62 protein-coding genes (2 of these 62 running past the window's edge) are annotated in these 56,718 nt (G+C 41.6%); 31 read left to right on the top strand and 31 right to left on the bottom strand.

From position 1 onward, the window contains the following. From IQ13_RS18865 to IQ13_RS18820, 10 genes are all read right to left on the bottom strand, one after another. Positions 1-398: the 5' portion of a response regulator gene (locus IQ13_RS18865; protein WP_144888184.1), read on the bottom strand. It extends 247 nt beyond the left edge of the window; the window shows 398 of its 645 coding nt (coding positions 1-398); the start codon lies at positions 396-398; its stop codon lies off the left edge, out of view. Positions 399-448: 50 nt separating this feature from the next. After that, positions 449-2,380 (bottom strand): tetratricopeptide repeat-containing sensor histidine kinase, encoded by a 1,932-nt coding sequence (locus IQ13_RS18860; RefSeq protein WP_144888183.1) that lies wholly within the window; start codon positions 2,378-2,380, stop codon positions 449-451. Between the two features lie 6 nt (positions 2,381-2,386). Continuing rightward, a complete protein-coding gene (locus IQ13_RS18855; RefSeq protein ID WP_144888182.1) occupies positions 2,387-4,204 on the bottom strand; it encodes a tetratricopeptide repeat-containing sensor histidine kinase in 1,818 nt (605 codons plus the stop codon). Between the two features lie 7 nt (positions 4,205-4,211). Beyond that, positions 4,212-4,928 (bottom strand): 4-hydroxy-tetrahydrodipicolinate reductase, encoded by a 717-nt coding sequence (gene dapB / locus IQ13_RS18850; RefSeq protein ID WP_144888181.1) that lies wholly within the window; start codon positions 4,926-4,928, stop codon positions 4,212-4,214. 77 nt (positions 4,929-5,005) lie between these two features. Continuing rightward, positions 5,006-5,599 carry a DUF5683 domain-containing protein gene (locus tag IQ13_RS18845; protein WP_144888180.1) on the bottom strand — a complete coding sequence of 198 codons (594 nt, stop codon included), beginning with the start codon at positions 5,597-5,599 and terminating at the stop codon, positions 5,006-5,008. Between the two features lie 3 nt (positions 5,600-5,602). Beyond that, positions 5,603-6,514, bottom strand: coding sequence for a ParB/RepB/Spo0J family partition protein (locus tag IQ13_RS18840; protein WP_144888179.1), 912 nt, complete (start codon positions 6,512-6,514; stop codon positions 5,603-5,605). A 171-nt stretch (positions 6,515-6,685) separates the two neighbouring features. After that, entirely contained in the window at positions 6,686-7,405 is a 720-nt protein-coding gene (locus IQ13_RS18835; protein ID WP_144888178.1) for a glycine-rich domain-containing protein, read from the bottom strand. 24 nt (positions 7,406-7,429) lie between these two features. Further along, positions 7,430-7,792, bottom strand: a complete 363-nt coding sequence (crcB, locus tag IQ13_RS18830) for a fluoride efflux transporter CrcB (RefSeq protein WP_144888177.1) — start codon at positions 7,790-7,792, stop codon at positions 7,430-7,432. 78 nt (positions 7,793-7,870) lie between these two features. Next, complete coding sequence (locus IQ13_RS18825) at positions 7,871-8,272, bottom strand: DUF4878 domain-containing protein (protein ID WP_144888176.1); 402 nt, start codon at positions 8,270-8,272, stop codon at positions 7,871-7,873. Between the two features lie 180 nt (positions 8,273-8,452). Beyond that, positions 8,453-9,442, bottom strand: a complete 990-nt coding sequence (locus IQ13_RS18820) for a PhoH family protein (RefSeq protein WP_144888175.1) — start codon at positions 9,440-9,442, stop codon at positions 8,453-8,455. Positions 9,443-9,710: 268 nt separating this feature from the next. On the opposite strand from IQ13_RS18820, the gene IQ13_RS18815 reads away from it, so the two are divergent. From IQ13_RS18815 to IQ13_RS18795, 5 genes are all read left to right on the top strand, one after another. Next, entirely contained in the window at positions 9,711-10,553 is an 843-nt protein-coding gene (locus IQ13_RS18815) for an MBL fold metallo-hydrolase (protein WP_144888174.1), read from the top strand. A gap of 68 nt (positions 10,554-10,621) precedes the next feature. Next, on the top strand, positions 10,622-11,929 hold the full coding sequence (locus IQ13_RS18810) for a hypothetical protein (RefSeq protein WP_144888173.1): 1,308 nt from the start codon (positions 10,622-10,624) through the stop codon (positions 11,927-11,929). Between the two features lie 11 nt (positions 11,930-11,940). Further along, a complete protein-coding gene (locus IQ13_RS18805) occupies positions 11,941-12,594 on the top strand; it encodes a TatD family hydrolase (protein ID WP_144888172.1) in 654 nt (217 codons plus the stop codon). Positions 12,595-12,597: 3 nt separating this feature from the next. Next, entirely contained in the window at positions 12,598-13,338 is a 741-nt protein-coding gene (locus IQ13_RS18800; RefSeq protein WP_144888171.1) for a tRNA threonylcarbamoyladenosine dehydratase, read from the top strand. A gap of 5 nt (positions 13,339-13,343) precedes the next feature. Continuing rightward, positions 13,344-13,772 (top strand): hypothetical protein, encoded by a 429-nt coding sequence (locus tag IQ13_RS18795; protein WP_144888170.1) that lies wholly within the window; start codon positions 13,344-13,346, stop codon positions 13,770-13,772. 199 nt (positions 13,773-13,971) lie between these two features. Here IQ13_RS18795 and IQ13_RS18790 read toward each other — a convergent pair whose 3' ends face one another. The 7 genes from IQ13_RS18790 to IQ13_RS18760 form a co-directional block, all read right to left on the bottom strand. Then, complete coding sequence (locus tag IQ13_RS18790) at positions 13,972-14,628, bottom strand: class I SAM-dependent methyltransferase (protein WP_144888169.1); 657 nt, start codon at positions 14,626-14,628, stop codon at positions 13,972-13,974. Between the two features lie 6 nt (positions 14,629-14,634). Beyond that, a complete protein-coding gene (locus IQ13_RS18785) occupies positions 14,635-16,278 on the bottom strand; it encodes an AMP-binding protein (protein WP_144888168.1) in 1,644 nt (547 codons plus the stop codon). 62 nt (positions 16,279-16,340) lie between these two features. After that, positions 16,341-16,973, bottom strand: coding sequence for a T9SS type A sorting domain-containing protein (locus IQ13_RS18780; RefSeq protein ID WP_144888167.1), 633 nt, complete (start codon positions 16,971-16,973; stop codon positions 16,341-16,343). 155 nt (positions 16,974-17,128) lie between these two features. Then, complete coding sequence (locus IQ13_RS18775; protein WP_144888166.1) at positions 17,129-17,605, bottom strand: endonuclease domain-containing protein; 477 nt, start codon at positions 17,603-17,605, stop codon at positions 17,129-17,131. A 243-nt stretch (positions 17,606-17,848) separates the two neighbouring features. Further along, a complete protein-coding gene (locus IQ13_RS18770; RefSeq protein WP_144888165.1) occupies positions 17,849-20,332 on the bottom strand; it encodes a TonB-dependent receptor in 2,484 nt (827 codons plus the stop codon). Positions 20,333-20,578: 246 nt separating this feature from the next. After that, positions 20,579-21,226, bottom strand: a complete 648-nt coding sequence (rpe, locus tag IQ13_RS18765) for a ribulose-phosphate 3-epimerase (protein ID WP_144888164.1) — start codon at positions 21,224-21,226, stop codon at positions 20,579-20,581. 86 nt (positions 21,227-21,312) lie between these two features. Continuing rightward, complete coding sequence (locus IQ13_RS18760; protein WP_144888163.1) at positions 21,313-22,134, bottom strand: tetratricopeptide repeat protein; 822 nt, start codon at positions 22,132-22,134, stop codon at positions 21,313-21,315. A gap of 95 nt (positions 22,135-22,229) precedes the next feature. On the opposite strand from IQ13_RS18760, the gene IQ13_RS18755 reads away from it, so the two are divergent. Next, the gene (locus tag IQ13_RS18755; protein WP_144888162.1) at positions 22,230-23,339 is read left to right on the top strand and encodes a TolB family protein; all 1,110 of its coding nucleotides are present in this window, start codon (positions 22,230-22,232) and stop codon (positions 23,337-23,339) included. A gap of 2 nt (positions 23,340-23,341) precedes the next feature. On the opposite strand, the gene IQ13_RS18750 is transcribed toward IQ13_RS18755, so the two are convergent. Next, positions 23,342-23,713: a hypothetical protein gene (locus IQ13_RS18750; RefSeq protein ID WP_144888161.1), complete on the bottom strand. Its 372-nt coding sequence runs from the start codon at positions 23,711-23,713 to the stop codon at positions 23,342-23,344. 198 nt (positions 23,714-23,911) lie between these two features. Further along, positions 23,912-24,250 (bottom strand): hypothetical protein, encoded by a 339-nt coding sequence (locus IQ13_RS18745; protein WP_144888160.1) that lies wholly within the window; start codon positions 24,248-24,250, stop codon positions 23,912-23,914. Between the two features lie 120 nt (positions 24,251-24,370). Here IQ13_RS18745 and IQ13_RS18740 point away from each other — a divergent pair, with 120 nt between their 5' ends. Beyond that, the gene (locus IQ13_RS18740) at positions 24,371-24,811 is read left to right on the top strand and encodes an LTA synthase family protein (RefSeq protein ID WP_144888159.1); all 441 of its coding nucleotides are present in this window, start codon (positions 24,371-24,373) and stop codon (positions 24,809-24,811) included. Between the two features lie 75 nt (positions 24,812-24,886). Here the strand turns inward: IQ13_RS18740 and IQ13_RS18735 are convergent, their stop codons facing one another. Next, positions 24,887-25,387: a metallophosphoesterase family protein gene (locus tag IQ13_RS18735; RefSeq protein ID WP_144888158.1), complete on the bottom strand. Its 501-nt coding sequence runs from the start codon at positions 25,385-25,387 to the stop codon at positions 24,887-24,889. A 263-nt stretch (positions 25,388-25,650) separates the two neighbouring features. Here IQ13_RS18735 and IQ13_RS18730 point away from each other — a divergent pair, with 263 nt between their 5' ends. After that, on the top strand, positions 25,651-26,808 hold the full coding sequence (locus tag IQ13_RS18730) for a homogentisate 1,2-dioxygenase (protein ID WP_144888157.1): 1,158 nt from the start codon (positions 25,651-25,653) through the stop codon (positions 26,806-26,808). Between the two features lie 45 nt (positions 26,809-26,853). On the opposite strand, the gene IQ13_RS18725 is transcribed toward IQ13_RS18730, so the two are convergent. Beyond that, on the bottom strand, positions 26,854-27,816 hold the full coding sequence (locus IQ13_RS18725; protein WP_144888156.1) for an NAD(P)-dependent alcohol dehydrogenase: 963 nt from the start codon (positions 27,814-27,816) through the stop codon (positions 26,854-26,856). 110 nt (positions 27,817-27,926) lie between these two features. Here IQ13_RS18725 and IQ13_RS18720 point away from each other — a divergent pair, with 110 nt between their 5' ends. Genes IQ13_RS18720 through IQ13_RS18690 form a run of 7 tightly spaced genes read left to right on the top strand, consistent with a single transcriptional unit; the run spans position 27,927 to position 34,740 of the window. Then, entirely contained in the window at positions 27,927-28,544 is a 618-nt protein-coding gene (locus IQ13_RS18720) for a TetR/AcrR family transcriptional regulator (RefSeq protein WP_144888155.1), read from the top strand. Positions 28,545-28,586: 42 nt separating this feature from the next. After that, positions 28,587-29,840 carry a TolC family protein gene (locus IQ13_RS18715; protein ID WP_144888154.1) on the top strand — a complete coding sequence of 418 codons (1,254 nt, stop codon included), beginning with the start codon at positions 28,587-28,589 and terminating at the stop codon, positions 29,838-29,840. 1 nt (position 29,841) lies between these two features. Continuing rightward, a complete protein-coding gene (locus IQ13_RS18710) occupies positions 29,842-30,780 on the top strand; it encodes an HlyD family secretion protein (protein ID WP_144888153.1) in 939 nt (312 codons plus the stop codon). Between the two features lie 5 nt (positions 30,781-30,785). Next, on the top strand, positions 30,786-31,703 hold the full coding sequence (locus IQ13_RS18705) for an ABC transporter ATP-binding protein (RefSeq protein ID WP_144888152.1): 918 nt from the start codon (positions 30,786-30,788) through the stop codon (positions 31,701-31,703). Between the two features lie 2 nt (positions 31,704-31,705). Further along, positions 31,706-32,452 (top strand): ABC transporter ATP-binding protein, encoded by a 747-nt coding sequence (locus tag IQ13_RS18700; RefSeq protein WP_144888151.1) that lies wholly within the window; start codon positions 31,706-31,708, stop codon positions 32,450-32,452. An 18-nt stretch (positions 32,453-32,470) separates the two neighbouring features. Continuing rightward, positions 32,471-33,625 (top strand): ABC transporter permease, encoded by a 1,155-nt coding sequence (locus IQ13_RS18695; protein ID WP_144888150.1) that lies wholly within the window; start codon positions 32,471-32,473, stop codon positions 33,623-33,625. After that, entirely contained in the window at positions 33,622-34,740 is a 1,119-nt protein-coding gene (locus tag IQ13_RS18690) for an ABC transporter permease (RefSeq protein ID WP_144888149.1), read from the top strand. Before IQ13_RS18695 ends, IQ13_RS18690 begins: the two co-directional genes overlap by 4 nt. A 12-nt stretch (positions 34,741-34,752) precedes the next feature. On the opposite strand, the gene IQ13_RS18685 is transcribed toward IQ13_RS18690, so the two are convergent. Both IQ13_RS18685 and IQ13_RS18680 read right to left on the bottom strand, forming a co-directional pair. Further along, positions 34,753-35,364 carry an outer membrane beta-barrel protein gene (locus IQ13_RS18685; RefSeq protein WP_144888148.1) on the bottom strand — a complete coding sequence of 204 codons (612 nt, stop codon included), beginning with the start codon at positions 35,362-35,364 and terminating at the stop codon, positions 34,753-34,755. Between the two features lie 26 nt (positions 35,365-35,390). Continuing rightward, the gene (locus tag IQ13_RS18680; RefSeq protein WP_144888147.1) at positions 35,391-36,014 is read right to left on the bottom strand and encodes a DUF4136 domain-containing protein; all 624 of its coding nucleotides are present in this window, start codon (positions 36,012-36,014) and stop codon (positions 35,391-35,393) included. Between the two features lie 148 nt (positions 36,015-36,162). Between IQ13_RS18680 and IQ13_RS18675 the strand changes: the two genes are divergently transcribed. The 10 genes from IQ13_RS18675 to aroQ all read left to right on the top strand — a co-directional run bounded on the left by IQ13_RS18675 (position 36,163) and on the right by aroQ (position 42,292). Then, positions 36,163-36,570, top strand: coding sequence for a hypothetical protein (locus IQ13_RS18675; protein ID WP_144888146.1), 408 nt, complete (start codon positions 36,163-36,165; stop codon positions 36,568-36,570). A 118-nt stretch (positions 36,571-36,688) separates the two neighbouring features. After that, positions 36,689-36,907 carry a translation initiation factor IF-1 gene (gene infA / locus IQ13_RS18670; protein ID WP_129130093.1) on the top strand — a complete coding sequence of 73 codons (219 nt, stop codon included), beginning with the start codon at positions 36,689-36,691 and terminating at the stop codon, positions 36,905-36,907. A 71-nt stretch (positions 36,908-36,978) separates the two neighbouring features. Next, positions 36,979-37,095, top strand: a complete 117-nt coding sequence (gene ykgO / locus IQ13_RS18665; RefSeq protein ID WP_038084689.1) for a type B 50S ribosomal protein L36 — start codon at positions 36,979-36,981, stop codon at positions 37,093-37,095. Between the two features lie 101 nt (positions 37,096-37,196). After that, on the top strand, positions 37,197-37,577 hold the full coding sequence (rpsM, locus tag IQ13_RS18660) for a 30S ribosomal protein S13 (RefSeq protein WP_144888145.1): 381 nt from the start codon (positions 37,197-37,199) through the stop codon (positions 37,575-37,577). 165 nt (positions 37,578-37,742) lie between these two features. Further along, positions 37,743-38,147 (top strand): 30S ribosomal protein S11, encoded by a 405-nt coding sequence (gene rpsK / locus IQ13_RS18655; RefSeq protein ID WP_129130091.1) that lies wholly within the window; start codon positions 37,743-37,745, stop codon positions 38,145-38,147. 155 nt (positions 38,148-38,302) lie between these two features. Further along, positions 38,303-38,908: a 30S ribosomal protein S4 gene (rpsD, locus tag IQ13_RS18650; protein ID WP_129130090.1), complete on the top strand. Its 606-nt coding sequence runs from the start codon at positions 38,303-38,305 to the stop codon at positions 38,906-38,908. 126 nt (positions 38,909-39,034) lie between these two features. After that, positions 39,035-40,033, top strand: a complete 999-nt coding sequence (locus IQ13_RS18645; protein WP_144888144.1) for a DNA-directed RNA polymerase subunit alpha — start codon at positions 39,035-39,037, stop codon at positions 40,031-40,033. A gap of 95 nt (positions 40,034-40,128) precedes the next feature. Beyond that, a complete protein-coding gene (rplQ, locus tag IQ13_RS18640) occupies positions 40,129-40,629 on the top strand; it encodes a 50S ribosomal protein L17 (RefSeq protein WP_144888143.1) in 501 nt (166 codons plus the stop codon). Positions 40,630-40,701: 72 nt separating this feature from the next. Beyond that, complete coding sequence (gene carA, locus IQ13_RS18635; RefSeq protein WP_144888142.1) at positions 40,702-41,823, top strand: glutamine-hydrolyzing carbamoyl-phosphate synthase small subunit; 1,122 nt, start codon at positions 40,702-40,704, stop codon at positions 41,821-41,823. Positions 41,824-41,872: 49 nt separating this feature from the next. Further along, positions 41,873-42,292, top strand: a complete 420-nt coding sequence (gene aroQ, locus IQ13_RS18630; RefSeq protein WP_144888141.1) for a type II 3-dehydroquinate dehydratase — start codon at positions 41,873-41,875, stop codon at positions 42,290-42,292. Here aroQ and IQ13_RS18625 read toward each other — a convergent pair. From IQ13_RS18625 to IQ13_RS18605, 6 genes are all read right to left on the bottom strand, one after another. Then, positions 42,237-43,841, bottom strand: a complete 1,605-nt coding sequence (locus IQ13_RS18625) for a sulfatase-like hydrolase/transferase (protein ID WP_144888140.1) — start codon at positions 43,839-43,841, stop codon at positions 42,237-42,239. The genes aroQ and IQ13_RS18625 overlap by 56 nt on opposite strands. A gap of 7 nt (positions 43,842-43,848) precedes the next feature. Next, complete coding sequence (locus IQ13_RS18620) at positions 43,849-45,222, bottom strand: class I SAM-dependent methyltransferase (protein WP_144888139.1); 1,374 nt, start codon at positions 45,220-45,222, stop codon at positions 43,849-43,851. Continuing rightward, positions 45,206-45,379, bottom strand: coding sequence for a hypothetical protein (locus IQ13_RS21525; protein WP_199758311.1), 174 nt, complete (start codon positions 45,377-45,379; stop codon positions 45,206-45,208). Before IQ13_RS21525 ends, IQ13_RS18620 begins: the two co-directional genes overlap by 17 nt. After that, positions 45,376-46,488 (bottom strand): M20/M25/M40 family metallo-hydrolase, encoded by a 1,113-nt coding sequence (locus tag IQ13_RS18615; RefSeq protein ID WP_144888138.1) that lies wholly within the window; start codon positions 46,486-46,488, stop codon positions 45,376-45,378. The genes IQ13_RS21525 and IQ13_RS18615 overlap by 4 nt, the downstream gene beginning before the upstream one ends. Positions 46,489-46,579: 91 nt before the next feature. After that, positions 46,580-47,410 (bottom strand): UbiA prenyltransferase family protein, encoded by an 831-nt coding sequence (locus tag IQ13_RS18610; protein WP_144888137.1) that lies wholly within the window; start codon positions 47,408-47,410, stop codon positions 46,580-46,582. A 12-nt stretch (positions 47,411-47,422) separates the two neighbouring features. Then, complete coding sequence (locus IQ13_RS18605) at positions 47,423-47,896, bottom strand: hypothetical protein (protein WP_144888136.1); 474 nt, start codon at positions 47,894-47,896, stop codon at positions 47,423-47,425. A gap of 49 nt (positions 47,897-47,945) precedes the next feature. Between IQ13_RS18605 and IQ13_RS18600 the strand changes: the two genes are divergently transcribed. The 6 genes from IQ13_RS18600 (at position 47,946) to IQ13_RS18575 (ending at position 54,977) form a co-directional block, all read left to right on the top strand. Continuing rightward, the gene (locus IQ13_RS18600; protein ID WP_242009586.1) at positions 47,946-48,926 is read left to right on the top strand and encodes a LuxE/PaaK family acyltransferase; all 981 of its coding nucleotides are present in this window, start codon (positions 47,946-47,948) and stop codon (positions 48,924-48,926) included. A 127-nt stretch (positions 48,927-49,053) separates the two neighbouring features. Continuing rightward, positions 49,054-50,001 carry a class I SAM-dependent methyltransferase gene (locus tag IQ13_RS18595; protein WP_144888135.1) on the top strand — a complete coding sequence of 316 codons (948 nt, stop codon included), beginning with the start codon at positions 49,054-49,056 and terminating at the stop codon, positions 49,999-50,001. Between the two features lie 113 nt (positions 50,002-50,114). Further along, positions 50,115-52,331 (top strand): ATP-binding protein, encoded by a 2,217-nt coding sequence (locus IQ13_RS18590; protein WP_144888134.1) that lies wholly within the window; start codon positions 50,115-50,117, stop codon positions 52,329-52,331. A gap of 121 nt (positions 52,332-52,452) precedes the next feature. Then, complete coding sequence (locus tag IQ13_RS18585) at positions 52,453-53,151, top strand: CoA transferase subunit A (RefSeq protein WP_144888133.1); 699 nt, start codon at positions 52,453-52,455, stop codon at positions 53,149-53,151. 112 nt (positions 53,152-53,263) lie between these two features. Further along, the gene (locus IQ13_RS18580) at positions 53,264-53,920 is read left to right on the top strand and encodes a CoA transferase subunit B (protein ID WP_144888132.1); all 657 of its coding nucleotides are present in this window, start codon (positions 53,264-53,266) and stop codon (positions 53,918-53,920) included. Between the two features lie 187 nt (positions 53,921-54,107). Beyond that, positions 54,108-54,977: an OmpA family protein gene (locus tag IQ13_RS18575; RefSeq protein WP_144888131.1), complete on the top strand. Its 870-nt coding sequence runs from the start codon at positions 54,108-54,110 to the stop codon at positions 54,975-54,977. Positions 54,978-55,041: 64 nt separating this feature from the next. Here IQ13_RS18575 and IQ13_RS18570 read toward each other — a convergent pair whose 3' ends face one another. Then, a complete protein-coding gene (locus tag IQ13_RS18570; RefSeq protein ID WP_144888130.1) occupies positions 55,042-56,580 on the bottom strand; it encodes a choice-of-anchor I family protein in 1,539 nt (512 codons plus the stop codon). Positions 56,581-56,689: 109 nt separating this feature from the next. Then, positions 56,690-56,718, bottom strand: partial view of a sensor histidine kinase gene (locus tag IQ13_RS18565; RefSeq protein WP_144888129.1) — the 3' portion only. It continues 1,315 nt past the right edge of the window; the window shows 29 of its 1,344 coding nt (coding positions 1,316-1,344); the start codon falls outside the window, past its right edge; the stop codon is at positions 56,690-56,692.

Raw genomic sequence — 56,718 nt, 5'->3', positions numbered from 1 at the left:
TCTTCGCTAAAATAAATACCGCCTGCTGCAATTTTGTTGAGGGCTGCAATAAACTCTGTTTGCCCGATGTTCTTGAGCAGGTAACCGCTGATGTCGCTCTCATCGATCATCTGGTTTACCAAACTGCCTTCACCGTTCATCGACAGGGCAATAATTTTTATGGAAGGATAATGCTGCCGAACCTGTTTTGCAAGATCAAGTCCGTTCATTTCGGGCATCATTACATCCGTCAATAAAATATCAACCTGCAGATGCTGTAATGCCTGAACAATAGTAGACGGATGGGTAGATTCGAGTACGATTTCGTATTGATCGTATCCTTTCAGCAGCGATCGCAAACCGTCTATTACGATTTGATGATCATCTACGATGACAAGTTTGGTTTTTGTGGTCGACATACAAGTGGAGGTAAACCGAAGGTATTAATTTTTTAAGTAATAATCGGTAGTTAAACTACAGGTATATGTATAGCTACAAGGGTGCCTCGGCCCGGTGCAGAATCGAAGTCGATTGTACCATAGAGGTAATCGATTCTTGCCTGCATATTTTTTAAACCAATGCCTGCATCTTCGCCCAGGTCGTTGGGGCTAAAACCCTTGCCGTTGTCTTCAATGCTAACGCAGATGCCGTCTTTGTCTTTAATCAATGCAATATCGAGCTGCGAAGCATCTGCATGTTTTATTACATTGTTTACGCATTCCTGCAGCACACGGTACAATACAATTTCGGTATTCTCATCCAGCCGCTCATTCAACCCTTCTGTATGCAGCGATACTTTTAATTTCCGCTGATCGATTTTGTCGAGGAAGTCGGCTACAGCATTTGCAAGCCCCGACTTCAGTAAAATGTTCGGCATCATCTGGTGACTAACCGACCTTACTTCTTTACAGCTTTCGTCAACCAGGCTAATAATGCGTTCAAACGAAAGTTTCTGCTCGGTATTGCTGAACTGCAGATCGTTTTCAAATGCAGAAAGATTCATTTTGGCTGCACTCATCATTTGTCCAACACCATCGTGCAGGTCTTTGGCAATACGCTGCCGTTCGTTTTCTTCGGCTTTCATAACTGCTGCAGCCGCTTGTTGCTGTTGCTCCAGTAACGCTTGTTGCATGCGTGCTTCCTGTTTTAATTTATAACGGCGGTAGTACGAAAGTGCAAGCAACGAAAGGAGCAAAAGCGCTGCAACAATACCGGTAATCCAATAATTCTTTTGTGCAATGACATATTGCTGGCGTTGAATTTCTTTTTCTTTTTCCAGCGTTTCATATTTCGTTTCAAGCTCGGCAAATTGTTCCGAAAGGTTATCGGTAAACAATGAATCTTTGGTTGATGCATAATACTTGTACATCACAAGCGCTTCATCGTTATTGTTGAGGGCCTCATATGAAGTTGAAAGTGCCAGGTATGTTTGATTGACTTCGGGTAAACAGTTCACTGCAGTTCTGCCCAGTTTTAATGCAGCCTTCAGAACTGCAATGGATGAATCGTATTGTTTCTGCTGTTGCAATACCAAACCCAGGTTATTCATACAGCTAACCTGCCCTTTGGTGTCGCCTAAATCTTTACGCAGTTGCAGCGATTCGGAAATAGAGGCAAATGCCTGTTGATACTTTTGTTTCTTGAGGTACAGTGCGCCGATGTTGTTTAAAGCGTTCGCCAGGTATTCCTTATCCTGTATGCTGCGGCTGATGCCGATGGCTTTGTTGTAATAATCGGCAGCTTTCTCATCATCGCCTTTTATTTTGTAAATATTGGCAATGTTTACAAACGAACCTGCAAGGCCGTAATTGTCTTTCAGCTTCTCCTTTATTTCAATGGATTGCAATTGGTATTTAATCGCTTCATCGTAGCGACCGAGGTTCTGGTTAAGAATGCCAATGTTGTTGAGCGAGTAGGAGATGCCGATGTCGTCTTTATATTTTGTAAACAGCGATAAGGCAAGCAGCTGATTTTCCAATGCCTTATCAAATGCACCTTTCTTCTGGTACACAATGCCGATTTTGTTGTACACTTTGGCAATGCCTAATCCATCGTTCAGCTGTTCTCTTATTTTGCCCGATTGTTTGTAAAACGAAATAGCGCTATCGTATTTCTCCTGATCGTATAATAAAATTCCAAGGTCGTTATAAGCTTGTGCCAAACCTTTTGGATAATTGGTTTTCTTTGCCTGTTCAATTGCTTTAAAGCCATACGCAATGGCCTTCTCCCTGTTTACCAAACGATACTCCCAGGTAAGATCGTTGTAGATTTTTACCAGCTGGCTGTCTTTTTGTTCGCCGGCGAGTTTTTCCAAACTGTCAATAACCGGTTTGTTTTTTTGTGCTGCAATATGATTAGTGCAACAACAAACAATAAGCAAGGGTAATACAAATTTTATCATTCTCAATTATGCATTAGTATGGTTTGGGAGATGAATGGCAATTAATGTTCCTCTGCCGGGCGCTGAATCTATATCAATACTTCCTTTCAGGAACTGTATACGACTATGAATGTTGTTGAGACCAATACCCTCGGTTGTTTTTGCAGGATCGTAGGCAAACCCTTTACCATTATCTTCAATGGTAACGCTGATGCCATCTTTATCTTTTATCAACGATATATCGAGTGTTGAAGCCTGTGCATGCTTGATGGTGTTGTTGATACATTCCTGTATAACACGGAAGAGAATAGTTTCGGTATTGGAGTCGAGCCGTTCGGTAAACCCTTCGCTGTAAAAATGAAAAGTAAAATCGTTGGTGCTGATGCGGCTGGCGATTTCTTCGAGTGTTTGCGGTAAACCCTTGCTCAGCAAAGCTGCAGGCATCATACTGTGCGATACAGCTCTTACTTCTTTACAACTTTCATCTATCAGCTGAATAATATTGGCGAGTGATTTATTCTGATCAGGGTCGGGCAATTTAATATCGTTGTAAAAAGAAGATAAGTTCATGCGTGCAGCACTCATCATTTGCCCCACACCATCGTGCAGATCTTTGGCAATACGACTGCGTTCTTTTTCTTCGGCTTCCAGTACAAGACTTGTAGCCAGCTCCTGTTGTTTTAATACTTCTTCCTGCAGCTTTACCTGTTGTTTCCATTTGTACCTGTTGTAAAACAGGAAGGCAACTACAGCTGCAAGTGATACAAACAACAGAATAAGAAAAATCTGCTGGTTTCTTTTTTTGATGGTGAGCTGCTGTACTTCTATCTGTTGTTCTTTTTTATTGGTTTCGTACAGCGTGCTCAGTTCTTCAATCTGTCTTGTTTTCTGTGCAGAAAAAAGCGAATCTTTTAACTGTGTATGCCAGGTGTAGTAATCAAGAGCTTTCTTGTAATCGCCAGTAACATTAGCAATACGGCTCAGCTCAGCATAGTTGTTCGAGAGCAGTTCTTTGTACTGCATTTTTTCAGCCACCTTATTGCTTTCTTCTAAGTAATAAACGGCACGCTCGTACTTGCCCCAAGTGCCGTACATAACGCCAAGATCGGAGTAGCTTAATGCAATCGCAAAACTGTCTCTTAGTTTTTGACGAATGCCCAACGCTTGCAGGTTAAAATCTTCTGCCAAGGTAAATTTGCTTTGTAACACATACACGCCTGCTAAAAAGTTTAACGACCATGAGCGGCCGGCTTCGTCTTTTAACAGCGTAGCCATTTTTAATGCAGAGCGGTAATGTGCAATTGCTTTTTCATAATTACCCTGGTATTCATATACCACACCACTTTCGTTCAAAATCATTTGCATACCACTTGAATCTTTCAAAGATGTAAACAGCCGGTATGCCTGATCGTAAAAAGAAAGAGCCCGTTTTAAATCTCTTGTTTTGCGGTAGAGTTTTGCAATGTCGTTGATAACTGTTGCCAGTTGTTTTTGCAGATTACGACGTTCGTAAATGCCGGCAGAAGTAAAAAGATAATTGGCTGCTTTTTCGTACTCGCCTTTAAAGTAATGGGCTGTTCCCTGGTAGCGGGTGAGCTCGGCATAGGCAATTGAGTCGTTGAGTTTGCTTGCCAGTTGTAAACCCTGATCGGCTACTTTAATGGTTTCATTAAAACTGATGAGGCTGAGTTTGCCTGCCAGTAATACATAGCTTTTTAAGCGTGCTTCATCTGTTTTTGAACGTTGAATACCTGCACGCAAACTGTCAACCGTTGTATCCTGCGCTTGTACAACGGCAGCTGCAAAAAATAAAAAAAAGAAGATTGCGGTTTTAGGCGACAACATATGGTGCTTACAAGTTAAGCACTTCTTTCATTCCAAAAAATCCTGTTTTGTCTTTTAGAAATTCTGCTGCCAGCACAGCGCCTAACGCAAAGCCGGTGCGGTTATGAGCGGTGTGGATGATTTCAATATCATCAATAGCCGAACTGTATTTTACAAAGTGTGTTCCCGGAGCCGGATCAATACGTTCGCTGATGATGGACAGATCGCCGGGATGAGCCGACTCTTCGTTTACCCATTTTTCTTTACGGCCCAACTCTTCCAGCACCTGTTCGGCCAATGAAATAGCGGTGCCGCTGGGTGCATCTTTTTTAGCCGTATGATGAATTTCTTTCAGCGTTACTTCATAGTTCGTTTGAGGAGCCATTAACTGGGCTAAACGTTTATTTATTTCGAAGAAAATATTTACACCAACGCTGAAGTTGCTGGCAACAATTAAACCCGTTTGTTTTTCTGCAGCCAATGCTTTCATTTCATCCAGCTTATCTAGCCAGCCGGTGGAGCCACATACCACCGGAACTTTATTTTCCAAACAGAACTTTACATTGTTATACGCTGTATGCGGACTGGTAAACTCGATTGCTACATCGGCTTTACGAATATTTTCCGGCGTAAGATCGCCGAGGTTATCGGCATCAATAATCAATACGGCTTCGTGGCCACGTTCTTTTGCAATTTCATGAATGGCTTTACCCATTTTGCCGTACCCGATCAATGCAATGTTCATGTAAGTTGGTATATGATAGTAAAACAAAAATGCTGTTGTGCAAAGTAAATGATAAACAGGTTAACGGCTGTGAGGTTTTATTTGCCCAGCTTTAGTACAAGGCCCACATTTGCCTGCCTTGTTTGCGGCGAATAAGAAGGGTTGATGTGCAGCGAAAGATTATCGTTTACTTCAAATGCTTTCAGGTGGCCATCAACAGTGGCATCCACCACATTCAAACCCCATAAGATTATAAATGCCAGTACGGAATAATCTACATACTGCCTCACAGCAATACGGTATTGGCGTACAGCTTCCGGATCTACCGGCTGAAATCTGGGTTTAATGAGATTGTTGTTGGAAGGATCTCCATCCATCATGTTGCGGTAAGCATCTCTGGCATCGGTATACTCTTTCCGGTTGTAAATAAAGAAACCGGCTGCGGTACCTAATGCGCCGTAAACGATCGGGATCTTCCAGTATTTTTTATTGTATGCCTGTCCCCAACCCGGAATAATGGCCGAGCGGATGGTTGCTTTGCGTGGCGAATGTTCGGGTTTAGGTTTTACCGAATCTTTTTTTGTAAAAGCAGTATCTGCAGCTGCGGGTTTAACTGCAACAACACTATCCTGCGCATGCGAACTAACAGCTACGCCAATAAAAAGGAATAGAAAGAATATTATCTGCCTCATGATTTATTCAACATCGGTACCAAGCACTTTCAAAATCTGGTTAAACTGTTCCAGCGAATAGTATTCAATAAAAATACTTCCGTTGCCTTGTTTGCTGTGGCTGAGCTTAACCTTGGTGCCGAATTGCGATGCTAAATTATCCTGAATACGCTGAAAAGCGGGCGGCAGTGTGTTTTTTGCAGCTTTATTAACAGGTGCCGATTTATATAATTGACGCACCAGTGCTTCGGTTTGGCGTACCGATAATTCTTTCTGTTTGATTTGCTGATAAACATACAGCTGTTTATCAACCGTATCAACATTAATGAGTGCACGTGCATGGCCCATGCTGAGTGTACCGGTACGCACAGCCAGCTGAATATCGGGTGGCAATTTCAATAAACGGATGTAGTTGGTAACCGTTGTACGGTCTTTTCCCATACGTTCGGCCACCTGCTCCTGGGTGTAATCCAATTCTTCCATTAACCGCTTGTAGCTGAGGGCAATTTCTACAGCATTCAGGTTTTCACGCTGTAAGTTTTCGAGCAGGGCCAGTTCCAACAGTTCCTGGTCGTTGGCCTGGCGGATGTAAGCAGGAACGTCTACTAACCCTGCCAGTTTCGATGCACGCCAGCGACGTTCACCGGAAATAAGTCGGTATTTACCCGAAGGAAGTTTGGATACGGTAACCGGCTGAATGATGTCGTGCATTTTAATACTGTCGCTCAACTCTTTCAAGGCCTGCTCGTCAAAATCACGACGGGGTTGTTTGGGGTTGATCTCAATATCAGCCACAGGAATCCGCAGAATACCGGTAACGGCTTCCGTTATCGTTGGTTTCAGCTGACCGGCTGTGGTTTTAAGGTCATCGTCAATACTTTTCAGCAGGGAACGGATTCCCTTTCCTAACGCATCTTTTTTTCCGGGTGTAGACATAATTATTCTGAATTACAGTTTGCGAAGTACCTGAAAAAAATCGAAATGGCAAGACAGTAGAGAAGGAGTTTGAAGTTTATGGTTTATCGTTCGATGTTATGGCACGGTTAGCGGCTTTATCTTCTGTCAGTAGGTTAACAAAATTTATTTGGATAGCCTATTCTTGACAGATCAATCACCCCCACATCCGCCGCCACAGCCGCTGCTGCAGCTGCTGCCGTCACTACCACCATCCGATGAATCGGAACTGTCGCCGTAATCACCTCCGGCACCTGCACCTCCAAAATCGCCTCCTTCAAAATCGGAAAAGTTGTTATCGTCGAAATGAGAAGCAAGCGGAGTATGATCGTATGACCAACCGGAACTATCGCTGGTGCCATCTGTGTATACCTGTTTTGCACGCTTCAGTTGGGTCTCATTAAATTTTGGCAGGTTCCATATTTCAACCGGGGCATCTTTGCCAAACTCAGAACGGTAAAGGAGCAGCGTTTTTACATATTGTTCTGCAAATAATTCTGTTTGTTCGTCAATTGGTATTAGCTCAGGATGATGATCGAATTTGTACTGTATGACGGTTTCACAAAAATCCCTGTAAGGTTTTGTAAACAGTAAATGTTCGTGCCAAACAACATCAATTACTTTGGATGGTGTAACCTGGAAGTTGCTGATAATACCGAGGTAAACAAACTTTTTGTATTCATGTATGGCGAAAAGGGCAAACCTCGAACTCCATTGGTGCTTACGACTTATTTTATCGGCAAATGCTTTTGTAGATGCATTTTCACCGCCAAATAATTCTGTTAATCTGTTCCATGCATTTGGAGGAACAAGGTCGTTGAACTGATACGTTTCAAGATTTTGCCATAATTCGAGTTTTGTTAGTTGTGGCATCTTTTAGAAGTAATTCTTGAGTGATTATTTTACAAGGCTATACCCCAGCCAGGTAGCCGTTAATCCAAGCAGGATGCTTGCGCCAACATACAAGGCAAACATGCCAATGCGTTGCTGCTGCAACATTGCCAGACTTTCCAGCGAAAAAGCAGAGAAGGTCGTAAAACCGCCACAGATACCTGCAGCTAAAAACAAGCGCCAGTTGTTGGCAAACTGTTCGCTGCGCAGGGCATAGGCAAACACGGCACCGATAATAAAACTGCCGATGATGTTTACCAGAAAGGTGGCAATTGGAAAGGATACATATTTAAACCAAACCGAAAACGCATACCGCAACATAGTGCCTGCAGCACCGCCAAGACCAACGAGGAGAATATTTTTGAGCATTGCGTTGAGTAGTTAGTTGTTTGCCGATAGTTATTAGTGTGGTACTAACGACTATAAACTGCCGGCTATCGGCTTTCTTTAAAGGTTTCCCGTAAATGTATAATTGAAATCAACCTGCCAGATACCATCTCGTTTAATCACCTTCAGCGGCATGGGTTTGTTTTTGTACGTGTTGGAGTAGTTAACAATCACAACAGAGTCGCTTACGTTGTCAACCGAATGCACGACAATGGTTGCATTCTTATAACCCTCTTTATCCTTTTTACTCATTTCATCTTTGTACTTCTTTTCAATAATATCGAGTTCGTACAGATTTAAACTGTCTTTAATCATCAGTTCTCTTGCCCAGGCATAATCGCCTTTTAAAGAGCTTTCAATAAACGCACGGGCGGTATCCAACGCATCTGCAGGACGTTCACGTTTTTGTTTACAGGCATATAAGCCAACGGCGATAAAGAGGATAACTGACAGCTTTTTCATCATGCCCAAATGTACAAAAGGGATTTTATAGAAATACGGATAACGCAGAGTGAAGCAGATTTTAACAGGTAAGAAAATCCATTGTATCCGCGGCATCCGTGTTATCTGCGATTTTATAAAAAAAACCCGCCTCATTGCTGAAACGGGATTGCGGTTGTTTATGCTGCGGTGTAAGTACAGTTATCGGCGATGGTACATATTGGGCTGCTCTGGCTGCTCTTTGTGATCTTTGTCGTACGCACGGATAATGGCTTTCACCAAACGGTGACGTACCACATCTTCTTCATCCAGTTCAATATGACTGATACCATCGATGTTCTTTAAGATGCGGATCCCTTTTTCCAAACCGCTGCGTTGGTTCTTCGGCAAATCTACCTGCGACAGATCGCCGGTGATGATAGCCTTTGCATTGGCGCCAATACGGGTGAGGAACATTTTCAACTGCAGATCGGTAGTGTTCTGCGCTTCATCCAAAATGATGAACGCATTATCCAACGTACGGCCACGCATATAAGCCAGCGGTGCAATTTCAATTACACGTGTGCTCATGTAGTAGCCGAGTTTATCTGCAGGAATCATATCATCCAATGCATCGTATAAAGGACGCAGATACGGATCGATTTTTTCCTTGAGATCGCCGGGTAAGAAACCAAGGCTTTCGCCAGCTTCTACTGCAGGGCGTGTAAGAATAATTTTCTTGACCAGTTTGTTTTTTAATGCACGAACAGCCAATGCAACAGCGGTATACGTTTTACCCGTACCGGCAGGGCCAATGGCAAACACAATGTCGTTTTTGTCTGCAGCTGCCACCATCTTCTTTTGGTTTTGTGTGCGTGCACGAACGGTGCGTCCGTTAGGGCCAAATACCAATACTTCGCTGGGGTTGCGTTCTACAAATGCATCAACGGTTTCCTGGTCGTCGCCGCCGAGGATCTGTTCAAAATAATTTTCGCTGAGTTGTCCGTTTCTTTCGAGGTAAGCAATCAGCAGATCAATCTTTTCCTTTGCCTGGTCAACCTGTTCGGGGCTGCCACTTAATTTGATCTGTGTGCCACGTGATAAAATTTTTAAGAGTGGAAATTTTTTCTTGAGGATGTCGAGCTTGCCATTGTTAACGCCAAAAAATTCAATCGGGTTAACGGTTTCGAGGTTGATGATCGTTTCTGTCAAAGCTTTTCAGTTTAGCGGCTGGTACCGGAATTGCTGTGCTGCGTTGCGCCTTCGCAGTAAGATTTCTGCACCTGACCTTGTTCACAAATAGTATCATTCTGGGTGTGATACTTCTAACCCTTCCATCTGTTTCAATATTACTTTATAGAAACCGATTTTCATAAAGTTACTTATTCACAGCTTGTGGAAACGTTAAGAGTTGGTAAAGAAAAAAAGCCGTATACATGAAAAGTAGTTACTGCTGTTGTGCTTTGCTTAATTTTACCCGATGCCTGTTTATTTTGCTTCGTTAAACTCGGGAAGTAATGCCAATTGCTATTACGTAAGTAATGGTGTTACAGCAGTGCTGGTTGATGCCGGTTTATCGTGTCGTGAGACGGAGAAACGCATGCAACGTTTGGGGCTTGACATGAAACAGGTGAAAGCCATTTTTATTTCGCATGAACACAGCGATCATATTACTGGTGTAGAAATGTTGAGTAAGAAACATCAGCTGCCTGTTTATGTGTCGGAGAAAACATGGAACAATACCAATCTTTCTGTTGACGTGCAGCTGCTGAAACATTTTCGAAAAGATGAACAGGTGCTGCTTGATGGATTGCAGGTAAAATGTTTTTCCAAATCGCATGATGCGGCCGATCCTTACAGTTTTATGATCAGCAGCAACGGCATTAATGTATCGGTGATCACCGATATAGGTTATGCCTGCAAACAGGTTCTCACACATTTTCAGAAAAGCCATGCTGTTTTTTTAGAAAGTAATTATTGCGAAACCATGCTGGCCAACGGCGATTATCCGTATCATCTCAAACGCCGCATCAGTGGCGATGAAGGGCATCTTTCCAATGAACAGGCCTTGGATGTTTTCTTCAACTATCGTACACCCCAACTCAGTCATCTTATTTTATCGCATCTGTCAAAAAATAATAATAAGCCTGAAGTGGTGGATGCATTGTTTCAGCCGCATGCCGGCACAACAAAAGTGATTGTTGCTTCACGCTACGAAGAGTCGGAATTGTTTTGCATTGATGGAGCACCTTTGTCTGTTCCAACAGCAACACGCAAAAAACAAAAGCCGGTTAAAGATCAGCGCCAGCTTTCGTTGTTTTAAGTATAATTTTCTCTTCGCTGCTTTTGCAGTTCTGCAAAAAATAATATCTTATCGGCAAAACCAATTGTATGTATCAAACTGTATGGCCCGGTAATCAGCAATGGCCTTTGTGGCAACGCCTGCTTTTTCGTTTTTTATTCGTGTATTTTATTTTAATGATTGAGCCGTGGAATTTGTTCAGCAGTATTCCGGGTGTTGGCTATGTGCTTAATTTTTATACACAGTTTGTCGATTGGTTAGTGAACTCGGCCAATACACATCTGTTTAAAACGTACAAGCAGTTAGTACAACCAAATGGCAGTGGCGATACATCGTGGGCCTATACGCAACTAAAACTGTATCTGTTACTGGCATTGTTCATCTGTCTTTTATGGACAGCTATCGATAGAAAGCGTGAACATTATAACCGATTGGCTTATTGGCTACGGATTGTACTCCGTTATTTTTTAATCTTCAATTGCCTGGGTTATGGATTTGCAAAAGTGTTCCTGCAACAGATGCCGTTTCCTTCGTTAAGTCAGCTGGCTACACCATTGGGCGATTTTTTACCGATGCGGTTAAGCTGGATGTTTATGGGCTATTCTGATACGTACCAGTTTTTCTCCGGTTTAATGGAAGTGGTTGCAGGTTTGTTTTTGTTTTTTCGACGTACCTCAACATTCGGCACATTGCTGGCTGCCGGCATTTTTGCCAATGTGTTTATGATGAATATCAGTTATGATATTCCGGTAAAATTGTATTCACTGCATTTGCTGCTTGCTGCCGTATTGTTGCTGCTGTTCGATTACAAACGGATTCTGCATTTCTTTTTCAGTAACCGGAATGCCGACAGCAGTTATTTGTATGATGTGCGGTTCCCCAAAAAGTGGATGCGCATCGGTCGTATCGTTTTAAAGTTATTTGTACTTGCAACGGGGCTTGTAATGCCATTGGTACAAGGGTTATTTCCGGGCGAACCACCTGCAGCTTCATCGCCCATCCCGGCTGGTTTGTATGATGTGCCGTTGTTTATTGTCAACAACGATACTGTTCCGCTTACTGTAAGCGATACAATCCGTTGGCGGGATGTGGTGTTTGAAAAAAATGGAAGAGGAAGTGTAAATACAACGGATACAATTTTCCGTCAAATGTACAGGCGTGGCTATTTTAGTACAAAAGCTGACAGTGCAAAACAGACACTGGCTTTTAGTAAAAACAACTGGGCGTTTCAAACTTTCGATTTGTTTACCTTGCACTACGAAATACCCGACAGTAACAAGATTATACTAAAAGGGAAAATCAGGAACGATTCGGTATTTGCCGTATTAACAAAAAGCAAACGGCATTTTCAGTTGGCCGAGCGTCAGTTTCATTGGCTAAGCGAATACAACAGGTAAAAAAGTAATAATTGTACATCAACGTTCATACACATCATACGCAACCGGTTGAAGGAATCATCAGTATCGGCAACTTGTATAAAAATTTTGATACCATTGAAGCAGATAGCTTCTATTCGGTTGGATTGCATCCCTGGTTTATTACAGCAGAAACCTGGCAGCAACAATTTGAAACAGTAAAAGAAAAATGTCTGCTACAGAATGTAGTGGTGGTTGGTGAAGCAGGTTTGGATAAAGTATGCACAACAGATTTTACATTACAGCAAACAGTGTTCGCTGCGCACATACAACTGGCGAATGAATTACAAAAGCCATTGATTGTGCATTGTGTGCGTGCACATGCTGAAGCAATGCAGTTGCTGAAACAACAAAAAGTAAAAGTGCCGGTTTTGTTTCATGGCTTTACAAAAAGCAAAGAGCTGGCTTTGCAGTTAATAGCGCAGGGGTATTATTTATCGTTTGGACATGGGTTGGTGAAAGAAAATCTGCGCATGGTGTTAGCCGCTTTGCCAATTGATCAGGTGCTGCTGGAAACCGATAACAGTACTGCTAACATCGAAGAAATTTATTCACTTGCAGCTGCCGCTTTTCAAATTGATAAAGATTCGCTTAGTTTGCAGCTTTCGAAAAATGCAGCTAAAGTTTTTGGCGCAGTAATATTTTAAAAGATGAATGATATTTCCTGGCTTTCACGCACCAGTTTATTAATCGGCGAAGAAACCGTTCGTGCACTCACTAAAAAACATGTGATGATTGTAGGTATGGGCGGTGTGGGTTCATTTGCAGCCGAATTCATTGCCCGCAGCGGAGTTGGTAAAATGACCATCATTGATGGCGATGTGGTAGATCCGACTAATCGTAACAGGCAGTTACCGGCGCTGGCAACCAATCATGGTGTATCGAAAGCCTTGATCATGGCCGAACGTTTACAGGCCATTAATCCGGAACTGGAGTTGAATGTGGTGAAGGAGTTTGTCAATCCCGAAATGGTGCTGCAGCAACTCTCATTCAAACCCGATTATATCATTGATGCGATTGATAGTATTACACCGAAGATCACCTTCATTCGTTTATCGTACGAAAGTGGTTTGTCGCTGGTAAGCAGTATGGGGGCCGGCGCAAAACTCGACCCCACACAATTGCGGGTGGTAGATATTTCGAAAACCTATAACTGTCCCTTTGCACAACAGATACGGAAGAATTTAAAAAATCATGGTATCCGTCGTGGTGTAAAAGTGGTGTTCTCTCCCGAAGAACCGATCAAGGAAAGTTTGATGCTGACAGATGGAAAAAATTATAAGAAATCGGCTTACGGAACGATTTCTTATCTGCCGGCGGTGTTTGGTGCAACAACTGCATCAGTAGTTATTCGAGATTTAATCAAACAGGTAAAAGCTGAACAGCAGTAACCAACATGCAACGGAAAAAAATAGATGTAGATGTGGTGAAAGATGTGCTGGACCTGTTGCTTGCAGCAAGACCTGATTCAACTTTTGTGCAAAGCCTCGCTTTTCAATATGCCGAACGTGGCGGACTCAGTAAAAAGCAATTGGAAGGATTACGGTTGAAAGCATTAAAAGTGCCGGAAATTCCTGCGCATAAACTGGCCACACTTGAAGCGATAATTTTACGTAAGCCCACCAAAGAACGCAGTGCTGCAAGTGCGGCAACACCCATGTTTACAAAAGATGAGGCAACCGGTGCAATCATTGATGCTATACTTGCAAAGTATCCGCAGCATAAACAGGTGTTGTTCTTAAAAGCGAAATACGACAACAACGAAATTTTATCAACTGCTGAAATAACTGATTTGAAACGTTTGGAAAAGTTGTTGAATAAATAAGTATTTGCCACAAAGACTCAAAGGCACGAACGTGCACGAAGAAAAACTTCCCAGCAAATGATTACTACGGATTGACCTGACAGGTTGCGTTAAATAGAGTTGTGTGCTAATTGTTTTGATGCGGATAAAGTGAGCTTAACCTGTCAGGTCTAACTCCAACTTTGCGAATTCCTCTTTTTCTTCTTTCTCTGTACCTAAGCTATTTCTTCAACACAAAAACCGAACAGTCTGTATGCGGTTCAACAGCTGTGATCGTTTCCGAATAATGTTCAATGACAAACGGCTGCAGTTGTTCAATAAACGGTTTCGCCATTAGTCGTTGCGGAGTAGAAAGAATAATAGTTGCGCCTTTCTCTAAAAACGAAACAAGCACTTTGTACAAAGTTGCAAATACCTGTGGCTCGTAATTGATATCGCTGAGTAAGAGTACATCGGCAGTAAGATCGGCAGGCAATTGATTCCAATCAAGTACAGTTGCAGTGCAGTTGCTGAATTTGTTTTGTGCGATTGATTGTTGCATCAACTCCACTGCATCGGGCGATACATCACTGCAGGTAACAGCGGTTGATGTTTGTGCAGCAAGAAAAGAAGGAAGGCCGAGCCCGGCTGCTAATTCAAGAACAGTTTTTTTGTTGATGAATTCGTTTCTGTCTGCAAGAAAATTGCAGAGTGCATACGCTGCTGCCCACACCTGCGCCCAGTAAGGAGCAGGAGCCTGTTTATTTGTTTTCAGCTGTTGTTGATACCATTGCTGCAATGCTTCTTTATCGGGTATCAATGCATTGAATTGGTATTCCCCGAATTGAAAATTTTTTATTTGCGTTTGCAGCTGCATAGCTGCAAAGAAACAGCGCATTAACGTTTATTCCCAAATCACTTTTCCTTTTTCTTCAAACCACTTGGGATAAAACTGCTGATGAATTTTTTCTACCTGGTTGCGTTTTACTTTCAACGTTGGTGTAAGCAAACCGTTTTCAATGGTCCAGTTTTCTTTCATTACAACTGCTTTTGCCATGCGTTCATAATTTTCCAAATCCGGATTTACTGCGGCAAGTGAAGCTGCCAAACTTTCTTCAACTTCCTGTTTTGTTTTTGCTTTGCCGATTTCTGAAAGTGTAATCAATGCAATCGGCTGCGGAATAGACATGCCCACTACACAACACTGTTCAATATCGGGGTTGGCAAGCAGTTTCATTTCAATGGGGGCAGGCGAAATGAATTTGCCTTTATCGGTTTTAAACTGATCTTTTAAACGGCCTGTCACAAACAAATAACCATCATGATCGTATTCGCATATATCGCCGGTACGTAAATAACCTTCTTCATCAAACAACTCAGCCGTCATTTCGGGTTCTTTGTAATAGCCCAATGTGTTGCTCGGACTTTTAACCCGCAGCTCACCTTCTTCTGTAATTTTTACCAGCAAACCTGCAAACGGTTTTCCAACCGAACCATGTCTGTAATCGTAATAACGTTCAAAGTGTGCATACACACAATCCTCTGTCATGCCCAACGCTTGAGTAATGTTTATATCAAGTTTTGCAAACCATTTCAAAACATCAACCGAAATCGGTGCAGAGGCACTGTAAATATGTCTTGCTCTTGATAAACCCAGCTTTTTCTTAATGCTTTTGCGGATAACCGAATTGATAACCGGGATCGACAGCAGCAGATTTAATTTCTTTTGCGAAATTTTTGTGAGAATACCTTCCCTGAATTTATTCCACAAACGAGGCACTGCAAAAAATACTTCGGGTTGTATTTCCTGTACATTACTGGCAAAACTTTCAACCGATTCTGCAAAAGAAACAACACAGGCATTGTAAATGCTGTTCATTTCAACACCCATGCGTTCGGCAATATGGCTGAGTGGTAAATACGAAAATAAGGCAGCATGTTTTCGTAAATGAATTTCTTTTGTTGCTGCACCTAATACACGATCGAAATTACCTGCGGTATGCATCACGCCTTTTGGTTTACCTGTTGTTCCTGAAGTGTAGATGATCGTGAGCAATTCTTCCTGCGTCCATTCATGCGCATGCTGCAATGGTTCGTGTTGTGTAATCAGTTCGTTCCAGTTGTAACGTTCGTTGCGGCCATATAAATCAAAACCTATGCGTATCAAGTGTGGAGGAATACCCGCTTCCTGTGTACTGAAATCGTCGAGCTTGCCAATGAAAATGGCTTTTGCTTCGCTGTGTTCCAGTATGGGTTGAATAGCATGTGCAGTTAACGTGGGATAAACAGGAATGGAAATACAGCCTGCCATCATAATAGCAATATCTGCCATCATCCACTGTGCACAGTTTTTTGAAAGAATAGCTATATGCGAGCCTTTGGGTAACTGTAACGAATGCAAAGCTGCGGCAATACGTCGGCATTCGTCATCGGCCTGTTTCCATGTCCAGGTGATCCATTGGCCATTTATTGGCTGACGTAAATAAATTTCGTTGGGATATTGATCTACGTTTTCAAGAAATTTCTGCAGTGGGGTGGATGCGGGCATAACAATACGTTTTGGTATTGTAAGCTACTGAAAATTATCTGCAGCCACAAAACGGATGTGCTTTATTGTTTAATGAAGCGAAGCTGTTTTTGTTCTTCTTTACTGTTGATGGCTTTAATAAAATATTGCCCGGCAGGTAAACCCTGTAAATTCAATTGAACTTGGTTTGTGCCCGGCAGTAATTCCTGTTGCTGAACAAGGAATTGACGGCCGTTGATATCGGTAACGGTAATGGCAAGACGGTCTTTTGTTGCTGATGAAATGCTGAGGGTCGCTGTTGTGGTTACCAACGATGGCAGCAAAGCATTTAGTTCGAACCCGCTTGCTTTATTTAACACAACCACTGTAAAGGAATGTACAGATGTATTGGCAGGTGTAATTAAACGGATGCGGTAATAGTTGTTGCCGCTTCTGCGAACAGCATCTGTATAATCAAACGGCTCACTGCAGCGAGCCTGATTTGCAGTAATGGTAGTAAGTATGTTGAAGTTTTTATTATCATTTGAGTGCTGAACTTCAAACGTTGCTTCATCGGTAATGCAGGGCGCCAGCCAACGCAGGTTATTTTGTTGACCGGTATTGCTGGCCTGGAAAAATTTCAGTTCAATGGGGAATACGAGGTAGGGGTCGGTTGCTTGTGTAAACGCAACAACATTGATCAGTAATAGCGTACATGCTGCAATTATCTTTTTCATACCTGCTTATTTACGGTATAAAGGTAGGGCAGGATTGGAGTGAATCAAAGAGGGAGAAGATATACTTGTTATTCTTTATTATTAAGCGCTATCAGTGGTTTTGATATGCGGCTACTTGCTTTTAGCAGGAGTGATGATTTACAAAAGTTGAATAATTAGTCATCTGCCGGGTTATCCCCTCCTGGGAGGGGTGGGGGTGGGTTTTCAAGTTTCTCCAAAAGAGCTCGTTTTCTTTTTACAAATTCGTTCACACCGTTTTTTTCTTCAAAGTCCATTATCCAGTTCTCAATAGTTCGTAATGTGTTCTTCATATCCCGCACTACATCTAGAGCATTTATTCTTAAAAAAGAAATTCCATAAGCTTCAATTTCTTCCTGACGTATTGGATCTTTTATTGTTACATGTTCGTCTTCATGTGTTACTCCGTCCACTTCTATTGCGAGCATCAAATCTTTACAATAAAAATCAACGATATAATTCAGCATGGGCTTTTGTCTGTCGAAATCATAACCCATCATATTTCGGTTGCGTAATTCAATCCACAGCTTTACTTCAGAATACGTCATGTTTTTTCGAAGGCATTTTGCGTTCGTTAAAGCTTGTTGCGTGTATGGAATGATTGTGCGTTTCATGATAACCCACCCCTTACGGTTAGGTTTCTGTGTAACATATTGCGGCCCCTCCCAGGAGGGGATAGACAGTTTGAATGTTGTATAAAGATGGAAACTAAAATTTAGATTTTCAAGCGGCTGATCAGTTAAACCCACCCCTTACGGTTAAGTTTCTGTGTAACAACTTGCGACCCCTCCCGAGAGGGGATAAATATTCTGCCGGTAAAAACTATCAACTACAAACTAATAACTATCGGATTACAATCACCACCTCGCCACAATCTTAAAATTCACGAGCCTCGGTGTTAAACGGTTGGGGATTGAAAAAACGGTATTGCTGAAATCTTTAATCAGCAAATAAGAAATGGTATTAGGTCGATCAATCACATTAAATATTTCCAGGCTTGCCCAGATAGTATTAAACTCACGGAACGGATTGCGGCTGCGGCGTTTACTTTTCTCTCCATCTAACAACAACGCACTGAAACCAAAATCAACACGGATGTACGGATCAATCGTTAATGCATTGCGGTACTTTACACTGTTGGGTATGTTGTACGGCAGGTTCGTACCATACAATCCACTCATGGTGAACTTGAAATTCTTATTGGTAGAAAGATAATCCTGGTAAAACAAACCAACGGAGAGCAAACGGTCTGTTGGTCTTCTGATCCAACCGCCTTGTACTAATGTACTGTCGATAGGACGATTCAACGAATCAAGTTTGTAATTATACCATTGATCGTTGTCTAAGTTTTCACGTGTGCGCATCAAACCAATACTCAGCCAGCTTTCTGCATCCTTCACCAACTCGCCAAACAAACGGGCTTCAATACCTGTTGCATAAGCTTTGGCACTGTTACTGCCGAAATAACGGATGCGTACATTGTCAACATCGTAGGGCACAATATCGGTCATGCGCTTGTAATAAGCTTCAGCTTGTAATTTAAACGGACGGTTACCCCAGCCTTTGAAATTATAATCAATACCTGCAACAACCTGCAAGCTTTTTTGCGCTTTCACCGATTCGTTCACCGTGCCATCGTAACGGCGTAACTCTCTATAGAATGGAGGCTGATGATAGGCACCTGCTGCTGCACGAAATACAATATCTTTTCCATGCAGGGGCTGCATCGCAAATTGTACTCTTGGTTGCACCAATACTTCATTGTTAAGTGTGTTGTAATTGTAACGCACACCAACCTGCAGCGTCATGTTCAGTGAGTCGTTGAGAATATAATTGTCCTGCACATAACCACTGGTGCGGACGAAACTAAGATCAGCTTTTGATTTGATGACTTTACTCAACTGCAGTTGATTGGGATCGAACGGTAACGTATAACCGGCACTGTCTGTCAGCTCCCATTCGTTGAGTTGATCGCTGATAGTTTGACGTTCGAGACTGTGACCCCACTGGAAAAAATGTTTGCCTTTGGATAAGCTGCCTTTGTGTGTAGCATTTTGCGTAGCAATGTTTAATCGGTTGCGTGCGAAGTTCTGGAACACACCTGCACCCAATGGGTTTACAATTAAACCGAATGTTGCACGGCTTCTGTCGAAATCTCGCTCACCGAATAAGTAGGCGCCTTGTATATCGAACGACTCTTCTTCGTTATTACTGAAATGACTGAGCATCCATTTCAGTTTTAAATTTTTGTTTGGCTGATAAGTTGTAGCAATACCGGCCATGGCTGTACTGTAACGGTCACGCTCAGCACCGGCAAAATAAATATCCAAACCAAGGTTGGCGGTGAAGAAAGGAGAGAACACAGATGCGGTTTGGCTGCTGAACTCCGGCGATAGTTTAAACTGTGTGCGGGAGTAATTCATCATGGCTTCGAACAGCCATTTTGTGTTGGGCTGATAAGTGATATAACCCTGCACATCGTTACTCGAAGGCACATAGTTGCCTTTTGTTTGCTGACTGCTCAGCAGGTTTTGGTTGCTGCGGTTTCTTCCGCCGATGATGAAACTTACTTTTTCATCTTTGCTGCCACCTTCAAAATGTAAACCCTGTTCCAGTAAGGAAACATATGCCGAGCCGCCGAATTTCTTAGGCTGTTTGTATTGAATGTCGAGCACACTACTCATCTTATCGCCAAAGCGTGCCTGGAAACCACCATTGTAAAAATTTAAGTTGCGCACCATTTCGGCATTAATGAAACTCAAACCTTCCTGCTGACCCTGGCGTACGAGATAAGGACGATACACTTCAAAATCGTTTACATAAATGAGGTTCTCATCGTAGTTGCCGCCACGTACAGAATATTGTGAAGAGAGTTCGTTGTTGGAGTTGGTGAAGATCTTGATCAATCCTTCCACACCACCGGTTGCTGTTGGCAGCAGTAATGCATTTTTTGGGTTGATGCGCATAGCCGATGCCTGTGTACGGATGCGGTCGTCTTTTACAATCACTTCCTGCAGTTCGGTGGCGCCTCTTTCCAAACGGAGTACGATATTTTCTTTTTCGTTTTCATTTAAAAAGAAATTACGCTGTTCGGAACGATAGGAAGTATAACTGAAAATAAGTGCAAACGCTTTTTCGGCGGGCACCTTTATGCTGAAATAGCCGGAGTCGTTCGTGGTAACACCGGTGGAACGACCGAGAATAATCACCGATACTTTGCTGAGCGGATTTTCATTTTCGTCCAATACCTTACCCGTTACCGTTGCCGATTTTTTCTGGGCATAGGAAACCGAGGTGAGCACAAGCAGCAGGAAAAAAATGCAGGTTTTGGTTGCCTTCATGAAGGATAAAACTAAGTCTTTCTGCTAAAACGAAAAGCGGAGAAACTTATTTTTTCGGTTGGAACTAAAAACCAAGAAGAGGAAGAAATAGAATCGCAGATAACACGGATGAAACGGATGACCACAGATCACATCCGTTTACTCTGCTCAAATCGGCGTCGTCTGCGTTTCTATTCATAAAAAAACCGGAAGACAGAATCTATATTCTTTCTTCCGGACTAATCTCATCCCGACTTTCAGACTTACTTATATCTTCTTCAACAACGAAATCATTTCTGTTGGGTTCGGAGCTCTGAACACCGTATTACCTGCCACCAACACGGTTGCACCGGCATCAACAATGCTTTTGGCATTTTCCAGTGTAACGCCGCCGTCGATTTCAATATCCACGTTCAATCCTTTTTCGTCGATCATGTTACGCAGCTCACGGATTTTTACCAGTGTTTGCGGAATAAAGCTTTGTCCGCCGAAACCGGGATTTACACTCATCAAACAAACAAGATCAATATCAGCCAAAATATCTTTCAGCAACGAAACAGGTGTGTGCGGATTAACAGCAACACCCGCCTTCATACCCAGGCTTTTGATCTGTTGAATATTACGGTGCAGGTGCGTACAGGCTTCGATGTGTACGGTTAAATTATCAGCACCTGCTTTTTTAAATGCTTCGGTATATTTTTCGGGTTCTTCAATCATTAAGTGCACATCAAACACTTTGTTCGATGCTTTGCGCAGGAAATCGATCACCATTGGTCCAAACGTAATGTTGGGTACAAAACGTCCATCCATTACATCGAGGTGATACCAATCGGCTTCACTTTCGTTGAGCATTTTACAATCGGCTTCCAGGTTGAGATAATTGGCACTTAATAAAGAAGGAGCTACAATCGGCATAGAAAAATTTATGGTTTATTGTTTATCGTTTTTTGTTTGTGGTTGATGATTGGCTGTATTCATTCACTACTCACCATTCACTATTTTTATTTGATTTCCCCCAACCGCTTCAGCGCCTCTCTTGCTTCTGTTATCGATTGATCGAGTGCGAGTGAACGTTTATAGTTATCAATGGCTTCTTTTGTTTTGTTCATTTTCTCTTCCGCCTTGGCCATCCAAAAATAACCATCGGCATACTTGTTACTTACATTGGTACTTTGCTGAAAAATTTTCCAGGCTTCTGCATATTTCTGTTGATCGTAAAACAGCAATCCTTTTTCAATGTACGCTTCCATGTAGGTGTAATCTTCACGGATGATCTGGTTATAAATGGACAGTGCTTTTGCAACATCTTTTACCTTGCTGTAATACGCTGCTTTCACAAATAAAATATCGCTTCGCATTTGTACAGCCGAAGCATCTTTCAGCAACGCATCGCATAACACAACGGCTGTTTTATTCCCTGTTTCGGCATACAGCGATGCCAGTCTTAATTCAGCTTCGTTAAACACACCTGCCGATTGGATGGACTGCTGGTAAGCGGTGATGGCATTGCTGGTATCGCCTTTTCGTTCCAGTGCATCGGCTTTCATAAACAAGTAAGCAGGGTTGCCAGGTTGTTTTTGCAGCAGCTGCTCAACCTGTGCCAATGCTTTATCGTATTGATTGTTTTGCACCAGCTCCACAACCAAACCTTCCCGTAAACTATCAGCCTGCGGATTACTTTCCACTTGTTTTTCCAGCGCTTCAAGTTTTTTGTTAGCGGCAGGCGTAGTCGGTTTTTCGGTTGTATCTGCCGGGGAATTATTGGTACACCCAAACGAAAACAAAACAAGGAAACCGAAGATGGAAAGGGCTTTCAGCTGCATGGCCGCAAAGCTAAATGATTTTCATCTGTTGGGTTCTTACAAATTCCTGACATTTGCAGCACTTTAATCAAATTACATTTGTAAAAATCGCACACATGAGGAAGCTGAATCTATTGCTTGTTATTTCTGTTCTGGCTGTTTTGGTACTCTCGTTTACAAAAGATGCAAAACCTGTTTTTGTGCAGGCACAACAAACCAACGATACCATTTTATACCCCGAAGAGAAGCATTTTAAAAATATTCAGCAGCTTACGTTTGGCGGCGATAATGCAGAAGCCTATTTCAGCTACGATGGCAAATGGCTCATTTTCCAAAAAACTTATGCGAAGGAAGGCATCCCATGCGATCAGATGTACATTGGTAAAATACCCACCAAAGCCGGCGAAAAGTTTGTACCCAAACTGGTGAGTACCGGTAAGGGCAGAACTACCTGCGGTGCTTTTATGAAAGATGGCAAGCACATTATTTATGCTTCAACACATTTGGGAAGTGGCGATTGTCCTCCTGTACCCGACCGTACCAAATACGGCAACAAATACATCTGGCCTTTGTACGATAGCTACGATATTTTCATGGCCGATTTAAACGGTAAAATTGTAAAACAATTAACCAAGAGCAAAGGCTACGATGCCGAAGCAACACTTTCGCCCGATGGAAAGAAAATGCTGTACACCAGTACCAAGGATGGTGATATTGATATGTATGTGATGGATTTGAAAACAGGTAAGGAAAAGAAAGTAACCAACCTGTTGGGTTATGATGGTGGTGGTTGGTTTAGCCCCGATGGTAAAAAGATCATCTGGCGTGCAAGCCGCCCGAAAACTGAAGCAGAGATTAAAGAATACAAGGAATTACTGGCGCAGGGTTTGGTAGCACCCACCAATATGGAAGTATGGGTTGCTAATGCCGATGGCAGCAATGCAAAACAGGTTTCCTCTTTCGGACAAGCCAATTGGGCACCTGCTTACATGCCCGATAACAAGCGCATCATTTTTGCCAGCAACCACGAATACAAAAGAGGTTTTCCGTTCAACTTATATACTATGAATGAAGACGGTACCAACCTTACCAAGATAAGTCGTGATAAAGGCTTTGATGCCTTCCCTATGTTCAGCCCCGATGGAAAGAAGATTGTATTCTGCAGCAACCGTAACAACGGCGGCACCAGAGATACCAATATTTTTATTGCCGATTGGGTGGAATAAGTTTACATCAATAGTTCTTCCAGCAGTTGATAGTAATCGCTTTTCAGCGCAGGGAATACCTGTTCTTCTTTGCTGATGCGTTTACTGATTTGTTCGTGCCCTTTTTCCAGTTGTTGTAAGGATTCTTTATTGAGTTTGAGTTGATGAATGGCTTCCTTTTCGTTGAGAATTGCCTTTTCCAGTTCATTCAGTTCTTTCTCTTCAACAAGAAAACGTTCGAGTAAACGGCCAATGAGTAAATGTTTTACTGCATTTGATTTGATGTTTTTGTGCATGGCATCGAGACGTTCTTCGATAATCAAAGCTGCTTTTTGAAAGCCGCAGATTTCCCACTGCCAGCCGGATAGTTCCTGTAAATACAAATTGGTTTTCATAACCTGAGGATTTTTAGGGTTTGGATTTTAAAGTTGTAATCGATTGTTGATTACAACGTAAACTTACCATAAGGCTCTGCTGTAATCTATGATTATCGTCAGTAAACAGCTGCTGATTTACGGCAATACACAATTGTACTTAGACGCTTCAATCTTTTGTACTGGTGCAGAATCGCAACAGCGTTTAAGCAGTGTTCGTTACTTTTCTTTTTGAGGCGATGTTTTTGCAGGAGGAAGCATCAGTGTTCTGGGAAATGTTTTTGGTTTGTAAGGGTTGGGTATTACTCCGGTTGTAACATTGTCTGGTTTAACATTTGGCATCAGGGTCCATGCAGATGAGTCGGGCACCAAACAGGGCATACCATCTTGCGGCAGTGCATATACAGTTGCATTGTTCTTTTTGCTGATAACCCGGTTAAGTAACAGCAGTTGCTGTTGCATAAGCTGTGTTGTATCGGTTACAAGTACTGGTGCCGTTTGTGCTTTAGTACCTGCAGCAGCACAAATAAGGAAGCAGGGGAGCAGAATTTTTTTCATAGCCTTGTTATTAGCTGTTTAAAGTTAGCGTTTTTTATAATTCTGTTTTGCTGTATGGCAATCTGCACTTTACTTTGTGCCGAAATCATCAAATTCGTTCATTTTCAAATTTTCAAAATTATGTACACAGGTCTGGTTCATTTGCATAACGTGCTGCGCTGGGTTATTTTAATTCTGTTGTTAATTGCCTTGTTCCAGGCGTTTACCAAGAAAGGCGGTTTGCAAAAAACAAGTTTGTTCTTGCTTATTTCTGCACACATTACGTTGCTGCTGGGCTTGTTTCAATATTTCAACAATGAAGCAGTGGGCTTTCATATGATTGAGCGTTTGGGTGGTTTTGGTAATGTAATGAAAGACAGTTTTGCCCGTTTCTGGGTGGTTGAACATATCAGCGCTATGATCTTGGCTATTGTACTCATCACCATGGCACGGGGTCGTGCAAAAAAGCAAAACTACAGCGCTGCATCGTGGATGTATGTTGTGGCATTAATTTTAATTCTGGCTGCAGTGCCCTGGCCTTTCCGTGAAGCGATTGCACGCCCATGGTTTCCCGGTATGTAAGTTTTCTTAAAATAAATGAACGCCCATCGATTATCGATGGGCGTTCTTGTTTACTTCTGTTATCGAATTGCTTAATCAGCGTTTGCCCAACTCTATCACTTCGCAATCTTTCATGTTGTTGCCGTCAATTACAAAACGGATAATGGTGCGTACTTTATGCCAGCCCTGTTTGCCTGCTGCACCGGGGTTCATGTGCAGGCAGTTGATTTTATCGTCGTACATCACTTTTAAAATATGCGAATGACCGGCAATAAACAATTGCGGCTTGTGCAGCTGCAGTTCTTTTCTTGTTTCGGGATTGTATTTGGGCGGTGCGCCACCAATATGCCGCATCATTACTTTTACTTCTTCGCAATGGAAAACCAATTGCTCGGGATAAACAGAACGAACATCTTGTCCATCAATATTGCCGTAAACGCCTCTCAGCGTCAGGCCGCTCAAAGCGGCCAGACGGTTTGCCAGCTCCACATTTCCAAAATCACCAGCATGCCATAGTTCATCGCATTGTTTAAAATGTTCAAACACTGCTTCATCTAAATAGCCATGTGTATCTGATATAAGACCTATTCGTGTCAATGTAGTAGGTAAAGTTTATGTAAGTTTGATAGATAAAACGATGTTATGCCATTCTTCCGCAATTTCACTTATTGGATTGATAAAAGAAAATGGAAATATAGTTTTCTTATTACTTCGCTTGAGTTAACCGTCGGTAAGTCCGAAAGTTAGAAAGACCGAAAGCGTTCTGCTACTAGTTGAGCAGCACGATTCTTTTCTGTCTTCCGGACTGACTTCTTTCCGACCAAATCAAAAATCATACATCCTAAATCAGACATTATTTTATGGCTCACTATTATACATTGGGAAAAATTCCGCACAAACGTCATACTCAGTTTCGCAAGCCTGATGGCGGTTTGTACAGCGAACAGTTATTTTCAACCGAAGGTTTCAGTGATGATTATTCATTGCTGTATCATTGTCATCCACCCACACAGATCATTAAAACAGAACCACAGGTAGATGTAAGTCCGCAGATAGCCGAAGAGAAAATGCTCAAGCATCGTTGTTTTGAAGGTTTTCACATTAAGCCTGGCGGTGAGTTTTTGGAAAGCCGTACTCCGGTATTGGTCAACAGCGATTGCCATATTGTATTAGCTGCGCCAACAAGTGGAACGGCAGATTATTTCTACAAGAATACCGATGCCGATGAAATGATTTTTGTACATGAAGGAAGCGGTACGGTAAAAACACAGTATGGTGATTTGCCTTTTGGTTACGGCGATTATATTGTGTTGCCAAGGGGTACAATTTATCAGATAGAATTTAACGATGACCGGAACCGGTTGTTTATTGTAGAATCGTTTACGCCGCTTCGTTTTCCAAAACGATACATGAGTAAGTATGGGCAATTGATGGAACATGCGCCATATTGCGAAAGGGATATCCGTAAGCCGCAGGATTTGAAAACTTATGATGAAAAAGCTGATTTCCTGATCCGTGCAAAAAAGAAAGGGATGCTGTACGGTTTGCACTATGGTACGCATCCGTTTGATGTAGTGGGCTGGGATGGCTGCTGCTATCCATACATTTTTTCTATTCATGATTTTGAACCTATCACCGGCCGTGTACATCAGCCACCACCTGTGCACCAAACCTTCGAAACAAATGCGTTTGTGGTTTGCTCGTTTGTGCCACGTTTGTACGATTATCATCCCAATGCAATCCCGGCTCCGTACAATCACAGCAATATTGATAGTGATGAAGTGATTTATTATGTGGATGGTGATTTTATGAGCCGAAAAAATGTAACAAGAGGAATGATCACACTTCATCCTGCAGGTATACCACATGGTCCGCACCCCGGTGCGGTTGAAAAGAGCATTGGTGCAAAGGAAACCAAAGAACTGGCGGTAATGGTAGATACTTTCCGACCATTAATGTTAACGAAGCAGGCACTTGAAATTGAAAATGAAAATTATAGCATGAGCTGGGCTGAATAATTCTTTATGAACGATAAAAGAGCGTTGCCTTGCAACGCTCGTTTATTATGGCATTATAATTAAAACATTACCTGTTTTCTGTCCGCTGTTAACATATGTAAATGCTTCTGCCAGTTGGTCAAGTTGGTAACTGCGGTCGATTAGCGGTTTGAATTTTTTCGCTGCCAGCAGTTGTTGCATCAACGCTAAAGTTCCTCTGATGTCTGTTGGTATGGGAAAAATCATTTGCTTTGATGTGAACATCGTCGTAAACGGCAGGTACAGATTTTCGTTGCCTGGGCCAAGCTCCGATGACATGTATTTGCCTTTCTCTTTTAACAGTTGTTTGCAAACAGCAAAGCTGCTTTTACCCACTGCATCAAGTATATGATTGTACCGTTGTTTAGTAGCAGTAAAATCTTCTGTTTCGTAGTTTATGACTTTGTCAATACCAAGTGACCGTATGCGTTCAATAGTTTTACCGTTGCATACGGCCGTAACATTTGCACCAGTATGATTTTTTAAAATTTGCACAGCGGCCGAACCAATTGCTCCCGAAGCACCGTACACCAGTACATCGTCGCCCGCCTGCATGTTTGCTTTGCGAATGTAGTTCCATGCATAGTGTGCGCCTTCTGCACTGGCAGCAGCATCTTCAAACGAACAATCATCGGGCATTAAGGCAAGAGCTGCTGTTTCTTTTTGTACAACATAAGCTGCATGTGTTGCTGCTCCGTGATCGTTGAAGCCGAACAGCCTGTCGCCTGGTTTAAAGCGGGTAACATTTTTACCAACCGCTTCCACCACGCCGGCAAAATCGGTGCCTGTACTTACATGCCTTGCTTTTGGAAAGCCCACAAAAAAACGAAAGATGAAGGGCGCTCCCCACAATACACCACAGTCGGTTCTGTTAACAGTGCTTACGTGTACACGTATCAACAGTTCATCATCTGCAGGATGCGGTTTAGGAAGTTCTTTGATGCTTAGAATTTCTGGTCCACCATAGTGGGGGCGGTAACTTGCGAGCATAGTGATGAGGAAGGTTTTTTGAAAATTGGTTAGGACAACTAAAAATAAACAGAAAAAAGCTTGGAGCAACGGAATTGGATATTTACTTTTGTTAACCATTTGGTTAAATAATGGCAAAGCGTTTAAAAGACCATACAACAGAGGAGGCCATTTTGCAGGCTGCACGGAATGTGTTCATTAAAAAGGGCATGTATGGTGCCCGCATGCAGGATATAGCTGATGAAGCAGGCATAAACAAGGCTCTGTTGCATTATTATTTCGAAAGCAAGGAAAAGCTGTTTGGAAAAATTTTTGAAGAAGCAGCTGCTCACCTTTTTCCGAAAGTAAATGAAGTGCTGAATTCTGATGATGATCTGTATACCAAGATCGAAAGATTCTGTGACGAATATATTACAGTTGTGATTGAAAACCCTTATCTGCCTTTGTTTGTAATGAACGAGGTGAATCAGGATCCTGTTTATTTTATGAAGAAAGTTTGGGGCGATAAACAAAAACCAAATCCGTCAAAATTTCTAAAGCAGATTGAAGAAGAGGTGCAGAAAGGAAAGATTAAACCCATCAGCCCGTTACAGCTGATGATGAACCTGCTGTCGATGACCATCTTTCCGTTTGTGGCAAAACCCATCTTTCAAATGAACCTTGGGCTGGATGAATTTCAGTTCCGGCACGCTATGGAACAACGGAAAAAAGAAATACCCCGTTTTATCATCGATTCGATTAGAAAATAATTTTTTTGAACACAGTTTAACTGTTTGGTTAAAATTTAATGTATGAACAAATTGCTCGTTTTCTGCCTGTTTTTTTCGCAGTACGCTTTTGCGCAAACCATTACGCTGGAGCAGGTGCAGCAAAAAGCAAAGCAGCAATACCCGCTTATAAAGCAGAAAGGCCTGGTAAAGCAGGTAAAAGATATCAGTATCGAAAACCTGCGCAAAGGTTTTCTGCCGCAGCTGTCTCTTAGCGGACAAGCGACTTATCAATCGGAAGTAACAACGGTAAAAATTCCTTTTCCGGGAGTGAACATTGAGCCGTTGAGCAAAGACCAATACAAACTGGTAGCCGATGTAAACCAGATGATTTACGACGGTGGTTTGCTGAAACAACAAACGGCTATGCAGCAGGTGAATGCAGAAGTGGAAGACCAGAAGATAGAAGTGGAGTTGTATAAACTGAACGAACGCATCAACCAGGTTTACCTCAGTATTTTGTACATCGATGAACAGTTGAAGCAAACAGAACTCGTTCGGAAAGACCTTGAAACCGGGTTGAAGAAAATTGAAGCACAGGTGAATGGCGGTGTAGCGTTCAAATCAAATCTTAATTTACTCAAGGCCGAACTGTTGAAGATCGATCAACGCATCATCGAATTGCAAAGCACCCGTACAGGGTTGCTGGATGTGCTCACCTTGTTTACAGGCGAAAACTATATCCCCTCCACACAACTGGAAAAGCCGGTTGTGCAGTCACCGGCATATGATGCAACAGTAAGCAGACCGGAGATCAATCTTTTCCAAAAGCAGCAACAACTGTTGGGTGTGCAAAACAATCTCATCAAAGCGAAAAATTTACCAAAGACAAGTTTCTTCTTTCAGGGTGGTTACGGAAGACCTGGTTTAAATTTTCTGGAGAACAAGTTTGCAACGTACTACGTAACCGGTGTAAGGTTTAATTGGGCCTTCGGCGGATTGTACACAGCTAAAAAAGAAAAAGAGTTGATCGGTTTAAATCAACAGATCATTGCTGTGCAGCAGGATGTATTTCTGCTCAACACCAACACACAGCTAAAACAACAGCAGGCGGAGATCGATAAGATCAAACAACTTATTAGTAAAGACAATGAAATTATCGACCTGCGGATAAAAGTAAAAGAAGCTGCAAACGCACAACTTGAAAACGGTGTTATTACTGCCAACGATTACCTGCGTGAGGTAAACGCAGAAGACCAGGCAAGGCAGACATTAATTCTTCACCAGCTGCAGTTACTGCAGGCACAAATAAATTATCAAACGATCAAAGGAAAATAATATGGTACGTACGTTTATTTTAATCATGCTTTCGCTGGCAGCACTTGCTGCATGTAAGAACAGCGGTCAAAAGTTCGATGCAACAGGCACATTTGAAGCAACTGAGGTGATTGTTTCATCAGAGATCAGTGGAAAAATTATTTCACTGAACATCAACGAAGGCGATACTGTTTCCGCTAATAAAACTGTTGGCGTTGTAGATGCAGAAGGTATTTCATTGCAGAAAGAACAGGTAGAAGCCAGCATCAGTTCGCTCAACGAAAAAACGGCTGATGTTTCGCCACAGGTAAAACTGTTGCAGGATCAGTTGGCTGTTCAGCAATCGCAACTGAATAATTTGTTGCACGAACAAAAGCGTATTGAGAAATTGGTAGCACAGGATGCTGCTACAGGAAAGCAGCTCGACGATATCAATGCACAGATTGATGTGGTGAAAAAGCAAATGAATGTTACCAAACAACAGATTGCTGTGCAGCAAAGCAATGTATCTACACAAAACAGGGCTGTGTTGAGCGAATCAAAACCTTTGCAAAAAAGAGTAGCACAGTTAGATGATCAGTTGAAACGTGCAAACATCATCAACCCCATTAACGGAACAATCCTAACTAAGTATGCAGAAGCAGGAGAGTTAACATCAACCGGAAAAGCATTGTATAAAATTGCCGACCTCAGTACATTGAAATTGCGAGCTTACGTTACAGGCGATCAGTTGTCGCAGATTAAACTCGGGCAAAAAGTAAAAGTAATGGTAGATGCAGGCAAAGAGCAATACAAAGAAATGAACGGCAACATTACATGGATTTCTGATAAAGCCGAGTTTACACCAAAAACCATTCAAACAAAAGAGGAGCGTGCAAATCTTGTGTACGCAATTAAGATTGATGTGAAGAATGATGGTTATCTAAAGATTGGTATGTACGGCGAAGTAATGTTTAAATAAGCAAAATGTATTCTGTAGAGGTACAACATATCAGCAAATCGTATACGGTTAAAAAACAAACCACTCCCGCTTTGAAGGATATTTCTTTCTCAGTAAAAAAAGGAGAATTGTTTGGCATTATCGGTCCGGATGGTGCAGGTAAAACATCGCTGTTCCGTATTCTCACAACATTGCTGTTGGCAGATGAAGGAACTGCAACTGTTGAAGGAATGAATGTGGTAAACGAATACAAAGCCATCCGGAAGCAGGTAGGGTATATGCCCGGCCGTTTTTCGTTGTACCAGGATTTAACAGTAAAAGAAAACCTTGATTTTTTTGCGACCATTTTTAATACAACCGTTGATGAAAACTACGATCTCATCAAAGACATCTACGTGCAGATAGAACCGTTTGCTGATCGTAAAGCCGGAAAACTTTCCGGTGGTATGAAACAGAAACTGGCGTTGAGTTGTGCACTCATTCACAGGCCGACGGTTTTGTTTTTAGATGAACCGACTACAGGAGTGGATGCTGTATCAAGAAAAGAATTTTGGGAAATGCTGAAGCGTTTGAAAGAACAAGGTATTACCATACTTGTATCAACACCCTATATGGATGAAGCAGAAATGTGCGATCGTGTAGCATTGATTCAAAATGGTTCTATTCTCAGTATTGATACGCCGCAACAGATCGTTGCATCCTTTGCGGAAACAATGCTGGCAGTGCGTTCAACAAACATGTTGCAGCTGTTGAATAAAGTGCGTGAATCTTCTTTTGTAGAAAATGCGTACCCATCAGGCATTTATCATCATGTCATCTTAAAGCAGCATGCAACAGCCGAACAGTTGGAGCAGGAGCTGCAGGCAGCAACTTTTGCCGGATTGGAAATAAAGAAAGGTCAGCCAACAATTGAAGATTGTTTCATGCAACTCATGCGAATTTGATTATGGCAAGCGATAAAATCATAACAGTCGATCATCTCACCAAACGCTTTGGAGTGTTTACAGCAGTAGATGCCATTACGTTTGATGTGCACAAGGGTGAGATCTTTGGTTTCCTCGGTGCAAATGGTGCAGGTAAAACAACAGCTATGCGCATGCTGTGCGGTTTGTCGATGCCGACCAGTGGTAAAGCAACTGTTGCAGGTTACGATGTGTATACGCAAAACGAACAGATCAAGAAAAGCATTGGCTATATGAGTCAGAAGTTTTCGTTGTACGAAGATTTGACGGTGAAAGAAAACATGCAATTGTACGGTGGTATTTATGGAAAGAGCAATGCATTCATTAAGGAGAAGACGGCATTTATTCTTGAGCATCTGCATTTGCAGGATGAAGCAAACAAACTGGTGGGTTCGTTGCCATTGGGCTGGAAACAGAAACTGGCATTTTCTGTTGCTATTTTTCATGAACCCGAAATTGTTTTTTTAGATGAACCAACAGGCGGTGTTGATCCTGTTACACGAAGAGAGTTCTGGAATATGATTTACCAGGCAGCAGATAATGGCATCACCATTTTTGTTACCACGCACTATATGGATGAAGCGGAGTATTGCAACCGGGTAAGTATTATGGTGGATGGGAAAGTGGAAGCCTTAGATACACCTGCTATGCTCAAGCAGCAATACCAGTCGGCTACAATGGATGATGTGTTTTTAAAACTGGCACGAAAAGCAACACGCAGCGGCGATTAATGCAATTAAACTTATTCAATGAAGCCTCAGCAACATACACAAGCAAAACAAAAAAATGGAGCAGCCCGCAGGCAGTTCTTTTCTTTTGTAAAAAAAGAATTGCTGCACATCTGGCGGGATAAACGCACACTGTTTATCCTGTTGGGGATGCCGGTGGTGCAGATCATCATCTTCGGGTTTGCATTAACCAACGAAGTAAAAAATTCGAAGATTGCTGTGCTCGATCAATCGAAAGATGCAGCAACTGCTTCGTTGATTGCCGAATTGAATGCAAGCCGTTATTTTGATGTGGAAGCAAATCTTACTTCGTATAAAGAAATTGAAGCTGCATTTAAAAAAGGAAAGATCAAACTGGCTGTGCTGTTGCCATCGCAGTTTGCAGAAGACCTGAAGCATGTAAACAAAGCCAGTGTACAGTTGATCGCTGATGCATCCGATCCGAACGTTGCCAATACACTCACCAATTATGCAACAGCGGTGATTATGGATTATCAGGATCGGATCACTAATAAACAACGCTTGCCTTACAGTATCAATGTGGAAACAAGAATGCTGTATAATCCCCAATTAAAAGGCGCTTACAATTTTGTGCCCGGCGTTATGGCCATGGTGTTGCTGCTTGTTTGTACCATGATGACGGCGATTACCATTGTTCGTGAAAAGGAAATGGGTACCATGGAAATTATGCTGGTATCGCCTATGCGGCCGCAAATGGTGGTGATTGCAAAAGCAGTTCCTTATTTCTTATTGTCTTCTATCAACATTGCCAGTATTTTGTTGCTGAGTGTGTTTGCATTGGAAGTGCCGATTAACGGAAGCCTGTTGTTACTGGTTACAGAAAGTTTGTTGTTTACGCTGGTATCCCTTTCACTTGGGTTATTAATCTCTTCCGCTGCTGCATCACAACAGGTGGCGATGTTTATTTCACTGGTTGCTTTGTTTTTACCAACAGTGATGTTGAGTGGCTTTATGTTTCCAATTGAAAATATGCCCTTCCCGTTACGGATGATCTCGAATATTGTTCCCGCAAAATGGTTTTATATCATCGTACGTTCGGTTATGATTAAAGGTGTGGGACTTGCGGCGGTGTGGAAGGAAACGCTCATTCTAACTGGTATGCTGTTGTTCTTTCTAACAGTTGCCATTAAACGATTTAAAATTAGATTGCAATGAGGACGTTGAAATTTTTATTGCAGAAAGAGTTCCGGCAAATTTTTCGTGACCCGGCTATCCTCCGCATTATTTTTATGATGCCGGTTATGCAGCTCATTATTTTACCATGGGCCGCTGATTACGAAATCAAGAATATTAAACTGGCTGTAACCGATAAAGATCATTCAGGCTACTCAAAAAAACTCGTTTCAAAAATTACTTCGTCGGGTTACTTTCAATTAACGTCTTACGAAAGCTCTTATAACGCATCGCTTGAAAAAGTGGAGGATGATGAAGCCGATCTTATATTAGAAATACCTGCTTCCTTTGAAAAGCAGTTGGTGAAAGAAGATGAAGCAACGTTGTTTATTGCGGGCAATGCAATTAATGGCGTAAAAGGAAATTTGGGTAGCGCTTATCTCCGTTCCATCATACAGGATTTTAACCGGGAAGTAAGGCTGGAGTGGATACAGTTGCCGAAGTTCAGTCCGCAAACACAAATAGAAGTGCGTTCTTCTAACTGGTTTAACCCGTTGATGAATTACAAGTATTTCATGGTGCCGGGAATTTTGGTATTGTTGTTAACAATGGTGGGCGCTAATCTTACAGCCATCAATATTGTAAAGGAAAAAGAGATCGGTACAATCGAACAGATTAATGTAACACCGGTTAAAAAAGTGCATTTCATTATTGCCAAGCTGGTTCCGTTTTGGATTTTGGGTTTAATTGTGCTTACGCTCGGGTTATTGATCTCCCGTTTGTTTTATGGCATTCTTCCCGCAGGCGGGTTTCTCACTATCTATGTTTTTGCTGCAGTGTATTTATTAGCAGTACTGGGATTAGGATTACTTATTTCAACTTATGCCGCTACCCAACAACAGGCCATGCTCATCTCATTTTTCCTGATGATGATTTTTGTACTGTTGGGTGGATTGTATACTTCAATCGATAGTATGCCTGTGTGGGCACAATGGATTACACGCTTCAACCCGGTATCTTATTTTATTGATGTGATGCGCATGGTCGTGCTCAAGGGCAGTGGTCTTGCGGATATCAAGCAACAGTTTGGTACTATGGCGTTGTTTGCTGTTGTGCTCAACAGCTGGGCAGTACTCAACTATCGTAAGCGTAGCTAAATATTGCTGTCATTAATTTTTGGCAAAAAAGAAAATACCCAGGTTTAGCGAAACAGTTTGCAAATTCTTTATATTGCTATATTTAAAGGAAGTGAAATTGTAACGCACCGACAGATCCATTCCCGCCAGCGAGTACTTGTTAAACGCAATGCGTGCTCCAATTGCTGGTGAAACAGAAAGCTTAACGCCGCCTTCATTATCTACAAGTGTGCCGTACCATTCTTCATAGTTTACAAAACTTGCCCCGGCACCAAGGTTGACATAGGGTTGAAACAAACTGCCTTCTTTTACTTTACTGTAACCTGCTGTAAGCATAAACGGAACAACCTGTAGCGAATGCGATTTTACAGCCGACACTTCGGTTTCGCCGATGGTATATGTTTGCCGGTCTTTCTTTTGATAGAAGTCGGAATAGCCGCCTGTTAATCCAACTGATAGTTGGTTATTAATAAAGTATTGGTACGAGGCGCTAAAACCACGGAACGAAGGTTTTTCAGCAAAAGCTTTCAAGCTGCTAATGGGCAAATGAGTTGATTGCTGTATGCTGATTTTTGATAATCCCTGTTGTGCCCAAACCGGTGTCGTAACAACTGTTATCATCAATAAAAAGAAAAGACGTTTCATTGTACTCGTTGTTTTCAGGTGAACGTTTAGTTTTTGCGTATGTAGGGAGCGATATCAAACAATCCCTTTACGATCAGGGGAACTGTTTGGGTATTAAAAATCTGTTCGCCACGGATAGTACCGCTCCATAAAATACGCAGTGAATTGCCGCTGGTATTTTTCAGGTCAATAATATCTATTGCCCATGCCGATTCGTTACTGTTGTAAAAAACAAACTGCGTAGGTGCCCAGCCATAGCCGGGGTACCCCCAAAAGGTAGGGTCCCAATATCCCCAGGTGGGATCCCACCAACCATTATACACTGCTACATTGGTGTAGCTGTTATCTACCCTGGCAATACTGATACCCAGATCGGGGTTGTTGTTTTTTGCAGTAAGTGTGTAGCCACGTTCCTGCATGGTAGATTTTATTTCAGCAATCATTGATTGGGCAAGACTGTTTGTTTCGTAGTTACCGCCCTGCCTGTTGCTGATGAGAATGACAGAGTCGGGGATGGCTATAGTTTGAAAGCCGGCGTAGTTAACCCCGTTTTGTCCGCTGCTGATATAAACCCAGCTTTCCGATACCGTAAGATTCCGGGCGGGTTCTTTGCGGCAGGAACTAAAACCTATCGTTGCAAGGAAAAGAAGTAAAAAAGGCAATCGTTTCATATCCTCGTGTTTTATTAGGTATTAACAAAAAGAAGGCCATTGAGTTATAAACAAGCTGTTAAGATTGCTTTTTTGAACCCTAAGCTCCTTTCTGCATTTTTATCATTATTTTTTTAAATTAGAGGGAACAATAAAAAACGATTGCATTATGATTAAAATTTCCGATCTCAAAGAAGGCGATTTCGTACTGGTAAACAACGAAGGCACTACAATGGAAGGAGAGGTGATTGCGGTTGATAATGTGCAGAAAATGGCACAGGTTTCAACCGGCGAAAACAACGAATTCTGGTACGAAGCCGATGCCCTGAGTGCTATTCCGCTCAGCGATGAGGCGCTTAAAAAAATTAATTTTCAAAGGGAAGATCAGCCCGATGGTTCGGTCAAGTACATGAAAGGAGCATTCCGGGTTCAGATCGAGCGTCCTAACGATTTCAGTAACATCAATTTCTGGTATCGGGAAGATAAGCGCCATGTAAATCAATCCATTGCATTGCATCAGTTGCAGAATTACTACCTCAATATGACCAAGGTGCATCTCACTGCAGAAGTGATTTAATCCTGAATTCTTTATAAATTTGGCCCCGCACGGATGATTTTTTAAGAAAATGCCCGTCGGGGCTGATTTTTTTGTACAATTTTCAGGAAATCCTCCTATCTTTGCGACCCCAAAAAGTATGGCGAAACAAGCACTAATTAAGCAAGACGGTAAAATTTTAGAAGCATTGAGCAATGCTATGTTTCGTGTACAGCTCGAAAATGGGCATGAGATTCTGGCTACGATCTCCGGAAAAATGAGGATGCACTACATCCGCATTCTTCCAGGCGATAAAGTCGGAGTGGAAATGAGCCCTTACGATTTGAGCAGGGGACGTATTATTTTCAGATATAAATAAGCAACAGCTTATTCATATAATTATATAACAATAGCTCGCAGCGAACAGCTTGCAGCACAAAGCTTAAGAAAATGAAAGTTAGAGCATCCATTAAGAAGCGTAGCGCCGACTGCAAGATCGTTCGCAGAAAAGGCAAGCTTTATGTAATTAACAAAAAGAATCCCCGCTTCAAGCAGCGCCAGGGATAAGCACTAAAACTCAAAACTCAGAAGCCAAAACGCAAAACAAACTTTGGAATTTGGATTTTGGAATTTGAAACAAACAACATTTAAAAAATAACCGATAAGTTATGGCTCGTATTGCCGGTGTAGATTTACCAAAAAACAAAAGAGGCGAAATAGGACTTACCTATATCTATGGTATTGGTCCCGCTACTGCCAAATACATTTTAGATAAGGCAGGTATTGATGTTAACAAGAAAGTTCATACATGGAATGATGATGAACTCAATGCTATCCGGAACATCATTACAAATGAGTTTAAGGTAGAAGGTCAATTGCGTAGTGAAGTGCAAATGAGCATCAAGCGTTTGCTTGATATCGCTTGCTACCGTGGCTTGCGTCACCGTAAAGGATTACCAGTTCGTGGTCAGCGTACGAAAACAAACAGCCGTACACGTAAGGGTAAACGTAAAACGGTTGCAGGTAAGAAGAAGGCAACTAAGAAGTAATAAAATCAGCCACGAGCTCAGAGCATTAAGCTTTGAGCTTGCGGCTTTTTTATATACACCAGTTCTTACAGGTTAACAGCAGATATCCCGGTGTAGATGGAGCGTTGATCTGGTCTCGTTAAAGCGGGATTATTTTTAAACAAATGATTACCTCGGTTTTCAATTATGGCAAAAGCACAACAGGTGAGCGCTAAGGCAGCCGCCAAAAAAAGAGTTGTAAAGGTTGATGCACACGGTGATGCACACATCAGCGCAACATTCAACAACATCATCATCAGTTTAACAAACAAGCAAGGACAGGTTATTTCCTGGAGCAGCGCCGGTAAAATGGGCTTCAAAGGTTCTAAGAAAAACACTCCTTATGCTGCACAGGTAGCATCTGCAGAAGCTGCGAAAGTTGCTTTCGATGCAGGTATGAAGCGTGTAGATGTTTATGTAAAAGGACCCGGTTCTGGTCGTGAAAGCGCTATTCGTGCTTTATCACAATCAGGTATTGAAGTAGCAATGATCAAAGACGTTACTCCTTTACCACACAACGGTTGTCGTCCTCCTAAAAAGAGAAGAGTTTAATGAAAAGGCTGTCAGCTCATAGCTATGAGCTGACAGCTTTCTTATATATTTTTTGAATCGCCATTGATTCATTTTAACAAAGGGTGACTGATTAATTTTTAACGCTTTTACTGATCAGTTCACCGGTTTCTAAAAAGCGTAAATGAATAAAAACTATGGCACGTTACACTGGTCCTAAGACCAAGATCTCCCGTATTTTCGGTGAGCCAATCCTCGGCAATGGTAAATGGTTGGGTAAAAACAGCAACCCTCCAGGCCAACATGGCGCACAACGTAAACGTAAAACTTTAGGTGAATACGCTTTACAGCTGCGTGAAAAACAAAAAGCTAAATACACTTACGGTGTATTAGAGAAGCAATTCCGTAAAACATTTGAAGAAGCTGCACGTTTGAAAGGTGTAACCGGTGAAAACCTGATCCGCCTTCTCGAAGCACGTTTGGATAACACAATTTACCGTTTAGGTATTGCTCCAAGCCGTCCTGCTGCACGTCAGCTCGTAAGCCACAAACACGTTACTGTTAACGGTATCGTGGTGAACGTTCCTTCTTTCCAACTCAAACCAGGCGACATTGTGAGCCTGAAAGATAAGAGCAAGGATAATACTTCTGTAACAAGCCAGATCAAAGGAAAGAATCCTAAGTTCAACTGGATTGATTACAACGAAGCTGAAATGAAAGGTACATTCATTGCTTTCCCAGAACGTGAAAGTGTTCCTGAAAACATCAAGGAACAACTGATTGTGGAATTGTACAGCAAGTAACAATGAGTGATCAGTGATGAATAATCAGTGATCAGCAGAATTACACGAAGCACAAGTGTGCGACGCAACAGCAGTACAAGCAAGGCGTAACAGCCGATTACAAAAATGTAAAACAGAAACTTCAATATGGCTATTTTGAATTTCGTAAAACCCGACAAAATTGTTCTTCAGAAAGCAACTGATTTTGAAGCACAGTTTGAATTCCGTCCGCTTGAGCCTGGTTATGGTGTTACCATCGGTAACGCATTACGCCGTGTGTTGCTCAACTCTTTGGAAGGTTACGCTATTACCGGTATTAAAATCGAAGGCGCCGACCATGAGTTTGCAACTGTAAAGGGTATCAGCGAAGACGTTGTAGAAATTATCCTTAACCTGAAACAGGTTCGTTTTAAGAAGAAGGTTGATCATGAGGTTGCTCATGAGAAAATCACTTTGAGCCTAAAGAATAAAACTGAATTCACAGCTGCAAATATTGGTGAAGGAACACAGACGTTCGAAGTAATGAACCCTGAGTTACTCATCTGCACAATGGATCCAAGTGCTAAACTCGACATTGAAATCAACATTTCAAAAGGTCGTGGTTATGTTCCTGCAGAGGACAACAAACCAAAAGATGCTCCATTTGGTTACATTGCTACTGATTCTATCTTTACGCCCATTAAAAACGTAAAGTACCTGATTGAAAATACACGTGTGGAACAACGTACCGACTTCGAAAAGCTGGTGATGGATGTTGTTACCGACGGTACAATTCACCCGGAAGAAGCAGTTAAGCAGGCAAGCCGCATTCTTATTCAACACCTGATGATCATCACAGATGAAAACATCACTTTCGACAACAAGGAAGAGAAGAAAGAAGATGTGGTGGATGAGCAAATGCTGCAACTCCGTAAGGTATTGAAGACGCCTTTGGAAGATCTCGATCTTTCAGTACGTGCCTTCAACTGTTTGAAAGCTGCGAAGATTAACTCGTTGAGTGAACTGGTACAGTACGAGCAGGAAGACCTTATGAAGTTCCGCAACTTCGGTCAAAAATCTTTGGCTGAAATTGAGCAGGTGTTAGGCGAAAGAGGCTTACACTTTGGTATGGATCTTCACAAAATGGGATTAGATAATATCGATTAATCGCTTTTAGTCAGCTGCACTTGTGCGGCTGACTATTTTTTTAAACATAGTCTTGTAATTCCTGACACGGTACAAGATTTTAAAATTTAAACGTCATGCGTCACGGAGACAAAATCAAAAATTTGGGACGTACCGCTTCTCACAGAAAAGCGTTACTGACCAACCTCGCAATTGAGCTGATTCAACACAAACGTATTGTTACAACCTTAACAAAGGCAAAGTCTTTGCGTACCTGGATCGAGCCATTGATCACGAAGGCAAAAGATAACTCTACTCACAGCCGTCGTGTTGTGTTCAGTTACTTGCAAAACAAAGAAGCTGTTGCTGAATTGTTTGGTGCAGTTGCTGAGAAAGTAGCAAGCCGTCCTGGTGGGTACACTCGTATCCTGAAGTTGGGTATTCGTACAGGTGATAATGCAGAAAAAGCAATGATTGAACTGGTTGATTTCAATGAAATCTACGGTAAAGGCAAAGGCGAAGCTGCTGCTCCTGCTAAGAAAACCCGTCGTGCCGGTGGTGCGAAGAAAAAAGCTGAAGCAAAAGCTGATGAAGCTGCTGCTCCTGCTGAAACTACAGAAGAGAAATCAGCTGAGTAAATTAAATGTTGAAAATTTTCTGATAGAGAGGCAGGCCATTTGGTTCTGCCTCTTTTATTTTTGTACTTAATTATGACACAACCACATAAACCTACAGGAACGCAAACAGCCATTCTGATGTTGGAAGATGGCAATGTATTTTATGGTAAAGCATTCGGTAAAATTGGTACCACGACGGGTGAAATCTGTTTTAATACAGGAATGACCGGTTACCAGGAAGTATTTACCGATCCTAGTTATACCGGCCAGATTGTTATTATGAACAACGTGCATACGGGTAACTATGGTACTTATGAAAAAGATGTTGAAAGTAACAGTGTAAAGATTAAAGGTTTGATTGGTCGTAATCTGGAAGATCGTTTTTCACGCTATACTGCTGATAAATCGTTACAGCAATATCTTGAAGAGCAAAACATTGTTTCCATTGAAGATGTGGATACCAGGGCGCTTGTAACACACGTTCGTACAAAAGGAGCAATGAACTGTATCATCTCTTCTGAAATACTGGATGAAGCAAAACTTAAAGAAGAATTAGCGAAAGTACCTTCAATGGAAGGTTTGGAGCTGGCAAGTACTGTTAGTACAACTGAAGCTTACAATATGGGTGATGAAAATTCACCTGTGCGTATTGCAGTAATGGACTTTGGTACAAAGCTCAACATCTTGCAGTGCATGGTCGATCGTGGTGCTTACCTGAAAGTGTTTCCCGCTAAAACAAAAATTGAAGAGCTGAAGGCGTTTAACCCTGCCGGTTATTTTATTTCAAATGGTCCTGGTGATCCTGCAAGTATGGATTATGCCATTGAAACGGTAAAGGCGATCATCAACGAAAAGAAACCAACTTTCGGTATCTGCCTTGGTCATCAGTTGCTGGCGTTAGCAAACGATATTACTACGTTTAAAATGCATCACGGTCATCGTGGATTAAACCACCCGGTGAAAAACCTCGTAACAGGTTTGTGTGAGATCACTACACAGAACCACGGCTTTGGTGTTGATCCGGAAGCTGTGCGTAAGGCTGCAAATGTTGAAATTACACATGTGAATCTGAATGACGAATCGATTGAAGGAATCCGTTTGAAAGATCGTCCAGCATTTTCGGTGCAATATCACCCGGAAAGTACACCTGGCCCGCACGACAGCCGTTACCTCTTCGATGATTTCATCAACATGATCAAAGCGAGTTTAAATTAATACGAAGCCCCGGTTTAATATCGGGGCTTTTCTTTTTTATATTTATGCCATGAAGAAGATCGCCATCATAAACGGACCTAATTTAAACTTACTTGGCAAGCGTGAACCAGGTGTGTACGGGAATCAATCATTCGAAGAATATTTCGAGGAACTGAAAGCAAAATTCCCTGATGTAGAATTTCATTATTTTCAAAGTAATATTGAAGGAGAGCTGATCAATGAGCTGCAGCGAGTTGGCTTTTCTTATAATGGGATTATTATGAATCCTGGTGGTTATACGCATACTTCAGTTGCCATTGGCGATGCCATTGCTGCCATTACAACACCAGTTGTGGAAGTGCATATTTCTAATGTGCATGCCCGTGAAGAATTCCGTAAGCTTTCTCATGTAAGTGCAAAAGCTGCCGGCAGCATTATTGGTTTGGGGTTGAAGGGGTATGCGTTGGGGGTATCTTTTCTGATTTCTTAATTGCTTCGGTGTTCTCTGTACCAACAAGTGTGCTGCTATCTTTAAATAAACGAAGGTTTGCATGATAATATTTATTTAATACAAGTCTGAATGTATTAACAGGTGAAACAGAATCGTATAGTGATTGGTATTGTCTATCCGGGAAATAGAAGGCTGAATAGTTATTAAAAGCATATCCATTCTCTTGTGCCTCTTTTGTTTTAAATCCATGATCACCTGCTACAATAATGATGGTGTTTTTTTTATTATTCGCCTGTATAAATGTTACCAACTCACGAATAGTGGTGGTTGCAAACCGCAGCTGTTCATAATAACCAGTAAGGTCTTCTTGAGAATTTTTTACAATCGTTTTTTCGGGCGCTTTTAGATTACCTGTACTGTCAAAAACATAGGGTTCGTGCGGCAACATAAAGTGACCATAAACAAACTTGGGCTTGCCTGTTTGACTACAACTTTGCTTAACTAAGGATATGGTTGTATCGAAATATGTTTTTTTAACTACACTTCTTTGATGAATAAGATCTAACTGATGCTTATGAATAAGATCGATGTTAATACGTGTATAATTCCAGAAAATATCTTTGTAAATACGGCCCGGCAAAGTTTTAAACGAGAAATGATATTTTTTAAGATTGGTAAAGTATGAATCACCAGGCCATTGTTCGTTGTTGAAAGAAATGGGTTGATAACTGTTTACGACATAGTTTTCTTTCTGCAATATTCTAAAAAGCGAGTTGTCTTTAAATGAAGAAGAACCCCAGAAATACACCTTTAGATCGTTCATAACAGGTGCAATCCACGGAGGTAAATAATCCATATTCAATGTTGAGGAAACAGAATGGATTGTCCAGTTATAGTTAGCTTTTGCATTGGTTGCTAGATAAAAGCCTCTGCTCGTTAAAAAACTATCTAGATCAGAAATGCTTTTACCTGTTGTGGTTAATATACTTTTAGACGATGCCATCGCATCAAATATCAAAAAGTAAATATCTGGTTTTAATGAGTCTTCCTGCTTTACAACGGGATGGTATTCGTTGTATGCATTAAATCTGAAGTCTATTAAATTATGGACACTTTTATCTAATTGATATCGTTTTATACTATTAGGTATTTCGCTAAGAATGAGAACAATGAAAAGTAGATTAAGGAAGGTGTAAGCATCTGTTCCAATCTTCCTTTTTTTAAGTACAATAAACAAAATTAAAAACAATCCGAGGCTAAAGGGAAGTATAAAAACATATTTCCCAAAAATGGGCGATAACGTGATTTTCTTAAAACTGTCAAATATAAATCCAAAAGTTAAATTGAATAAGAGTAGAAAAAAAGTAAAGATTGCAGCTGATTTCTTTTCCTTCATTGAAAAATAGACAGCAGCGTACACAACGAAGGTAGAAACGATAACTATGGCGAAATTGTAAAAGATAAAACCTGCAGATAGAAAACCAAACAACTCATTATAGCCGCTGTAAATAAAAAATACAGGCAGCAAAAAGAGAAACAATGGATATTTTCCGAGAAATACTTTGCTTCGATAAACGATGCTTTGCATAAAAGACTTACTTTTTTCGATATAGTAACATACTTCGTTGCGAACCGTTAACTACTGTTTTCTGTTCTAATATAAAAAAATCAGCAAACGATTTTTCAAACTGCTCAAGTGTATATTCTTCAAAAATATCTTTCCGCCAGTGCAACATGCTTTGCACTTTCAGATCTTCTTTCGGCACAAATTCAATAATCAACGTGTTGCAAATGGATGCAAAAAAGGAAGCCAGTTGCTGAAGCGAAATATTCTTTGCAATCGCCAGGTGATGAATGAGCGCCAACGCCAAACATACATCTGCTTTTGTACGCTCAAAAAATGCTTTGCGTTCGTTGTTCACCCAACCCATTGCCGGAGAAGGATAGGTTAAGTCGAGCACAAGCGGTTGAATATTTTTCCGCTTTTCTTTTTTTAGCCGTTTATACAATGAGTCTATACAAGCACTGTCGAAATCTGTAGCAATCACTTGCGCATCTTCTCTGCAGAGTAAAGAAAACTCTCCTTCATTTGCACCAAGATCAAGTACGCTGTTGTACGATTGATTGGCGAGTATGGAGCTTACGAGATTTTTCTTTTCTGAAAGATAAGTTTCGCTCAGGATTGTTTCGTTATAGTAATTATTCCAGGTTGTTGTTTTTTGCGGAAGCTGCAGACTTTCAATACAGCTGCGTAAACTTTCAAGGATCTGTTCAATATTTTTCTGCGACAGTTGCTTTCCCGAATTTTTTTTCTCGCCTGCTGGTTTCGCTGCGAGCTTTGCCTGTAAATGTACATGCAGGTAAACAACTGCATTGAATTTAGTTTTAAATGGCAGTAATTTCGACGTTACTGAAGCAGGTACACCATCGGGATAGCTGAGCAATAATTTATTTACCTCTAACCCTGAGTATGCAGCAAGCAGCAAAGGGTTCAGGAAACATTCGCAAAACTGGCGGTAAGCAACCCAAGATTCACCAGCAGTATATTTTTCAAATGAAAGAGTATCAATCAGCTTCCATTTGCCATCTACCCATTGCATGTTGGTATGCGTTGCATCTTTCAGGATCATTCCTTTTTGCAATGCAAGCTTGCAAACGGCAAGCGTTGCCAAAGCCGCATCTTTTAATTGGCTGAAACTCCATTCCCATGCATACGAAAAGAAAGGGAGTTGTTGTGGTATCAATGTTTTGTACCAATCTGCACGGCCGGTATGGTTGTCTGTAGATTCGGTAAACGGAAGGAGTAAATTCTTTTTTAGTAATTCAGCTGCAAGGCCACTATCCATCAATAATGAATAGTGGCTGGCATATGCTGTGGAAACAAAACGGTAAACGGTTCCGTTTTGTTCATAAATAAAACCGGCGGGGTCCCGGAACGAAGCAGGATGATGATTAATCAGCTGATTCATTCTCCTCCTCTTCTTTTTTAGGTGGTGTTTTTACAAAGAAACTTTTTATCCAGTTCCATCCACTTTTAAAATAGAAGATTACGCCCAACACTGCTGCAATAATTACCTGCACAAGGTAACTTCCACTACCTGGATCGAGATATAACAACTGCATCATAAATAGCGCAGGTTGGTTTTAGGAGTTAACGCCAATAAGCTTTCATATATCAGCATAATCGTATTTTCAATATCACTCTTATGCAGCATTTCAACAGTTGTATGCATGTAACGCAAAGGAATGCTGATGAGTACTGAAGGACATCCATCATTTGCATAAGCAAACGAATCAGTATCAGTACCTGTACTGCGGCTTAACGAACGCCATTGTACAGGAATTTTCTTCTTCTCTGCAACATCTGTTACAAAGTCGAGCAGTTTATTGTGTACAGCCGGAGCAGTAGCCAGAGAAGGTCCTTTACCACAGGCAATTTCGCCTTCTACAATTTTACTGATCATGGGAGTGGTTGTATCATGTGTAACATCAGTAACAATTGCCACATCGGGTTTAATACGGCGTGCAATCATTTCGGCACCACGTAAACCAATTTCTTCCTGCACCGCATTTACGATGTATAAGCCAAACGGAAGTTTCTTTTTATTTTCTTTCAGCAAACGAGCCACTTCTGCAATCATAAATCCACCAATGCGGTTATCGAAGGCACGGGCAATATAATAGTCGTGTGCAAGCTCATCAAACCCTTCTTCGTAGGTAACAACACAGCCCACTTTAACACCTAATTCTTCCACTTCTTTTTTCGAACGTGCGCCGCAATCGAGCCACAGATTGTCTACACGTGGCGATGGTTCTTTTACGTCGGGGTTACCTAAACGTGTATGGATAGCAGGCCAGCCGAAAACAGCTTTTACAATTCCTTTTTTGCCATGGATAAACACACGTTTTGCAGGAGCAATCTGGTGATCTACACCGCCATTGCGTTTCAGGTAAATTAATCCTTCAGGTGAAATATAGTTTACAAACCAGCTGATCTCATCGGCATGGCCTTCAATAACTACTTTAAACGGATGTTCGGGATTAATAACACCAACTGCCGTTCCGTAAGGATCAACAAAATGCGTATCAATATAAGGCTTCAGGTACTCGAGCCATACTTTTTGTCCGCTGATTTCGAAACCAACAGGAGAATGTGTGTTGTGGTAATTTCTTAAAAACTCCAGAGACTTTTCTGTAAGAATCGATTTTTTCTTAGCTGCTTTTGCTTTTGCCATCGGTTTAGTGCTTTCAGCAAATGTACGGTTTCGCTTCTTTTAAACAGATGCGCTCATCCATTTTTTAGCGGGTACCGGAGCTTCCGGTTTATTACAGCAAAAACAGGCTGAGGAAGGGTGAAAGAATAAGCAAGCCATCAACCCATATCAAATAGAAGTAATCGCTGTCTTCCCGTTTCGAAATACGCAGCAGGTAAAGAGCAACCAGCCCCGGAATGAGTTGTAGCAAATGCAGGTAGGTACTGAAACGTATGGCCAGAAACACCACCGAAAATGAGTAAAGTAATACGTTTATGATAAAGAAAATTTCAAACTGCTGCTCGTTCATAATATTAGCAGGGGTATGTACGCCCATTTCAAAATCACGAAGACGGTCACGGTAATCAAAGATCATGGTGGCAAGGGCAACCAGTAAAAGCCGGCTTATAAACAGGAAAATTTCATTGATGTTAGGTTCTATATCAAAAAAAGCCAATGGTAATACCACGGTTGCATACGCCCACACAAAGCCAATAAAATAACTTTTAATGAATGTAAGAACAGACGGAAGCTTGATCGGGTTTTTCAGCAACAGTGGAGCTGTATAAGCGGCGTTGAAGAGAATTGCAGCAACAATATGCACGTTAATGCGGCGTACTTTCCACCAAAACCAAAGCGTAGCTGCAAGCGACAGAACATTAAAAACAAGAGCGTGTGTTCTATTGTCTCTGAACCATTGCAGTTGTTCGGACGAACTGCTTTTATTGGCAGCAAAGCTGAAATGCATGTTGTAGCTAAGCAGAGTTGCAAAAAATACAAACGCTATCAGCGTAAGCGGATAATCGAAAATGGAATAAAACAACTTGGTTTGAGCGCAAAGTGCAGCAGCGCTTATGGCAATAACCAGGTGTTCAAATAACAGAAAGCGAAACAACCTGTTCATTCAGCAAATATACTAGAAGCCAAGCGCAACCGGCTCGGTTGTAACACTGTCGCTTCTGTTGCCGGCCTTATCTGTTACAACAAAACGAAATCTTGAAACATCGGTGGCAGGAGGACAGGCAGAACCACCTAACAAGCCATATCCTTCAATATTAATGTTGGCGTATTTTACTTTGATGGTTACCTGCTGATTAGGCGAGCCGGGGAAATCGGGTATTTTATATTTATCGCCCAACAACGTATTACCGGGGCATGCCGGTGAAGCGGCATCAATTTTATCGATTGTAATGGTATCCTGTACATCGCCTTCTTTATCGGTAACAGTTAAGTCGAACTCAATTACTTTGCCTGTATTACCTAACCCATCAGTAATATTACCAACTTTTACCGATTTGATTTTGATCTGCGGCTTTGTTTGGTATTTCTCTTTTCCACAGCCCGCAAGCAAGGTAGTTGTTACAAAAAGAAGTAATAGTTTTGCTGTCATGTGTGTAGCTTCTGTATTCAAATTTAAGCATTAATAATCCACCAAAAAGTTGATTCCTCTGTTTGTTAACAATCTTTTTCAGGTAAATAACACTGTCTTTAACGGGACGGCGTTAGAATTATTTTCTTTCCAGTACAGGAATAATGCTGCTTATAGTGGATTTGTTGATGCATTGGGCAGACCGGCAGCGAATGTTCAAACAATCGAATCGATTCCTTTTTTGCCCATTAGCTTTTTTAAAACACATACGGTTAAAACCACAGCTTTTACAGAAGAACAGCTGTTTGAAAGTAGTGGTACAACGCAAACTATTCAAAGTAAGCACCTCGTTAAAAGTTTGAAGTTGTACGAAGAATCTTTTTTTAAGGGGTTCGAACTGCAATACGGTCCTGTAAAGGATTATTGTGTGCTGGGTTTGCTGCCTTCTTACCTGGAGCGTAAGCATTCGTCGCTGGTGTACATGGTACAGCGGATGATGGATGAAAGTGCACATCCGTTGAACGGCTTTTTTCTTACCAATGTAGAGGAGTTAGCCAAACGCCTGACAGAGCTTGAAGCACAACAGCAAAAAACATTGTTGATTGGCGTAACCTTTGGCTTACTCGATTTTGCTGAGCAATACCAGCTGCCGCTAAAGCATACAATCGTTATGGAAACAGGTGGCATGAAGGGCCGTAGAGAAGAATTGACAAGAGAAGAAGTACACCTGCTGCTCAAACAGAGTTTTTCGCTCGACACAATTCATTCGGAATATGGTATGACGGAATTGTTGAGCCAGGCCTATTCAAAAGGCGATGGTATTTTTTATTGTCCGCCATGGATGAAGGTGCTGGTGCGGGAAGAAGATGATCCGTTGCAGCTGAAAGCAAAAGGAAAAGGCGCCTTGAACATCATCGACTTTGCGAATGTATATTCATGCAGTTTTATTGCAACCGACGATATAGGTGAAGTGTTTGACGATGGCAGCTTTCGTGTTATGGGCCGCATCGATAACAGCGATATCAGGGGCTGCAGTTTGCTGGCACTTTAAGAAAAGGAGAATCCAAAAAAGGCACATGGAACAAGGCGCAAGCAGAAAATCCAAAAACCAAAATTAGAAAAGTGGAGCAGCCTCGAGATGTAAGCTATTCCCCATTGACAATTCACAATTCACCATCATGCTCTCAGATAAATTACAAATGTTTCAGAACCGCCTCGCCAAAGTGTATAAGCACAGGGAAAAACAGGCAAGGCGTATGGGTATTCGTTGCTATCGTTTATACGATAAAGATTTACCTGAGTTTCCTGTCAGCATCGATTTGTACGATACCCGTGTTTGTGTAAGTGAATACAAAGCCAAACATAACCTTACCGAAGAGCAACATCAGGAATGGCTGGAAGGTACAGTTGAAGTGATCAGTAATGTATTGAACATTTCTGATGATGATATTTATACAAAAGAACGCAGGCGAAAAAGCAACCGGCATTCACAATACCAGAAAACAGCAGAAGAAAAAGAGTTTTTTGAAGTAAAAGAAAACGGCTTAACCTTTCTTGTCAACTTATCCGATTATTTAGATACCGGTTTGTTCCTCGATCACCGTATTACACGCAAAATGCTGATGGATGAAGTGAAGGATAAAAAAATGCTGAACCTGTTTGCTTATACCGGATCGTTTAGTGTGTATGCAGCAGCAGGTGGCGCAGCAGAAGTAGTAACAGTAGATCTGTCGAACACTTATATTGATTGGGCCAGGAGAAATTTTGAAGCCAACTATTTTGTTGATCCTGCGAAGTATAAGTTCATCGTAGCAGATGTAAAACAATATCTCGATACACTTACGCCTGATACATTTGATGTAGTGGTGATGGATCCGCCAACTTTCAGCAACAGCAAAAAAATGAAAGACTTTCTCGATATACAGGAAGATCATGTGGAGCTCATCAATAAAACCCTGCGTGCCATGAAGCCGGGCGGTATTTTGTACTTCAGCAACAATGCCCGCAAATTCGAGTTGAGGCAGGAGCAGATTGAAGCAACAACCATCAAAGACATTACCAAAGCAACAACGCCTTTTGATTTTGAAGGTAAGCTGCAGCGCTGGTGCTGGCGCATGATCCGGTAATGCAAATACGTAGTTTTACGAGTGCAGGCATAGGGAAAAAACAGAGTGCGCTTTGTTGTATGTGAGCTGGATTAAGTGTAATTTTTCAATACCTTATTCCAAAATCCAACGCTATGAAACCAGGCTTGCGCTCTGTACTGTCAAATCCACGCTTTAAACAGCTCCTCACATTTATTGGTATTGCCGCAATTCTCTTAACCGGCATCGGGTTTAACTACTTTGTTGAGTCGGGCGTATTCGATTCAGTAAAAGATCATACGGCACAAACCGATTCGGTTATTATGCATCAGCGTTATCAGCAGGCAATTGAGAAAACAACATTTCTCATTACACAAAATGATCATCTGCTGGAGCAGTATATTGAAACAGGCGATCCTGTAAAGCGTGATGCGTTTACAAAAAATCTTACCGAAGTGGAAGTTGGTCTTACAAAAGTGCGGGAAACATATGGTGGTTATGTACCAAAGTACCTGGTAAATCTTTTTGTACACAAAGCAACAAACCGTATTGAGTTTAATAAAGAAACATTGCACGTGTACGATGAGCAGGGAATGGAAGGTGCAACGATTATACTTCGTAGCGATGAGTACAAAAAATCGTTTAAGGAAATTACATTGGGCGAACAGGAAGTGGTAGATGCATTGGGTGCACGAATTGCCCAGCTGAACAACACCATCAGCAATGAGAAAAATGAATTACTGCAGCTCGATAAAAAGTGGAACCTGTTCTCGCTCATTTTTATGTCGGCAATTGCGCTTGTAGTGCTGTATAAAATAATTGAAACAAACAGGCTGAACAACCGCTTGTCGATTGCTATTCAGAAAGAGAAACAGGCGCAATTGGTCAAAGACCAGTTTATTGCAAACGTTACACACGAGCTGCGCACGCCATTGAATTCGATCATCGGGTATACCAACCTGTTGCTGAAAAAACAGCATACGGCAGAAACAACACAATGGATCAATTCGATGAAAGTGTCGGGTAATTTGCTGATGGAAGTTATTAACGATGTACTGGATTATTCAAAACTTGAATCGGGACATTTCCAGTTCTCAAGTGATGCATTCAGTGTAAAGCAAGTGCTTTCAAATTTAGGTAATGTGTTGCAAAATCGTGCAGAGAGTAAAAATCTTTTGTTACACATTCATACGGATGAGCGTGTGCCTGCGCATGTATTAGGCGATGAAAAAAAGCTGATGCAGATACTGGTAAATCTTACCGGCAACTCTATCAAGTTTACAGAACAGGGATCGGTTTCTGTTTCAGCATCGTTGGTAAAACGATCTGATGAAAAAGCTTGGGTACAATTTACCATACGGGATACAGGCATTGGTATCGATAAAGAAAAACTGCCGTATGTATTTGAGCGCTTTTACCAGATTGAAAGTAAAACATCCAAAAAATATTATGGTACCGGCCTGGGTTTACCTATTGTAAAACAGTTGGTGGAAATGCAGGGTGGAGAAATTGAAGTTTTCTCCACACCCGGTGCAGGAACACAATTCAATTTACTGTTGCCGTTTACGATAACAACTGTTGCAGAGCAGCCGCAGGAAACGACGATTGTACGAAACGAAAAATTAGTGCAAAAGAAAATACTGATTGTGGATGACAATGAAATGAATCGGGATCTGATGGGATATCTGCTGGCCGAACATCAGTTTATTTTTGAAAAAGCAGAAAGCGGAAACATTGCCTTGCAAATGCTGCAAAATGAGACTTATGATTTTATTTTAATGGATATACAAATGCCCGGCTTAAGTGGCATTGATACAACCAAAAAAATAAGAGCAGAGTTGCATCTGCAAACACCGGTTATTGGTTTGAGTGCGTTCTGTCAAAGTATCGAACAACAAAACGCCATTAGCGCCGGTATGAATGCTTATTTAACAAAACCGGTAGATGAACGCAAGTTACTGGAACTGTTAAACCATTATAGCGACTGGAATACACAACCGGCTATTCAGCAAAACATCCATCTTAAACTGGTAAACATTGATTACCTGCATCGCTTAACAGGTGGAAATAAAGAAAGCATCCAGGATTTGCTCAACAAGGCATTTGATTTCTTACCGGGTGAAGTAAAAAGACTGCAGGAATCGTTTGCTGCCGAAGACCAGGCGCTCATCAAAGCTACTGCACATAACATGAAATCGACCTTGAAAATTCTGGGCGTAAATGAACAGGTATCGAGTAAGGTAATACAAATAGAGAAAGCAGATATTTCGAAAAATACCGAACGTGAACAGATGAAACACCTTATTGCTGAAATTGATTCGTCGGTACAGGTGGTATTGCAGGAGTTAAGGGAATATCTGGCAGCAGCATAAGCAAATCTTAGTTATCCATATTGCGATGTTTGCAAAAGCTGAAGCACTCCGGTAAACACATTCTTTTTTAACAAATGTTCATTTACTTTCTTCGCTTATCTTGCAATCAAATACGATTGCAATGAACAAAGTTGTTGCCAGTGCCGATGCAGCTATCCATGATATTCAGGATGGCGCTACACTCATGCTCGGCGGTTTTGGTTTATGCGGAATCCCTGAAAATTGTATAACAGCCCTTGTTAAAAAAGGAATAAAGCAGCTCACTTGTATTTCGAACAATGCAGGTGTTGATGATTTCGGTATTGGGCTGATGTTGCAGCAAAAACAGGTGAAGAAAATGATCTCTTCTTACGTAGGCGAAAATGCAGAATTTGAACGCAAGTTATTAAGTGGAGAGTTGGAAGTAGAACTGATACCGCAGGGAACATTAGCTACCCGTTGCATGGCTGCAGGTTACGGTATGCCCGCTGTATATACACCTGCAGGTGTTGGAACCGAGGTAGCTGAAGGAAAAGAAGTACGCAATTTCAACGGTAAGGATTATTTACTCGAATATGCATTTGATGCAGACTATGCAATTGTAAAAGCATGGAAAGGCGATAAAATGGGCAACCTCATTTTTAAAGACACAGCAAGAAATTTTAATCCGCTGATGGCGATGGCTGGAAAAATCACCATTGCAGAAGTGGAAGAGTTGGTGGAGCCTGGGCAGCTGCACCCCAACGAAATACATACGCCGGGTATTTATGTGCACCGCATTTTCCAGGGAACGAATTACGAAAAGCGGATTGAGCAGAAGACAGTAAGAAAACGAATTTGAGAATGTGACAATTTGAAAAGTTGAAACAATCATTTTCAACTTTTCAAATCGTACGAATGGTAATCTCCAAAATTTTCAAATTAGCTCATTTTCAAATTTTCAAATTGCAATTATGGCTTTAACGAAAGAACAAATCGCACAGCGCATTGCCAAAGAACTGAAAGACGGCTACTACGTTAACTTGGGCATAGGTATTCCAACGCTTGTTGCCAACTATATTCCTGCAGGTATTCATGTAGAACTGCAAAGCGAAAATGGATTATTGGGTATGGGTCCTTTTCCGTTTGAAGGTGAAGAAGATCCCGATCTCATCAATGCCGGTAAGCAAACCATTACAACATTGCCCGGCTCTGTATTTTTTGATAGTGCCATGAGCTTTGGAATGATCCGTGCTGGTAAAGTTGATTTGACTGTATTAGGTGCAATGGAAGTAAGTGATGAAGGCGATATCGCCAACTGGAAAATTCCCGGCAAAATGGTAAAAGGCATGGGCGGTGCCATGGATCTTGTTGCCAGCGCCAAAAATATTATTGTAGCCATGATGCATACCAATCCAAAAGGCGAAAGCAAGTTGCTGCCGCAATGTACACTACCGCTAACGGGTAAACGCTGTGTAAAAAAGATTGTCAGCGATTTAGCGGTGCTCGATGTTACACCCGATGGATTTAAACTGCTGGAGCGTGCCCCTGGCGTTTCTGTACAGGAGATTGTTACCAAAACAGCAGGTCGTTTAATTGTAGAAGGCGCTATTCCGGAAATGCAATTTTAACCTTCCTTTCATTTTTGGCAGGGTTTTTAATAATCATTCAATAATGTAACAGGCTTTGTTGTAACAGGGATATTAACATTTCTCTGAAACAATACTATTATCTGTGCGCCTACCTTCGTGGCCCGAAAGGAGAGCGTTGTGCCTGTAAAAAACAACCTGACTATTTATTGTTTTTAAAATCAACATTATGAAAATGAATTACATGGTAGCTCTTGCCGCTGCTGGATTGATGTTTAGTTCCTGCGTAAGCAGTAAAAAGTTTAAAAAGGCACAGGCCGATTATGCCCAACTGCAAACCCGTTATCAAACCCTGGAAGGTTCTTTAGCCGATTGCAATAATCAAAAAGACGGTTTGATAAAGGATAAAAATGAGCTCAATAAAAAGATTGCCGATCTGAACCGTGAGATTGAACTCATCAAACAGAATTATACTGCTACCTTACAGCAGCTGGAAAATCTTTCTGTTATTTCAAAGCAACAGGCTGAAAGTATTAAACAATCGTTGCAGAACATTGGTGCAAAGGATGCGTACATCCAAACACTGCAGCAACAAATGGCTTATAAAGATTCGCTCAACATGGCGTTGGTGATGAACCTCAAAGGCGCTATCGGTAATATTGAAGATGAAGACATCAACATTAAAGTCGATAAAGGTGTGGTGTATATTGATATCTCCGATAAATTATTATTCAAAAGTGGTAGTTACACAATTACCGATCGTGCAAAAGAAGTATTAGGTAAGGTAGCATTGGTATTGAAGAACCAACCTGAAATTGAATTTATGGTTGAAGGACATACCGACAATGTACCGTTTAAAGGCAATGCAATTTTGGTGGACAACTGGGATTTGAGTGTGAAGCGAGCAACAACTGTAGTGCGTTTGCTGCAGAAAGAATACGGACTGGATCCGGCGAAGATGGCTGCTGCCGGACGTAGTGAATACAGACCTGTTGCAGATAATGAAACAAAAGAAGGAAAAGCTACAAACAGAAGAACACGCATTGTTATTCTGCCACAACTCGATCAGTTCTTTAAACTGCTCGAACCACAGAAATAAAAAATGGAACAATACAAATGGCCACGCTCAATGCGTGGCCATTTGTATTTATCTGCAACACCAATTAATTGGTAGTATAAATTTTTATAAAACCATCGTTTTCGCTGCTGGCAATAAACAGGCTTCTGCCGTTCGGGCTTTTAGCGGCCTCAACAAACAGTACACCTTCGGGCGCAACACCGGTATTTAACCATTGCAGGTATTTTGGTTTGATGGGGTTAGTAATATCATAAATCATCACGGCATTTGCTCTTTCGAGGCCAACAAACAATAGATTGTTGTTACCCACTCTGCCAATGGTAATGCCTTCGGGTTCGCAACCTTTATCATCACTGCGTCCATCAGGATATTTACCTAACTCTGCAGCTTTGGTATCAATCTGGTTTTTGCTGTCGAACACTAATTCTCCTGTTAAACCATTCCAGATGCTGAACGAACGTGCACCATAAGAATACAACTCGTCATAATCACCATCGCCATCGGTATCACCCAAGGTAGTAGTAATGTTCAGGCGGCCTAATTGTGTATTTGTTTTTAATGCAGCAGCATTCGGGAAAGCAACAGGATCAAGCACAACCGAACTGTGGTTCACTCTTCTTGTTTCCACTGGTGTTAAGCCGCTCCATTCTCTGGCATCACCTTCGTTTGCAGTGTAGATAAACGGTGTGCCGTTGAAGCTGTTTACTGCAATGGCATCGGGTAAATACATTCCTTTTACAGGCAATGCAGCAAAGTTGATGCCTCCGTCCTGATCACTGGGATCAATTGTGTTGGATGGATTGTTATAATCTTTAAAACCTAAAGGGAAAATTTCAGTGATGTTTTTTGTCGCTATATCGATCTTGGCAACGCCATTGTTTTCCTGTAACGTAACCCATGCAGTGTTACTGTTTGCAGAAACGGCAATGTATTCCGGCTCCACATCCTGTTCAAAACTTGCATTCTTTCCAAACAAACGAAATCCTTTAGCTTTTAACACAGCTGCTTGTGAAGCAAACTTGCTGAAGTTGAGTGTTGTTACTGCATAATCTTCTTCTACACTAATAATTGATACAGTACCTAAAGGATCGATGGTATACGCATCGTTTGGTTCGCCCTCGTTAGCGGTAAGAATGTATTTGCCATCAGGAGTAAAAGTTACCATATCGGGTAACGAGCCTACAGTTACAACTGCAATAGCTGCATGTGAGGCTGTATTAAAAATAACAACTTTACCTGCACTTACTTTGTCTGTTGCTTCAATAGCAGCTGCAACCTTACCATTACTTACTGCAACGCTGTTAACAAAACCACCATAAGCAGTAATGTTGATATTACCAACAAGAACAGGTGCTGCCGGGTTGCTGATGTCGAGCACTTCAATACGGTTGTTGCCTGCACTGTTGTTTACTACAAACAGTTTTTTGGTTATTGCATCGTAAGCACTTATTTCTGCAGCACCTGTACTGCCGATATTGATGCTTCCGATTTCTTTAAATGTTGTGGATTCCTGGCGTGCAGATAGTTGTAAAGACTGATCTGTTGCGCCGTTGTTCTTTAATTCTTCTTTGGCGCAACTTGCAAACAAGACAATGCTGCCAAGAAGAAAACTTAATTTTCTCATTGTGTAAGTGTTTAGGAGGGCAATGGTAGCAGGGCATTGTTAACGCAACATTATTTGAATGTTACGAAAACATGAAGGGTATTTATTGTTGAAAACAAGTGAAAGGAAATTAGAACAGCAGCATAAACGCAGTGCCTT

The sequence above is a fragment of the Lacibacter cauensis genome (genome assembly GCF_007830055.1).
Taxonomy (GTDB): domain Bacteria; phylum Bacteroidota; class Bacteroidia; order Chitinophagales; family Chitinophagaceae; genus Lacibacter; species Lacibacter cauensis.
This window is presented reverse-complemented; position numbering and strand designations above follow the sequence as displayed.

Excerpts from the sequence above, each read along its gene's own strand:
- IQ13_RS18860 (WP_144888183.1), bottom strand. The coding sequence starts at position 2,380 with ATGATAAAATTTGTATTACCCTTGCTTATTGTTTGTTGTTGCACTAAT.
- IQ13_RS18855 (WP_144888182.1), bottom strand. The coding sequence starts at position 4,204 with ATGTTGTCGCCTAAAACCGCAATCTTCTTTTTTTTATTTTTTGCAGCT.
- dapB (WP_144888181.1), bottom strand. The coding sequence starts at position 4,928 with ATGAACATTGCATTGATCGGGTACGGCAAAATGGGTAAAGCCATTCAT.
- IQ13_RS18845 (WP_144888180.1), bottom strand. The coding sequence starts at position 5,599 with ATGAGGCAGATAATATTCTTTCTATTCCTTTTTATTGGCGTAGCTGTT.
- IQ13_RS18840 (WP_144888179.1), bottom strand. The coding sequence starts at position 6,514 with ATGTCTACACCCGGAAAAAAAGATGCGTTAGGAAAGGGAATCCGTTCC.
- IQ13_RS18835 (WP_144888178.1), bottom strand. The coding sequence starts at position 7,405 with ATGCCACAACTAACAAAACTCGAATTATGGCAAAATCTTGAAACGTAT.
- crcB (WP_144888177.1), bottom strand. The coding sequence starts at position 7,792 with ATGCTCAAAAATATTCTCCTCGTTGGTCTTGGCGGTGCTGCAGGCACT.
- IQ13_RS18825 (WP_144888176.1), bottom strand. The coding sequence starts at position 8,272 with ATGAAAAAGCTGTCAGTTATCCTCTTTATCGCCGTTGGCTTATATGCC.
- IQ13_RS18815 (WP_144888174.1), top strand. The coding sequence starts at position 9,711 with ATGCCTGTTTATTTTGCTTCGTTAAACTCGGGAAGTAATGCCAATTGC.
- IQ13_RS18810 (WP_144888173.1), top strand. The coding sequence starts at position 10,622 with ATGTATCAAACTGTATGGCCCGGTAATCAGCAATGGCCTTTGTGGCAA.
- IQ13_RS18800 (WP_144888171.1), top strand. The coding sequence starts at position 12,598 with ATGAATGATATTTCCTGGCTTTCACGCACCAGTTTATTAATCGGCGAA.
- IQ13_RS18795 (WP_144888170.1), top strand. The coding sequence starts at position 13,344 with ATGCAACGGAAAAAAATAGATGTAGATGTGGTGAAAGATGTGCTGGAC.
- IQ13_RS18790 (WP_144888169.1), bottom strand. The coding sequence starts at position 14,628 with ATGCGCTGTTTCTTTGCAGCTATGCAGCTGCAAACGCAAATAAAAAAT.
- IQ13_RS18785 (WP_144888168.1), bottom strand. The coding sequence starts at position 16,278 with ATGCCCGCATCCACCCCACTGCAGAAATTTCTTGAAAACGTAGATCAA.
- IQ13_RS18780 (WP_144888167.1), bottom strand. The coding sequence starts at position 16,973 with ATGAAAAAGATAATTGCAGCATGTACGCTATTACTGATCAATGTTGTT.
- IQ13_RS18775 (WP_144888166.1), bottom strand. The coding sequence starts at position 17,605 with ATGAAACGCACAATCATTCCATACACGCAACAAGCTTTAACGAACGCA.
- IQ13_RS18770 (WP_144888165.1), bottom strand. The coding sequence starts at position 20,332 with ATGAAGGCAACCAAAACCTGCATTTTTTTCCTGCTGCTTGTGCTCACC.
- rpe (WP_144888164.1), bottom strand. The coding sequence starts at position 21,226 with ATGCCGATTGTAGCTCCTTCTTTATTAAGTGCCAATTATCTCAACCTG.
- IQ13_RS18760 (WP_144888163.1), bottom strand. The coding sequence starts at position 22,134 with ATGCAGCTGAAAGCCCTTTCCATCTTCGGTTTCCTTGTTTTGTTTTCG.
- IQ13_RS18755 (WP_144888162.1), top strand. The coding sequence starts at position 22,230 with ATGAGGAAGCTGAATCTATTGCTTGTTATTTCTGTTCTGGCTGTTTTG.
- IQ13_RS18750 (WP_144888161.1), bottom strand. The coding sequence starts at position 23,713 with ATGAAAACCAATTTGTATTTACAGGAACTATCCGGCTGGCAGTGGGAA.
- IQ13_RS18745 (WP_144888160.1), bottom strand. The coding sequence starts at position 24,250 with ATGAAAAAAATTCTGCTCCCCTGCTTCCTTATTTGTGCTGCTGCAGGT.
- IQ13_RS18740 (WP_144888159.1), top strand. The coding sequence starts at position 24,371 with ATGTACACAGGTCTGGTTCATTTGCATAACGTGCTGCGCTGGGTTATT.
- IQ13_RS18730 (WP_144888157.1), top strand. The coding sequence starts at position 25,651 with ATGGCTCACTATTATACATTGGGAAAAATTCCGCACAAACGTCATACT.
- IQ13_RS18725 (WP_144888156.1), bottom strand. The coding sequence starts at position 27,816 with ATGCTCGCAAGTTACCGCCCCCACTATGGTGGACCAGAAATTCTAAGC.
- IQ13_RS18720 (WP_144888155.1), top strand. The coding sequence starts at position 27,927 with ATGGCAAAGCGTTTAAAAGACCATACAACAGAGGAGGCCATTTTGCAG.
- IQ13_RS18715 (WP_144888154.1), top strand. The coding sequence starts at position 28,587 with ATGAACAAATTGCTCGTTTTCTGCCTGTTTTTTTCGCAGTACGCTTTT.
- IQ13_RS18710 (WP_144888153.1), top strand. The coding sequence starts at position 29,842 with ATGGTACGTACGTTTATTTTAATCATGCTTTCGCTGGCAGCACTTGCT.
- IQ13_RS18705 (WP_144888152.1), top strand. The coding sequence starts at position 30,786 with ATGTATTCTGTAGAGGTACAACATATCAGCAAATCGTATACGGTTAAA.
- IQ13_RS18700 (WP_144888151.1), top strand. The coding sequence starts at position 31,706 with ATGGCAAGCGATAAAATCATAACAGTCGATCATCTCACCAAACGCTTT.
- IQ13_RS18695 (WP_144888150.1), top strand. The coding sequence starts at position 32,471 with ATGAAGCCTCAGCAACATACACAAGCAAAACAAAAAAATGGAGCAGCC.
- IQ13_RS18690 (WP_144888149.1), top strand. The coding sequence starts at position 33,622 with ATGAGGACGTTGAAATTTTTATTGCAGAAAGAGTTCCGGCAAATTTTT.
- IQ13_RS18685 (WP_144888148.1), bottom strand. The coding sequence starts at position 35,364 with ATGAAACGTCTTTTCTTTTTATTGATGATAACAGTTGTTACGACACCG.
- IQ13_RS18680 (WP_144888147.1), bottom strand. The coding sequence starts at position 36,014 with ATGAAACGATTGCCTTTTTTACTTCTTTTCCTTGCAACGATAGGTTTT.
- IQ13_RS18675 (WP_144888146.1), top strand. The coding sequence starts at position 36,163 with ATGATTAAAATTTCCGATCTCAAAGAAGGCGATTTCGTACTGGTAAAC.
- infA (WP_129130093.1), top strand. The coding sequence starts at position 36,689 with ATGGCGAAACAAGCACTAATTAAGCAAGACGGTAAAATTTTAGAAGCA.
- ykgO (WP_038084689.1), top strand. The coding sequence starts at position 36,979 with ATGAAAGTTAGAGCATCCATTAAGAAGCGTAGCGCCGACTGCAAGATC.
- rpsM (WP_144888145.1), top strand. The coding sequence starts at position 37,197 with ATGGCTCGTATTGCCGGTGTAGATTTACCAAAAAACAAAAGAGGCGAA.
- rpsK (WP_129130091.1), top strand. The coding sequence starts at position 37,743 with ATGGCAAAAGCACAACAGGTGAGCGCTAAGGCAGCCGCCAAAAAAAGA.
- rpsD (WP_129130090.1), top strand. The coding sequence starts at position 38,303 with ATGGCACGTTACACTGGTCCTAAGACCAAGATCTCCCGTATTTTCGGT.
- IQ13_RS18645 (WP_144888144.1), top strand. The coding sequence starts at position 39,035 with ATGGCTATTTTGAATTTCGTAAAACCCGACAAAATTGTTCTTCAGAAA.
- rplQ (WP_144888143.1), top strand. The coding sequence starts at position 40,129 with ATGCGTCACGGAGACAAAATCAAAAATTTGGGACGTACCGCTTCTCAC.
- carA (WP_144888142.1), top strand. The coding sequence starts at position 40,702 with ATGACACAACCACATAAACCTACAGGAACGCAAACAGCCATTCTGATG.
- aroQ (WP_144888141.1), top strand. The coding sequence starts at position 41,873 with ATGAAGAAGATCGCCATCATAAACGGACCTAATTTAAACTTACTTGGC.
- IQ13_RS18625 (WP_144888140.1), bottom strand. The coding sequence starts at position 43,841 with ATGCAAAGCATCGTTTATCGAAGCAAAGTATTTCTCGGAAAATATCCA.
- IQ13_RS18620 (WP_144888139.1), bottom strand. The coding sequence starts at position 45,222 with ATGAATCAGCTGATTAATCATCATCCTGCTTCGTTCCGGGACCCCGCC.
- IQ13_RS21525 (WP_199758311.1), bottom strand. The coding sequence starts at position 45,379 with ATGATGCAGTTGTTATATCTCGATCCAGGTAGTGGAAGTTACCTTGTG.
- IQ13_RS18615 (WP_144888138.1), bottom strand. The coding sequence starts at position 46,488 with ATGGCAAAAGCAAAAGCAGCTAAGAAAAAATCGATTCTTACAGAAAAG.
- IQ13_RS18610 (WP_144888137.1), bottom strand. The coding sequence starts at position 47,410 with ATGAACAGGTTGTTTCGCTTTCTGTTATTTGAACACCTGGTTATTGCC.
- IQ13_RS18605 (WP_144888136.1), bottom strand. The coding sequence starts at position 47,896 with ATGACAGCAAAACTATTACTTCTTTTTGTAACAACTACCTTGCTTGCG.
- IQ13_RS18595 (WP_144888135.1), top strand. The coding sequence starts at position 49,054 with ATGCTCTCAGATAAATTACAAATGTTTCAGAACCGCCTCGCCAAAGTG.
- IQ13_RS18590 (WP_144888134.1), top strand. The coding sequence starts at position 50,115 with ATGAAACCAGGCTTGCGCTCTGTACTGTCAAATCCACGCTTTAAACAG.
- IQ13_RS18585 (WP_144888133.1), top strand. The coding sequence starts at position 52,453 with ATGAACAAAGTTGTTGCCAGTGCCGATGCAGCTATCCATGATATTCAG.
- IQ13_RS18580 (WP_144888132.1), top strand. The coding sequence starts at position 53,264 with ATGGCTTTAACGAAAGAACAAATCGCACAGCGCATTGCCAAAGAACTG.
- IQ13_RS18575 (WP_144888131.1), top strand. The coding sequence starts at position 54,108 with ATGAAAATGAATTACATGGTAGCTCTTGCCGCTGCTGGATTGATGTTT.
- IQ13_RS18570 (WP_144888130.1), bottom strand. The coding sequence starts at position 56,580 with ATGAGAAAATTAAGTTTTCTTCTTGGCAGCATTGTCTTGTTTGCAAGT.